This window comes from Paenibacillus mesophilus, assembly GCF_005938385.1.
GTDB lineage: Bacteria > Bacillota > Bacilli > Paenibacillales > NBRC-103111 > Paenibacillus_AB > Paenibacillus_AB mesophilus.
Map to the genome: position 1 here is coordinate 1 of NZ_VCRA01000034.1, position 57,671 is coordinate 57,671.

The 57,671-nt window shown below is 52.0% G+C and carries 34 protein-coding genes and 2 pseudogenes (1 of these 36 running past the window's edge); 26 read left to right on the plus strand and 10 right to left on the minus strand.

Translation table 11 applies throughout. The annotated features are described in order from the left end of the window. Positions 1 to 582 precede the first annotated feature (582 nt). Positions 583 to 771, minus strand: coding sequence for a hypothetical protein (locus FE783_RS32380; RefSeq protein ID WP_138883547.1), 189 nt, complete (start codon positions 769 to 771; stop codon positions 583 to 585). Positions 772 to 1,018: 247 nt separating this feature from the next. On the opposite strand from FE783_RS32380, the gene FE783_RS32385 reads away from it, so the two are divergent. Further along, a complete protein-coding gene (locus FE783_RS32385; protein WP_158302163.1) occupies positions 1,019 to 1,327 on the plus strand; it encodes a VanZ family protein in 309 nt (102 codons plus the stop codon). 496 nt (positions 1,328 to 1,823) lie between these two features. Next, entirely contained in the window at positions 1,824 to 2,747 is a 924-nt protein-coding gene (locus tag FE783_RS32390; RefSeq protein WP_138883549.1) for an aminoglycoside phosphotransferase family protein, read from the plus strand. Positions 2,748 to 2,839: 92 nt separating this feature from the next. Here the strand turns inward: FE783_RS32390 and FE783_RS32395 are convergent, their stop codons facing one another. Both FE783_RS32395 and FE783_RS32400 read right to left on the minus strand, forming a co-directional pair. Beyond that, positions 2,840 to 3,316: a GyrI-like domain-containing protein gene (locus tag FE783_RS32395; RefSeq protein WP_138883550.1), complete on the minus strand. Its 477-nt coding sequence runs from the start codon at positions 3,314 to 3,316 to the stop codon at positions 2,840 to 2,842. A 117-nt stretch (positions 3,317 to 3,433) separates the two neighbouring features. Then, the gene (locus FE783_RS32400) at positions 3,434 to 3,913 is read right to left on the minus strand and encodes a hypothetical protein (RefSeq protein ID WP_138883551.1); all 480 of its coding nucleotides are present in this window, start codon (positions 3,911 to 3,913) and stop codon (positions 3,434 to 3,436) included. A 164-nt stretch (positions 3,914 to 4,077) separates the two neighbouring features. Here FE783_RS32400 and FE783_RS32405 point away from each other — a divergent pair, with 164 nt between their 5' ends. Continuing rightward, positions 4,078 to 5,028: a helix-turn-helix transcriptional regulator gene (locus tag FE783_RS32405; protein ID WP_238403339.1), complete on the plus strand. Its 951-nt coding sequence runs from the start codon at positions 4,078 to 4,080 to the stop codon at positions 5,026 to 5,028. Between the two features lie 735 nt (positions 5,029 to 5,763). Here FE783_RS32405 and FE783_RS39055 read toward each other — a convergent pair. Next, the gene (locus tag FE783_RS39055; RefSeq protein WP_420799790.1) at positions 5,764 to 6,000 is read right to left on the minus strand and encodes a YiaA/YiaB family inner membrane protein; all 237 of its coding nucleotides are present in this window, start codon (positions 5,998 to 6,000) and stop codon (positions 5,764 to 5,766) included. Positions 6,001 to 6,057: 57 nt separating this feature from the next. Beyond that, positions 6,058 to 6,240: pseudogene (locus FE783_RS39060) on the minus strand (YiaA/YiaB family inner membrane protein); the annotation flags it as partial. 529 nt (positions 6,241 to 6,769) lie between these two features. Here FE783_RS39060 and FE783_RS32415 point away from each other — a divergent pair. The 7 genes from FE783_RS32415 (at position 6,770) to FE783_RS32445 (ending at position 16,406) form a co-directional block, all read left to right on the plus strand. Further along, positions 6,770 to 8,950 carry a helix-turn-helix domain-containing protein gene (locus FE783_RS32415; protein WP_158302164.1) on the plus strand — a complete coding sequence of 727 codons (2,181 nt, stop codon included), beginning with the start codon at positions 6,770 to 6,772 and terminating at the stop codon, positions 8,948 to 8,950. A 191-nt stretch (positions 8,951 to 9,141) separates the two neighbouring features. Beyond that, positions 9,142 to 10,782, plus strand: a complete 1,641-nt coding sequence (locus FE783_RS32420) for a DUF3502 domain-containing protein (protein WP_138883554.1) — start codon at positions 9,142 to 9,144, stop codon at positions 10,780 to 10,782. A 94-nt stretch (positions 10,783 to 10,876) separates the two neighbouring features. Beyond that, positions 10,877 to 11,836, plus strand: a complete 960-nt coding sequence (locus FE783_RS32425) for an ABC transporter permease (RefSeq protein WP_138883555.1) — start codon at positions 10,877 to 10,879, stop codon at positions 11,834 to 11,836. A gap of 10 nt (positions 11,837 to 11,846) precedes the next feature. After that, positions 11,847 to 12,719, plus strand: a complete 873-nt coding sequence (locus tag FE783_RS32430) for a carbohydrate ABC transporter permease (protein WP_138883556.1) — start codon at positions 11,847 to 11,849, stop codon at positions 12,717 to 12,719. A 455-nt stretch (positions 12,720 to 13,174) separates the two neighbouring features. Next, complete coding sequence (locus FE783_RS32435; RefSeq protein WP_158302165.1) at positions 13,175 to 14,632, plus strand: heparinase II/III domain-containing protein; 1,458 nt, start codon at positions 13,175 to 13,177, stop codon at positions 14,630 to 14,632. Between the two features lie 80 nt (positions 14,633 to 14,712). After that, positions 14,713 to 16,182, plus strand: a complete 1,470-nt coding sequence (locus tag FE783_RS32440) for a hypothetical protein (protein WP_138883558.1) — start codon at positions 14,713 to 14,715, stop codon at positions 16,180 to 16,182. Positions 16,183 to 16,286: 104 nt separating this feature from the next. Further along, positions 16,287 to 16,406 carry an exo-alpha-sialidase gene (locus FE783_RS32445; protein ID WP_202916301.1) on the plus strand — a complete coding sequence of 40 codons (120 nt, stop codon included), beginning with the start codon at positions 16,287 to 16,289 and terminating at the stop codon, positions 16,404 to 16,406. 41 nt (positions 16,407 to 16,447) lie between these two features. Here FE783_RS32445 and FE783_RS32450 read toward each other — a convergent pair whose 3' ends face one another. Continuing rightward, a complete protein-coding gene (locus FE783_RS32450) occupies positions 16,448 to 17,335 on the minus strand; it encodes an AraC family transcriptional regulator (protein WP_138883560.1) in 888 nt (295 codons plus the stop codon). A 213-nt stretch (positions 17,336 to 17,548) separates the two neighbouring features. On the opposite strand from FE783_RS32450, the gene FE783_RS32455 reads away from it, so the two are divergent. Both FE783_RS32455 and FE783_RS32460 read left to right on the plus strand, forming a co-directional pair. Then, positions 17,549 to 18,802, plus strand: coding sequence for an alpha-L-fucosidase (locus tag FE783_RS32455; RefSeq protein WP_138883561.1), 1,254 nt, complete (start codon positions 17,549 to 17,551; stop codon positions 18,800 to 18,802). A gap of 3 nt (positions 18,803 to 18,805) precedes the next feature. Beyond that, positions 18,806 to 19,175, plus strand: a pseudogene (locus FE783_RS32460) (RtcB family protein); the annotation flags it as partial. 29 nt (positions 19,176 to 19,204) lie between these two features. Here FE783_RS32460 and FE783_RS32465 read toward each other — a convergent pair. After that, positions 19,205 to 19,687 carry a hypothetical protein gene (locus tag FE783_RS32465; RefSeq protein ID WP_138883562.1) on the minus strand — a complete coding sequence of 161 codons (483 nt, stop codon included), beginning with the start codon at positions 19,685 to 19,687 and terminating at the stop codon, positions 19,205 to 19,207. 516 nt (positions 19,688 to 20,203) lie between these two features. Here FE783_RS32465 and FE783_RS32470 point away from each other — a divergent pair. Together FE783_RS32470 and FE783_RS32475 are read left to right on the plus strand one after the other, a co-directional pair. Continuing rightward, the gene (locus FE783_RS32470) at positions 20,204 to 20,878 is read left to right on the plus strand and encodes a response regulator transcription factor (RefSeq protein ID WP_138883563.1); all 675 of its coding nucleotides are present in this window, start codon (positions 20,204 to 20,206) and stop codon (positions 20,876 to 20,878) included. After that, a complete protein-coding gene (locus tag FE783_RS32475; RefSeq protein ID WP_138883564.1) occupies positions 20,871 to 22,247 on the plus strand; it encodes a sensor histidine kinase in 1,377 nt (458 codons plus the stop codon). The genes FE783_RS32470 and FE783_RS32475 overlap by 8 nt, the downstream gene beginning before the upstream one ends. Positions 22,248 to 22,453: 206 nt before the next feature. On the opposite strand, the gene FE783_RS32480 is transcribed toward FE783_RS32475, so the two are convergent. After that, entirely contained in the window at positions 22,454 to 23,278 is an 825-nt protein-coding gene (locus FE783_RS32480; protein ID WP_158302166.1) for a helix-turn-helix domain-containing protein, read from the minus strand. Between the two features lie 345 nt (positions 23,279 to 23,623). Here FE783_RS32480 and FE783_RS32485 point away from each other — a divergent pair, with 345 nt between their 5' ends. The 6 genes from FE783_RS32485 (at position 23,624) to FE783_RS32510 (ending at position 32,536) form a co-directional block, all read left to right on the plus strand. Further along, complete coding sequence (locus tag FE783_RS32485; protein WP_158302167.1) at positions 23,624 to 25,555, plus strand: glycosyl hydrolase family 28-related protein; 1,932 nt, start codon at positions 23,624 to 23,626, stop codon at positions 25,553 to 25,555. 40 nt (positions 25,556 to 25,595) lie between these two features. Then, the gene (locus FE783_RS32490; protein ID WP_138883567.1) at positions 25,596 to 26,432 is read left to right on the plus strand and encodes a sugar phosphate isomerase/epimerase family protein; all 837 of its coding nucleotides are present in this window, start codon (positions 25,596 to 25,598) and stop codon (positions 26,430 to 26,432) included. 416 nt (positions 26,433 to 26,848) lie between these two features. Next, positions 26,849 to 29,308 carry an extracellular solute-binding protein gene (locus FE783_RS32495; protein WP_138883568.1) on the plus strand — a complete coding sequence of 820 codons (2,460 nt, stop codon included), beginning with the start codon at positions 26,849 to 26,851 and terminating at the stop codon, positions 29,306 to 29,308. Positions 29,309 to 29,351: 43 nt separating this feature from the next. Continuing rightward, complete coding sequence (locus FE783_RS32500; RefSeq protein WP_138883569.1) at positions 29,352 to 30,689, plus strand: ABC transporter substrate-binding protein; 1,338 nt, start codon at positions 29,352 to 29,354, stop codon at positions 30,687 to 30,689. Between the two features lie 218 nt (positions 30,690 to 30,907). Next, entirely contained in the window at positions 30,908 to 31,711 is an 804-nt protein-coding gene (locus FE783_RS32505) for a nucleotidyltransferase domain-containing protein (protein WP_138883587.1), read from the plus strand. A 207-nt stretch (positions 31,712 to 31,918) separates the two neighbouring features. Continuing rightward, on the plus strand, positions 31,919 to 32,536 hold the full coding sequence (locus FE783_RS32510; RefSeq protein ID WP_138883570.1) for a uridine kinase family protein: 618 nt from the start codon (positions 31,919 to 31,921) through the stop codon (positions 32,534 to 32,536). 128 nt (positions 32,537 to 32,664) lie between these two features. Here the strand turns inward: FE783_RS32510 and FE783_RS32515 are convergent, their stop codons facing one another. Further along, positions 32,665 to 33,981, minus strand: a complete 1,317-nt coding sequence (locus FE783_RS32515; protein WP_138883571.1) for an ABC transporter substrate-binding protein — start codon at positions 33,979 to 33,981, stop codon at positions 32,665 to 32,667. Between the two features lie 144 nt (positions 33,982 to 34,125). After that, positions 34,126 to 35,763, minus strand: a complete 1,638-nt coding sequence (locus FE783_RS32520) for a right-handed parallel beta-helix repeat-containing protein (protein ID WP_138883572.1) — start codon at positions 35,761 to 35,763, stop codon at positions 34,126 to 34,128. A 202-nt stretch (positions 35,764 to 35,965) separates the two neighbouring features. Between FE783_RS32520 and FE783_RS32525 the strand changes: the two genes are divergently transcribed. The 6 genes from FE783_RS32525 to FE783_RS32550 all read left to right on the plus strand — a co-directional run. Further along, entirely contained in the window at positions 35,966 to 38,884 is a 2,919-nt protein-coding gene (locus FE783_RS32525; protein WP_138883573.1) for a TIM-barrel domain-containing protein, read from the plus strand. A 183-nt stretch (positions 38,885 to 39,067) separates the two neighbouring features. Then, complete coding sequence (locus tag FE783_RS32530; RefSeq protein WP_238403340.1) at positions 39,068 to 40,015, plus strand: Gfo/Idh/MocA family protein; 948 nt, start codon at positions 39,068 to 39,070, stop codon at positions 40,013 to 40,015. Then, complete coding sequence (locus tag FE783_RS32535) at positions 40,012 to 41,097, plus strand: Gfo/Idh/MocA family protein (protein ID WP_138883574.1); 1,086 nt, start codon at positions 40,012 to 40,014, stop codon at positions 41,095 to 41,097. Before FE783_RS32530 ends, FE783_RS32535 begins: the two co-directional genes overlap by 4 nt. Positions 41,098 to 41,676: 579 nt before the next feature. Then, positions 41,677 to 49,341, plus strand: coding sequence for a SpvB/TcaC N-terminal domain-containing protein (locus FE783_RS32540; protein ID WP_158302168.1), 7,665 nt, complete (start codon positions 41,677 to 41,679; stop codon positions 49,339 to 49,341). 57 nt (positions 49,342 to 49,398) lie between these two features. After that, on the plus strand, positions 49,399 to 56,742 hold the full coding sequence (locus FE783_RS32545) for a neuraminidase-like domain-containing protein (protein ID WP_138883576.1): 7,344 nt from the start codon (positions 49,399 to 49,401) through the stop codon (positions 56,740 to 56,742). Between the two features lie 24 nt (positions 56,743 to 56,766). After that, positions 56,767 to 57,671: the start of a Tc toxin subunit A-related protein gene (locus FE783_RS32550; RefSeq protein ID WP_138883577.1), read on the plus strand. The gene runs 2,338 nt beyond the window's last position; only the first 905 of its 3,243 coding nucleotides appear in the window; the start codon lies at positions 56,767 to 56,769; its stop codon lies beyond the right edge, outside the window.

Sequence of the window (57,671 nt, forward strand, 5' to 3'; positions counted from 1 at the left end):
CCCCTTCTGTACAATTTTGTTCCTGTGAGGCTGTGTCTATTAAAACTCCCCCTCAACGAAATCGTAAGAAAACAAGAGGAAATTGGAGATATGCATTTATTCATAGAGGGAGGATAGTTCGAATCAATGTTGACTTTGCCCTTGGGGCAATCCATTAATATAAATAGGGAAGGGGAGGGTTAAGTGCTAACTATAGGTCAAATGGCAGGCATATTTAACGCGATTTGAACGATTACTTTTATGAGAACGGATCAGTGTATTTGATCGGACATGATAAGAGGGACAGTACCCTTCACATTTATGATATATATACCGGAAGGATGGTGCTACCCACTTGGCGGATGTTATCGCCTTGTCCGTGTGCATGAAGGCGAGGTTTGGCTGGCTTCGATACTATGATCATACCTCCGCCACTCCAGATAAAGCGACCGGAATTAGTTGAAGCCTAACCAATGTAACAAACATCAAAGGGATTGCAATATGAACCAACTACGAGGCTGCGCCGGCAGCCTCGTTGCATTAATGGGAGCATGCTTTTCAGGGATGGACATATGTTCTTGTGTTTTTTTGTCCTACGCTCATCTATACACCTTTTTCCTGATCCTTTATCAAATCGTCTTGATCACTACCCCAGATATAATCAATCCCAGACAAATTCATAGCTTCGGCACTTTCTGTTTCAGCATTTTCATAGAACCCATTTTGATAATCAGCAGTGAAATCGGCTTCAGCATTTTCGTTAGTTGCTGTACGGTTATCTTTTTCGGCCATAAGAATCCTCCTTTCTTTATAGGACAATTTTTCGAAACATCAGCAGAAAATGGAGGGATACAAACGATAGTATTCCAAGGGAAGTAAATCCTATCCAAAGGCTTTTTGTGGCTAACATTTACCAGCTTTGCCGTGGGCGTTTTACAAATGGTTTGTTTGGCTGGAAGGCATCGTGTAATTTCTAAGTAGCATGATTTTTATTCTTTTCAAGACTTACGGTGATGGCATTACTGGGGTTTTTCTGCAGTTGGGTGCGGTCTTCAGGAATAATAATGTAGAAACTTTGGCCAATATTCTGATTTTTATTCCTATTGGTTGGATGTTTTATCTACAGTTGCGAAGTTTATGGTGGACAATGTTTGCGGGATTGGCTTTAGTCCTGCTGATTGAGCTTAGTCAATATGTTTTTCGTCTAGGTATCACGGATGTTGTGGATGTGATGACCAATATGACGGGAATTTTGGTAGGTTTTCTGATCTTTGCTCTACTCCGAATCTTTGGTGCCAAACATTATGACAGATGGATTTATTGGGCTTTTAGATTTGATCATCGATGAGAGGAACTTATTGTAGTAATTAAGCTCTACAGACGAATATTAGCAAGCTTTGTTGCGATACCTACATTGACTACTTTCCTTAAACATATTATCATGATAACAAATAGTGAATGGTGGTATACATGCAGTGATGATGATGATGACTGTGTTCTTGACAGAGGTAAAAGGTTAATTCACTTAACTAAAAACGTACGAGCGTGATTAAAGCACTCTACTATTACTAGTAGGGATTGATTTGCTTTGTAGACGTTTGTGCATACCTCACTTGAACACCATTATCATCACTGCTTCGTAAAGAATGTGCGAAACAAAGTTGTATATTTTGTTTCAGCATTCCTACGTTCAAAATGCCGTGGGTGAACAATGTTCATCCGCGGCTTTTCTATGTCCACTACCTATTTTATTTGATCAAAAAATGTATTAAGTAAGGTACTACTCGAAGCAAGATTTAGGAACTACTGGACCGAGAATAACTTAATGAACGGGGGATGGAACAATGACTGCCTATGAGAAACCGAGCTTGGCGATTCGCGAAATTGAGGAAGTGTTGCGGGATCATTTTGGACCCGGTGTGGCTGAAATTAATCCGCTGGCTGGTGGCAACTTGAGTAGCGTGTTTTCCTTCGTCCACGAAGGTAAAGGTTATTGTGTGAAATTCAGCGATCTAGCCGGCGCATACGAGACGGAACGCTATGTCTCTGACTTGTTGGCGGGCCAAGGAATCCCTTTTCCGAAATGTTTGGCGCTAAGGAAAACCGGCCGATTGGCTTACGTGATCATGGAGCGGATGGCCGGGCGCAATCTAAGCGATTGCACGGAAGAGGAACAAATCCATCAATTGCCGGAGCTTATCGGCATCTTGACGAGTCTGGCTGATGTGGAAGTCAGATCAACATTTGGGTACGGATGGATCAGGCCGGACGGTAACGGAACCTACGAATCCTGGAAGGATTTTGTCGTTGCATTCATTTCGGAAGATCAGACGGGGACGTTCTGGGAGAACTGGCATGACCTCTATCGCACGTCTTGCCTAGAGAGAGACGTATTCGAAGAAATCTATAACCGGTTGATGTCCTACGTACCGTATAACGAATCGTACAGAGGCTTTATCCACGGTGATTTTCACCAGTGGAATATTTTATCGGACGGCAAGCGGATTACCGGCATCATTGACGGCAATTGCATGTACGGAGATTGCCTCGTGGACCTTGTCATTCTCGATCGACATATGCCGAGGAGCGGCGTCATTCAGAAGTATCAAGACAATCTAGCGAAAGCCGGCAAAGTGATTCCGAATTTCAAGGAGCGGTTACTCGGCGCCTATTATTTCAAGGGACTCGATGGACTTCGATTCTACGCGAAAATGGGATGGAGAGACGCCTATCAAGGTACGCGACAATTTCTTTTGAACCTGACTTAAGGGACAGGGAACGATAACCGAATGGATGGAGGTCTAAGGTTTCAACCATTTGATAAAATAAAAAAATCCTGTTTTCACAGGATTTTTTTATTTTATTTTTTAACCACAGGCACCCAAAATTCGCCGTAGAAAGTGCCGTCGCCGTTATCCTTGCGATAAGTCGCATTTGGACCGCCGATGTAAGCATAGTCAGTGATTTTGGCCAAGACTTCGCCAAAAGCACGGTAAGTCAGCTGATCAAACAATGTTTCTTTGTCGCCATATCCTGCGACCACGATGTACTCGCTCTCTGGAAACTCGATGATGCGCGTTGCGTCAGACACTGATTTGCCAGCTTCTACCGCGAAATAATTCCACGGTTTGCCTTGATAAACCTCGTTGACTGACCATTCGCGATCGTCTTTTGCGGCGTGTTTGAGCTTATCAAAACGCCCGTCAGCCTTGAGTCCGCCCCAAAATTCGGCTTTTTCCTTTTGCAAAGCTTGCATGTCTTGGAAATTCGAATGAATTGAAAAACCATAGGCGGTCAATGTGAATGATTTTTTGTGTTCAATTGTGTAATCTGCCATGGCGAGTGCTCCTTTTATCCAGGTTTAACTTTCAGAGAGGTCAGGCTCCGCTACCTAATTTCCAATGATACCCAAATCGATTAAACAAGAAGCCTTCTTTGCTACCAAAAGCTTGCATTAGCCTTCGACAATTTTAACACGAAGCCACATTTCGCCGTAGAATTCACCGTTTTCTGCTGCTTTGACGAATGTTGAGTTACCGGGACCAACGTATTTGTAGTCTGTAATTTCTTGCAGCATGCCGCCGAAAACTTTGCCTGTGATTTCGTCAGCAAGGCGGTCTTTGTCAGCGCCTGTGCCAGGCACGACGAGGTAGTCGCCGGCGAGGAAATCGAGGACGACCGCGCCTTCCACGTCGAACTCACCCATTACGCCGAAGCCGCGCCAAGCCTTGCCGTTGACGACGTAGTTGATTTGATATTCTTGCCCGTCAGCGAGCGCGAGAAGTTCAGCAAGCTTGCCGTTTTCAGTGATTTCAGCTTTTTTCGCTGCAGTTTTTGCCGCATTACCTGCCCAGTCGTTGTAGTCTTCAAGTAAAACACCGAAAGCAGTCATTTTGTAGTTTTCTGAAATTGTTTTGATTGAGTAGTTAGACATTTTGTTCTCTCCTCGTGAATTTATTTTTTACAAGATTGATTCTATTTGCCGAATGTATCAAAAAATGATACTCTTTATTGCCCTTGTGGGTCGGGTCGTGCTCTCTGACATTTTCTTTTTGCTACATTATTGATACAATAAAAAACATGAGGAAAACAGAACGAGTGAACCTGATCATGCGCTATATCAATAACCGCGCGCATTTTACGATTGCCGAGATTCAGCGGGAGTTCAAGATTTCCCGCGCGACGGCGATCCGCGACATTAACGAGATTCAGGCGATGGGATTTCCGCTGACGACCGAGCTTGGGCGCGGTGGCGGCTACTATGTCCTGCAAAACCAGTATCTGCCCGCCGTCCGCTTCACGCCAGAAGAGCTGAAGGCGATTTTTATCAGCTTTATCGCCTCGAAAAATTCGCAGCTGCCTTATCTGCAAAATCGCCGATCAATCACTGAAAAACTCATCGGCATCGCGTCGCAAACCCAGCAAGACGAGCTGATCGAGCTGAATAATATCTTGCTTTTTGAAAATACAAATCCTGCCAATCCGAATCTTTTGGAGCTCGATGACGCGGCGCCGGCGGGGCTGAACCAGCTGATTTCGCTTGCTGTGCGGGATAAGCACTTGCGCTTGACTTATGAGCTGAGTCCGGGCTGGCCGCAGTTGATGGACGTTTTTTTGCTGCATATTTTTAACTCGAACGCACAGTGGCTGGTCGAGGTTTATGATTTTGATACGGATGAGTTTCGTTATTTGCCTGTTGAGATGCTGCGGGATTCGGCAATTTCTGAACAGGAGATGAAGTGGTCTGAGCAAGAGATTTTAAGCAAAAAACGGCTTGGTGCACGTGAGTCCAATCTTGTTGTGAAGCTTGATACGACTGGGATTCAGCGCTTTAAGCGTATGCACCCGCCGGGGATTATTTTGTCCTTCACTGGGATGTTTCAGTCGAGCGGGGTTTTCAATGTTCAGTTGGATGTGACCGATGTTGAGGCTCTGGCGTATTATGCGGATTGGCTTTTGTTTTTGGGGAAAGGGGTCGAGTTTGAACGGATTCCTGCTGAGCTGCGCGTGATTTTGGAAGAGCGTTTAGGGGTACCGCCAACATTTTAACGAAAAAATACGCTATGTCAATAACCGGCTCATATCAAGAAATTGATGTGCTCCCGAAGTGTTTCGCTTGAAAGGTAATCCAGAATGAAGATCGTTTTTTCGATAATGCAGAAACCGTCCCTTCTCGGATGGAGTGGGACAACCGGAGAATATCATCGCTATTACATTCGCCCAGTCGATATTACGTTCTAAACTAATTATTGCTTGAAGATGATTTATTCAAGTACGCCTTTTCATGCTTTGCTGACTTTAGACTGAAAGTCGGAGTGGAGGCACTTTCGATGTGGATCCAGAGGGCCAGCCGGTAAAAATATACCGTTGGGAGGACGTACCTGAAGGTTTGATGAGCAAAACAGGAGGGAACTGCCAATCGGTTTGCTCCAACCAATCGAAAGACGTTTCAAAGTGGAAGAGGTTAGTTATCCACCTTGAATCTTTGCCGAGCACGTACTTACGCTGCTGGCTTAGGATGAGAATGGAAACGGTCCTTATCAGCAAACCAAGCGGGCAATCGGGTGGTAGAGCCGGTTTCTCGCTTGTTTTTTTTAGTCTCATTATTACGTAGTGGGGGCAAAATACTTGTTTCCACCCACGGGTATTTGAAAAAAGTCCAGCCTTCACAGGATGGACTTCGCACATTTAAAAAAGTATTGAAGATCCAGTGGTTATCCGTTCATGGATAACCACATTTTGATTTAACGAAAAGCAATGATCTTGGATATGTCCTGTCCGTTTTTACCCCTGAATATCCCGTCTGGCATCTTGCTCGGCAAGAATCTCGTTGTCTTCCGCATTATCCCTCGTCACTTTCTGAACGCCAATGGCGCTATATGATATCAACAGAATAACAGCTATGTAATACCCCTTTACATTTAATTCAAATGGAGCGTTATAAAGGCCAATAAAAAACATCACATACCCAATAATTAAACCCGCTAATGCCATGCTTGTGAAAGCTCCTGTATTCCTCATTCGGTGTTTCGGGTTTTCCAAGCGAAGTTCTTTGTCTTCCGTATTGTCGCGAACGACCTTCTGTACTACGATACAGGAAATCGTTATTAACACCATGCAAAGCAGATAATACCCTTTGACGTTCAATTCCCAATCGGCGTTGTACACTCCCAGACAGAACAGAAAGAGTCCTGCACCCAATGCAAAATACGATGCGGCCGTGAAAGCAGCCGTGTTCCGTTTGCGATATCTCTGATTCATCTGACGCTCCCTCTCCCAGTTTAGTGGCGCTATATTCTTCTCTACTATACAGTGGAATATCAATAAAATGCTACCCTACATTAGGGTTTTTGGGAAAAACTTTCAGGCAACGAGCCGCTGGCGATTCGTCGCGGCTTCGGCGCAATGGGGCCCCTGCAACACCTCCCCGAATCTGCTGCTTGATGTCCTCAGCACAAACTAATGAAATACGGATGGTATTCCGCGTTGTGCTTGGACGATTCGGAATACGCCCCTCATTTTATTACGTCCACTTAAAGAACAGAAGGTTGAATGATCGATGTCTTCCCGCTAATTTAAAGAATGAAAAAACGTCCATTCATACAAAGTAAGGGCTTACTCCCGCGCCGCTAATCCATTACAATGACCTAGAAACCGTTTTTGCTGATTAGGGGGAATGAGTATGAAGGCGCTTTTCCGAGTGAAATCGATCAAGAGGAAAATGTTTGTATCGTATATGATTGTCCTCATCATTCCATTTCTTAGTATTGGTATGTTAGGGTATTGGTGGATGGTAAAGATTGTAAAAGAACAAACCGAGACGATGTATCACGAAAAGCTCGATCAGGCGCGGAGCATAGTAGACAAACGGTTTTTGGATATGGATCAGCTGGCGCAAACGCTTGTAAGTACCCGTTGGGTGCAAAAAATCGGAAATATGTACGGCCCCACGATTCAATCGAACAGGCTGGAGCCTTCGGAAATCGGTGGATATGCGGACGAAATCCGTAATTATGAATCGTTGAACGGGTTTATCGACCGGATTGCGATCATCTTGAATACGAAGCAATTGGTGCTGACCAATAATGGTTTGGACGATTATGCATGGTTCTTCGAGAAAAACTATAAGCTTGAAGACATGGAAGTGGACGACTGGCTCCCATATATCGATACGTTCAATCATGGCAGTGTGCTGAACCCCGGGCAGGTGCGTACCTACAATAGCTACAAACGTGCGATGACCTACGTCAAGACGTTGCCTCTAATCGATCAAACCCCTACCGCTACGCTCCTTCTGTCGATTGAGGAAAAGTCCATTCAGGAGTTGCTGCACACGGGGGCATATGACCGCACCCACTCGCTGTACATCCTCGATGCGAACAATGATCTGGTAACAGGGGTAAACATTGACGAGCACATTCGACCGATGCTGAACGATTTACCGGATACGGGAGCGCGTACAACGCGCGTCGTCAATAATAGCAATGGAGATAAATATTTTACCTTCCTCACCAAATCCGAAGTAAACGGCTGGAAGTATATCGCAGTAATCCCCACAAGTATGGTTCTGAGCAAGGTGCAAGTAATCAAATACGCTGTGTTCATCCTGCTTGCGGTTTCGGTCGTGATCGGAATCCTTTCCTCCTACGGCTTTGCCGTGCGCAATTATCGTCCGCTCAAAGAGCTGCTTAGCAAACTGAGCAGCGGAATGGCTGCGAAGCACAATCTGTACAGCGGCATCAACGAATACAATTATCTTGAATCGGCGTTCGACACGATTATTTCCAGCAACCACGAGTTGGAGCGGAAAGTACAGGTTTATTTGCCCATGGCAATGCACTCGTTCTTCCTGAAGCTCCTGTATAACCTGCATGCTCACGCTGAAATCAGCTATGCGCGGCAAATGGTCGGCATTGGCACAACGAACGATGCCTGGAGAGTTGCCCTCCTATACTTTGAAAGCAATAACGACGAAAGTATCTCGATTGGTCAGAAGGTGTCCAAATGGACCTTGGAAGGAAATTGGCCGCTGTATCTTGTTGAAATTGAGGGCAACCGGTTGGCGCTCATCCTCAATACCGGGGATCGGATCAAAGCGGAGGAAGCAATCGGTCAAGTGAAGCAATCGCTGCTGAAAGCTTTTGGCGATCATCATAGTTACGTAGGTGTCGGCGGCCCTTGCACGGAACTGGGAGAAATCAGCAACTCGCACAAGGAAGCAGTTATGGCGCTGAACTATGCATTCGTCCGGGACAGCTCCTCGGACGTTATGGTATTCTTTGCGGATATCGAGACAGACACCAGCTTCCGCTACTACTTCCCGACGGATAAAGAAGAAGAGCTTGTCAGCAAGATGAGACTAGGCGAGTTCGAACAGGTGGAGACGGTGCTTAGCAAGCTGATCGAAAGAAACGTTGGCAACGGCAATTATCATTTCATGACGTTGCAATGTTTCTTTCATAATCTGCTGTCCACTGCACTTAAAGCGCTTTCCGAAACGGATCTCAGCATCTCCAATGTGATCAACGAGCGTGAGTTTATGCGGTTAAATACAATCAGTAGCATAAAAGAATACGTTTATAACGTATTCGCGCGCGTATGCGCGGAGATGGCACGCAAAAGAGAAGCGGCCGGTTCGAAAGTCAAGAACGAAATTTGGAGCTATATCGACGATAATTGCTACGACGGCAACATCTCCCTTGAAGCGGTAGCCGATCGGTTCGGTTGGTCCGTACCTTATATGAGCAAGTTCATCAAGGAGCAGACCGGTTATAATTTCGTCGAATACGTCGCTCGCAAAAGAGTGGCGATGGCGAAGCAATTGCTGGCCACTCCAGCGATTACCGTCGAAGAGATTGGTTTGAAGATCGGCTATGCGAACGTGCTGACATTTCGCAGGGCGTTCAAGAAATATTCGGGCGTTACCCCGGGCGAATACAGGACCATGAAGCTGCAGACGAAGCCGCAGTAAGAAGAAACGATTCCTCAGTTGAAATAACGTTCCCCTCCCCGGACGAGCGCAGCAACCGCCAAATATGAAATGACGAACTACCGAAAAATATTGATCGTTGTGCTTTTCCCCATGTCGCTTCATAATTCGGAATTGAATTGCTGCAGCGTTCACAATGGACTTCGAAAAGACAAAAAGGGAGGAACGTATCTATGTTAAAAAAAGCAGCCGCATTATTGTTACCGCTTTCACTGACGATCGCGGTCGTGCTTAACGGGTGCTCGAACGACAATGCGGGCAATACGCAGAACAGTGGTACGCCGGCTACTGCCGCATCGGGCGAATCTGATGGGAAATCATCCGGTTCCAAGCTTTCCACTACCGGGGAAACCCTATCATTCGCCGTCATCGATATCGGCGCCGATGGTCCCAGCTACAACGACGACAATATTCCCATTATTAAGGAACTGGAAAAGCAGACCGGCGTAAAAATCAAATTTCAGGCCGTTTATACGGATTACAGCACGATCATGCGGACACGAATTGCAGCCGCTTCCAACCTGACAGATATTATGCAGTTGCCGCAAGGAGACGATCCGGTCAAGATCGCCAAGGGCGGCGTCATTATTCGGTTAAATGAACTTATCGACAAGTATGCGCCGAATACCAAAAAATTCCTCGACGCCAATCCGGAAGTCAAGAAAACATTGACTGCTCCGGACGGCTCGATCTACGCCTTCCCCGGCGTGGTGTCGCTAGCGGCGAAGGATTTCAATGTGAATGGGCTCGGCTATCGACTGGATTGGGCGGAGAAGCTGAATCTGAAAGCGCCTGAAACGATTGAAGACTGGTATAAGATGTTGCTCGCATTCCGCGACGGCGATCCGAATGGCAACGGCAAGGCTGACGAAATTCCATTTGCCGCTTCCGGACTCGGCGCACTCGATAAGTTCGCCCAAGCTTATGGCATGACGCCCATGAGTTCTTGGTTTGCCGTCGATAAACAAGGCAAGGTCGAGTTCACGTGGACCAATCCAAAAGCCAAAGACTTCTTGACCGAGATGAATAAGTGGTGGAAAGAAAAGCTGATCGACCAAAGCTTGCTCACCCCTCATCTGGATAAAGTGACGGCTTATGTCGTTGGGGATTTGACCGGCGGCTATGCGATCTGGGCCGGGCGTTTCGACCAGTATACGAAGGAAATGCAGAAAAACTTCCCGAATGCACAATGGGTTGTTCCGGCTCCGCCTCAAGGCCCGCATGGAGACAAGTTTTACGAGGTGAATCCGGCTACGGACGGCAATCGCTATGCCGTCTCCAAAAGCGCCAAAAATCCGGAGCTTGCGGTCAAATGGCTCGATTATGTGTTCGCCAGCGAACCCGGTCAGCTCCTGTTTAATTACGGTATCGAAGGGGTCACCTATACGATGGTGAACGGAAAGCCCCAATATACGGCGGAAGTGACGAATAACCCGAAATATCCGAACCCCGGCTCGGTACTGGCCAACTATGGAGCCGCAGGCCGTTTTCCGCAAATTGTTCCGCCTGACGCGCTTAATCAACAAGGCAAAATACTGATGCCGGAAGCATCGATAAAAAGACTGCTAGACATGAAGCCGTATTTACGTCCGACATTCCCGAATGCGATGAGCACATCGGAAGAATCGTCCGCTTTTTCCCAGAAGATGGCGGATATCAACACGTATCGGCAAGAGATGGTCGCCAAGTTTATTACCGGAGCAGAACCGCTGTCGAACTTCGACAAGTTCGTGCAAACATTGAAATCGATGGGCATCGATGATGTCGTCAAGATCAAGCAAACCCAATATGACCGATGGAATAGCATCAAATAAACGAAATAATCGTTTTCGGGCCGGATCAACGTTGCGTGCGAGATCTAACCTTGTATCCGGCCTGATGATGACCCGAAATATAAGGAGTGCCGCCATGAAACACGAGATCAGTACGGCCGTCTTGCATCGGCCTGCGGGTACGAGCAAATGGACGAATTTTCGCAAAAATGTGATCAAGAGCAAGTACTTGCTGCTACTCTTGCTGCCGGGGACTGCTTATCTCATCATCTTCCAATACATCCCCATGTACGGCGTCATTATCGCCTTCAAAGATTTCTCGCCGGGACTCGGCATTTGGGGAAGCGAATGGGTTGGTTTTCGTTGGTTCACTGAGTTTTTTCAATCGGTTTATGCATTCCGGCTGTTGCGCAATACGGTACTGATCAGTTTGTATTCATTAATCTGGGGATTTCCGATCCCGGTCATATTTGCGCTTCTGCTCAACGAGCTCAGGAACGGTTTTTTTAAGCGGGCCGTGCAAACGGTTAGTTATTTTCCCCATTTCATCTCATCGGTCATTATCGCGGGGCTGATCGTCAATTTTCTGTCGCCGACCGATGGCTTGTTCGGCCAGCTGTTCAAATGGATCACAGGGGAGCCGACGAGTCTGTTGACCGATCCTGCATGGTTTCGAACGATCTATATCGGTTCGGGGATATGGCAGGGGTTCGGCTGGAGTTCGATTATATATTTGGCCGCGTTATCCGCCATCGATCCGCAACTGTACGATGCAGCCAAAATCGATGGGGCGGGGCGCTGGAAGCAGATGATGCACATTACGTTGCCTGGCATTATGCCCACAATCGTCATCTTGCTCATTCTGAATATGGGTAGCTTGCTTAGCGTAGGTGCGGAGAAAATCATCCTGCTCTATTCGCCGGCCATATACGAAACATCCGATGTGATCTCTACCTATGCGTATCGAAGAGGACTGCTGGGAGCGGATTACAGCTTCGGGGCTGCGGTGGGCTTGTTCAATTCTATTGCCAATTTCCTGCTGCTCATTATCGTCAATTCAATCAGCAAAAAAGTCAATCAAACGTCTTTGTGGTAGGGAGCAGCCAATGAAAACGAAAACTGACCGTATCATCGAAGGCGTTATTGCCTTCATCCTGTTCGTGATCGGGCTAACCACGATCTATCCGTTTATTTACGTATTCAGCATGTCGATAAGCGCGCCCGAGGAAGTAATCGCCATGCGGGTATGGCTCTGGCCGCGGGGCTTTTCTCTGGAAAGCTATGGCTTGCTCTTCGAGAATTCCAATTTATGGAGAGGCTATTACAATACGATTTGGTACACGGTGGTCGGTACGGTAATCAACATTTTCGTTACCGTTACATTTGCATATCCGCTGTCGCGCCGCGATTTTTTCGCCCGCGGATTCTTTATGGTGCTGCTTGCGGTGACGATGTTCTTCAGCGGGGGGCTGATACCGGATTTCCTGCTTATTCAGAAGCTCGGGCTATATGACACTCGTTGGGCGATTGTTCTGCCGGCCGCTATGAGCGCTTGGACTGCCATTATGACTCGCGTCTACTTTCAGACTTCGATTCCGGATGGCTTAACAGAAGCGGCGAAGATCGATGGCTGCTCTGACATTGGTATTCTGTACCGCGTGGTCTTGCCGATTTCGCTGCCAATTATAAGCGTCATCGCGCTCTATTCGGCAGTCGGGTTCTGGAATAGCTATTTCGCCGCTCTCATTTATTTGCCGGATGCCAAGCTTCAGCCATTACAAGTGTATTTGATGAAGGTTCTGATCCAAAATTCGCCGGATATGAACGCACAATTCGAAGACGCCATGACGCGCGATATGTTTGCGACACAGTTGAAGTACTCCATTATTATGGTATCGATCATTCCGATTATTTGTACGTATCCATTGCTGCAGAAATATTTCGTAAAAGGCGCAGTCGTTGGAGCGATCAAAGAGTAAGGGGAAATGTCCCTATCTGGAGGTGCGAAATGCTAGTTGAACGCTTTGCGGCTTCAAGCTTTTCGGGAAAACTGATACCATCAGGCCGATTCACTCCTTTTCCCAAGATCGAAAACCGTTCGGAATGGGTTTCCATTCCGGAGCGGGAGCAGTCCTATTGGCTGGCAGAGGGCGAAAAACACCTCAGCTTTGAATGGCCGGTCTTGCCGGCTGTCCGTTATATGGATTTCATTACAAACGGAAATCGGTCCCGCTATGAGCACATATATTTTGAACGCAGACGAGCCTTGGCTTCTCTTGTCCTGGCGGAATGCATACAAGACTCAGGGCGCTTTCTCGACCTCATTATTAACGGAATCTGGGCCATATGCGAAGAATCGAGTTGGGTCTTCCCGGCCCACTTGCATATTTCCTCGAAGAGTCGCGGGGATAGTCTGCCCGATGTAACCGATCCGGTGATCGATTTATTCGCGGCCGAGACGGCCGGACTGCTCTCCTGGACCTGCTATTTGCTGAAGACAAGGATTGATGCCGTCAGCCCGATGGTTTGCAAGCGTATCCGGTTTGAAGTCAAACGGCGTATTTTGGATCCGTATTTGTCCCGCAGCGATTTTCGGTGGATGGGCCTCGTTGCGGATAGTCGCGTAAATAATTGGAATCCTTGGTGCAATTCGAATTGTTTGTCGGCTCTGTTGCTTCTTGAAGAGGATGTAGACGTACGAACCGAAGGCGTAAGAAAAGCCATGCGAAGCTTGGACCGCTTTCTGTCCGTTTATCACGAAGACGGAGGCTGCGATGAAGGCCCCAGCTACTGGAATGTAGCCGGCGGCTCGCTGTTCGACTGCCTCGAATTACTGTTTTTGGCTTCGGACGGAGCGATCACCCTGTATGAGGAGCCGATTATCGGAGAGATTGGTCGGTACATTTATCGGGCTCATATCGGCGGGAGTTATTTTGTGAATTTCGGCGATGGCGACGCACTGCTGACTCCGTCTTCCGACCTGATCTACCGATACGGTAAACGAATCCGGGACCCGAAGATGATCGCGATGGGAGCAGGCACATACAAGGGGCCTTCCGATTCTAGCTCATGGATCGCCATGTTTCGTACGTTGTCAGCCATATTTAATGCGGCAACCATAGGAGCCGAGCATCAAGCACCGCCTTTGGTCAAAGAAGTTTGGCTACCGCAAACCGAATTTATGGCTGCCCGCGTGCAGGAGGGGTCCGAACAAGGTTTGTTCCTTGCCGCTAAAGGAGGGCATAACGGAGAAAGCCACAACCACAACGATGTCGGGCACTTCATGGTTTATGCCAACGGACATCCGGTGCTTGTAGATGTGGGAGTCGAGCAGTATACGGCCAAAACTTTCAGCCCGCAGCGCTACGACATATGGACGATGCATTCGGGAACACACCACCTTCCGGAAATCGATGGCATCCGACAGGAAGCCGGCAGCCGGTTCAAAGCCACAGAGGTCCAATTCCGGTCCGATGACTGTACAACGCAGCTGACGTTAAACATAGCCGATACTTACCCCCAATCCGCAAGCATCCGCCATTGGTATCGGGAATTTATTCTTAACCGTAATGCTGGAGCCAGTATAACAATTACGGACCAATTCGACTTGACTAAAGCTGCCGACACGATCGTCATGAATCTCATGACTCCTTGCCGGCCTGAATTTCCGGAAAGTGGAGCTATCCTGTTTCCGGTCGGCGACGGCACGCATGTCCGCATGAGCTACCCGTCAGAAATATTGGGGGCAACTTTTGCGAAGGTGGATATAACCGATTCAAGACTGCGGAAAAGCTGGGGACAATCGCTCTACAAAATCACTTTGTCCTCCAAAGGGCCGTTATCTGAAGGAAAATGGACGCTTGCATTTGAACAAAGCCCTGTATTGACCTAACTAAGGAGATGGCAGCGGGGTATCGACAGATTCGAAAGAGGATGCAGTTGGAGCGATCAAAGAGTAAGCGGGGGGATTGCATGAAGGACATATTGAACACCGCCTGCACGGCGATTGATCGGTTGATACAAAGCGCAAATCCGTACAACGGATTGTTTCCATCCCTATTGGATTGCCGCACGGGCGATATGTTGAATGAGATGCCCGCACCGATCCCTGGGCAGCGCAATGCGGACAGAGCTCCGAATGGCAGCAATTTGATGCATGATATCCCCTTGCTCGGTACGATGTACGCACTTGCCAGGTGCGAGGGAAAACCAGATTATGCGGATGCGGCCGATCGCTATTTGCGATATTTTGCCACACACTGTACGAATACGGCAACAGGGTTATTCCCCTGGGGGGAGCATGCCTATTGGCATTTAGCCGAGCAGCGAGTGGGGAGCAGCATTATTACGTATGAGCCGGAAAGGCGGGCGATTCACGACCATTTGCACCATGCGCCGCTCTGGTTATGGGAGAAACTGCATGAATTTAACGCACCGTGTGTGCAGCGTTTCGCTGACGGTCTGGAATATCACTGGAAGCAGAGTTCGCCTCGCGAATATTACCGCCATGCGGAAATCAACAGCAGACAATATGCGCCTGCAGATGTTCGTTCCTGCGATTTTCCGCGGCATTCCGGCTTCTATATATTCGATTTGGCGTTCGCCTATAACCAAAGCCGCCGTCCGGAGTTGTTGCAACAGTTGGAGCAGTTTTTGGACTATTGGTGGGACAAACGCGATGAGCGCGGACTGCTGCTTGTCGAAAGCCGCTCGCCGCAAGAAGCGGTGCGTTTCCAGAATATTAATTCGCCGACCCAGACGCTCTCCCTGGCAACCAGCTTGCTCGAAACGGCTGATCAGTTGGATCGTACAGCACCTTCACAGGCGGCAGCTTTGCGACAGCGCGCTGACGTCTATATCAGCGGATTTATCGCAGCGCCGCATGATCCGGAGCAAGGCGTATTCGCCAATCTATGCACGCGCGACAACCAACTGACGGAACCGATGTCCGTATGGGGCAGCGTGTACGGCGTAGCCAACGCCTCAGGGGCAGCGTTGATGTGCCTATGCGCTTGGCGGCTGTGCCGTCGTCCGGAACTGCTGAAATGGGCCCTAGCAGTCGGAGCATGCTATCTGGATCAACCGTTCCCCGTCACAAGCGACATTGCGATCGATGCACAAGGCATCCGGCCGCATGAGAACATAAATTTGATCGGTCATCATTACGTGCCGGCCGGCGACGCAGGTCTGGCTCTGGAATTAATGGCCGATCTATATGCCATTACCGGCGAGCGGAAATGGCTCGACGGAGGCTTACAACTGGCCGCGCAATTTGCGTCCATTTATTTTGACCATGAGATTCCGAGAGGAGCGGCGAAGGGAATCGAACACTATGAATCGCAGCTCGGCCCCGGTTACCTGATCCACGGCATGGCGCATATTGCGCTGCGCGCGCGCGATGGCCGAGATTGTCAAGTGCCCACCGAGTATACATGCAGATAATTACCTAGTTTGGTATTGCTAACCGTTTTAACTGGAAAAGCTCATAATCCGGACTCAAGACGCAGTCTTTTCGAATCGATACTACACAAATACATGACGGAGACGTGCTTGCCGCCTGGTTCGGCGGTACGGCTGAAGGCGCCCTGGACGTCGGCATTTGGGCTTCGCTGCGCAGCAGCGGCGAAGGCGGCGGCTGGGGCGAGCCTCAGTTTTTTGGTCAATGATCAAAAAGCGGCGATCTTTTCGTTTCCGCTCGATTAGAAATTCAACTTTTTGTATCCGGCCATAAGTTTCTGCGGCAGGAAGCACGGTATTGGTTCGGTGTCATTCCCGTGTTTTGCCGGAATATCCGATTCAAGTAGCCATGGCTGTTCAGTCCAATCCGTTCGCCGATTTCCGAAATCGTCAATTCCGTATGTTCCAGCAGCGATTTGGCCTGTTTGATCTGAATGCCGCGCATATATTGAAGCGGGGTCATCCCGGTATGCTTTTTGAGGCAGCGCGACAAATAATCGAAATGATAATGAAGCGACTCCTCCAGATGCTGGTAGTGTAAAGGAACGTTCGCATGGAGCTGTAAATATTCGATGATCCGCTCGGATAAATAAGACGACCTGGAGCGGCCGCGAACCTGCGCTACGGATTGGATTTTAACTAGAAATTCAGATAGCAGAGCGTGCAGCGGCAGCGCATTCGAGACGGAGAACGAATGAAACATCAGATACATACGTTCCAAGAGCGGCACGATCGATGATGGATCGACGCAGGTCATTTTCGGCAAATACATATACTGGTCGGACGGTTGTTCGTCGTTGTCTTCGTTTCTTAGGAGTGGATAAGACCAAGGGATTTGATCGCTGTCGAGCGACCGAATCGCTCGCGAGTGGGACAAATGTACCCAATACAGCTCCGTCTGCTCAGGACAAGGCTGGTGTCCCCAATGGGTTTTGCCCGGTTCCAGCACGAGGATGTCGCCTTCCTTCATGTTGTAAGCGATATCATCTTCCGTGATATAAAGAGAGCCCGATTTGACGAATACGATATTATATACTTCAAAGCATCTTCTGAAATGCTGATAATCCTTGCCGGTGACCGATCTTTCGACCGTAATGGCTTGCGGGAGCGGCGGGATTTTCAACTCCAGGCATAACACCGGTCACATCCTCCTTCCGTCGCTTGCTTCGGCTGCACGCCGAATATGTCTCTTATCTTATCACATCAAAGGTACGAAATTATCCGGAATGAAAAAGTCGGGATCGTCCAATTATTGTTCGAAATCTAACCTACACAAATCTGATCGAATTCTTTACAGTAGAAGAGAAAATACCTCCTTGCCAATCCAACGATCAGGAAGGAATGAGAAACTATGGCACCCGAAATCCTACCTAAACCAGAACCAAGAATCGAACGTTTTGAACAGCTCGGCTTCGGCATGTTTATTCATTGGGGTCTTTATTCTCAGTTAGGGAAGGGGGAATGGATTCAGCAGATCGGCAAAATTCCTCCGAACGACTATATGCAGCTGATGAACACGTTCTCGACGGAAGAGTTTGATGCTGAGGAGATTGTCCGCATAGCCGCAAAGGCCGGAATGAAGTATATCACCATCACGACTCGTCACCATGACGGCTTCTCTCTCTATGACACTCGGGGGTTGAATCGTTATGATGCCCCGCACAGCTTGGCTAAGCGGGATCTCGTCGCCGAATTCGTCGAAGCTTGCAGGGAGGGTGGTCTGCTGCCTGTGCTGTACCATACGACGCTGGATTGGTACGAGCCCACCTTCCGGACCGATTTTGACGCCTATCTGGATTACTTGTACCGGTCCGTAGAAATATTGTGCACGCAATACGGACAGATCGGCGGGATCTGGTTCGACGGGAATTGGAGCAAGGCGGATGCGGACTGGAAGCTGGATGAGCTGTATGGGATGATTCGCAGAAATCAGCCGGAAGCGCTAATTATCAACAATACGGGACTAGGGAAAAGGGGTGAACTCGGGCATCCAGAAATCGACAGCGTCACGTACGAGCAAGGCCGTCCGAAGCCTATGGACCGAAGGGGAATGAGCAAGTATGTGGCGGCTGAAATGTGCGAGACGATGAACGACCACTGGGGGATCGGGAAAGCGGATTTCATGTACAAATCTGTCCCTCATTTTATAGAAAGCCTGTGTGCTTGCAGGAAGGTTGGAGCCAACTATTTATTGAATGTCGGTCCGACCGCCAGCGGCAAAATCGTTCCGGTCCAGCAATCGATGCTGGAGGTGATCGGACAATGGCTTCAGGTCAACGGCAAACCGATCTACGAAGGAAAACCGGTCGAGGTGGAGGGGGAAGGAAGCAACTTTGCGCTTGAGACGCCGGACGGAAACTTGTATCTGTTTATTCACCATCTCAAGATCAGCGGACATGCCGATGTTACCGTGGAAGGCGGCGGTCCGGGCGAGAAGAAATTTATGGGCATCAGTCGGAAGGTTGAATCCGTGCGCTGGCTGGACAACGGGGAGAAGCTGGAGTTCTCGCAGAATACGGCTGCCGGGACATTCAGCTTCGTAGCGACGAGCTATTCGTACGGAGTGAACTACGTTGTCCGGGTAGCGGAGGTAACTTTCGTTTAAGTGATCTCGGTCATTGTGAGTGGAAAGGACACGGACGAGAACCGGGATTTCTTCTACAGCACGGTGCACGGAGCCGGGCGCGTCATGAGCCGTACGCAAGCTGCGGGAAAAATGAACTGGAAGACCCGGACCCGTTCCGGCAGCCAGATCTCCGCAGAGCAAATGAAGCAAGCGGTTCGCGAATTCGGGGTGGAGCTCCGCGGCGCGGGTACCAACGAAAGCCAGTTCGTCTATCGCCGGCTGCAAGAGGTGCTGGACGCGCATGCGAACGATCGAGGTGCTGCACGTGCTGAAGCCGATTGGCTTATGCATGGCAGAGGCCGATGAATTCGATCCCTATAGGACTAAACGTCAAGGAGCCCAGCCCGACTAACCGTCGGGAGAGCTCCTTGCTTTATGCCGTTACGGCTGAAGCGTAATCGAGGTAAGGCTGCCGTTGGTGCGGAAGTCGTTCGTATACGCCACTGTAGCGACCGCGTTCACGATCGTGCCGTCCGGGGCTTTGACCTTGATCGTCGGAGCCGACGTGTAGCCGGAGCCGGGATTCGTGATCGCAACGCCGGTCAGGACGCCGTCGGTGACGATGGCCTCGGCGGTCGCCGGCTGGTGCTGCCAGAGCTGGCCCTTGCTGCCGTTGTAGCGGTAGTAATTGGACACTTCGTCCAACTGCTCATTGGTGATGCCGTAGGGAGCGAGGACGCTCATCAAAGCGGCCTTGTTTTTCTGGGCCTCCTCGGCCGTGGGGCCGCGGTCCAGCCCGGCTGGCTTCACACCGCTGAACGCTTCGCGGAACACCTCGGTCGGCACGCCGAGCGCGGCCGCGATCAGCACGACCGGCCGGCCGTGATCGACAGGATCGGTCTCGTATCCGCCGGAGACGGCCACCGTTTGATCGCCTTGGGGCTCGGCAGCAGGAGCCTGAGGCCCTCGAGGTCCGCCCGAGCCGCCCGGGGCGGGTGCGGGCCGTCCGCCGCGGCCCTCGGCGCCTGGAGCCGGAGCCGCGCCCGGAGCGGATGAGTCAGGGCAAGGGCGGTCGTCCTTCCGCTCGTCCTTCTTCGGTTTCCCTTGGCCCGGGGGCTTCCGCTGACCATCCTCGCGGGGCGGCTTCGGTGCCGTTTGATCCGAAGCGGCGTCAGGGTTGGGGGTGGAGGTGGCAACGGGATCCGCCGCCCACGCATGATTCCAACCGATCGCGCTGCCTCCGCTTACAATCAACAGGGCTGCTACCGTTCCAACCATCAAAACTTGCATCTTCTTTTTCATCCTTTTCGTTCCTTTCAGAGTGGGATTGTTCTTCCTTGACCTCTATGTTACTTGGACTTGGTGAAAATATGGTGAAAGCCGAGAGTCGTTCCGGTATACTTTTGGCTAGAATCCTATTCTTGGAAAAGGGGCGGCGGCATGAAGCTCTTGTTGGCGGAGGATGACCTGCGGTTGGGCGAGCTCACCGTACATTTGTTGAAGAGGAAAACCGGCTGCGCCATCGACTGGGTGACGACCGGCAACGAGGCGTTCGACTACGCGAAAGCCTCCAGCTACGACGTGGTCGTACTCGATTGGATGATGCCGGAAGGGGACGGCCGCGAGACGTGCGCCCGGCTGCGCAAGTCCGGGTACGGCGGGGCGATCCTCATGCTCACGGCTCGGGATGCGCTGCAGGATCGGGTAGAGGGGCTGGATGCAGGCGCGGACGATTACTTGGTCAAGCCGTTCGAGCTGGACGAGCTGCTGGCGCGATTGCGGGCGCTGATGCGGCGTACCTTTGTGCCTTTGCAGGAGGAGGTCGTCCAGGTGCAGGATCTCGAGCTGAGGCGGACGAGTCAGACCGTCGCCTGGGGGGAGCAAACGATCCAATTGTCTCCGCGCGAATATCAGATTCTGGACCTGCTGCTGCAGAACCGGGGCCGCACCTTGACCCGCGGTGTGATCCTGGACAAGGTCTGGGGACTGGATGCGGACGTGAACCTGAAGACGATCGACGCCACGGTGAAATTGATTCGCAAGAAGCTGGAACCGACGGAATCCCGCGACCTGATCCAGAGCGTGAGAGGCGTGGGGTACAAAATCGATGCTTAACTGGCGCGCGATCCGAAAACGGCAGTTGGAAGCCGATCTATTCGACCGGACCCGCCGCAAGCTGACTTGGCAGTACAGCGGGGTTCTCGTGATGTTCCTCAGCCTATTCGTCCTCATCGTCTACACCCTGCTGTACTTGTTCATCTGGAACGATCAATATCACCGCCTGAATACGCTCGCGAACAGCGAGATCGAAACGCTGCAGCGCTGGGCCGACCGGGATGGCGATCCCAACCGACGGCCTCCGCGCGAGATCGAGGACGCGTTCTCGATCAGCTCCGACCAGTCGTTCTATTACTTGATCGCCGAGAATCGGAATCTCCAACTGGGGAACGAGATTCAGCCAGCGCTTCGTCCTCAGGTGATGGCGTACATCGACCAAGGGCGATTTTTGGGGAAAGGGGTCGTGAAGGTCGCGCTGCACACGGTAGTGAAGCCTTCGGCCGGCGAGGGGGTACCGGGCGAGCAGGGCCGCTTCATCGTCACCGCTCGGGAACTGACCAAGAAAGGGGACCGGGTCGGCACGTTGTATATAGGGAAGGAAGTTACGTTCCAGCACGAACTGTTCCGCTGGCTCCTGCTGCTCCTGCTCGCGCTGGCGCTGCTGTTCTTCCTGCTCGCACTCTGGCTCAGCCACCGGATGGCCCGGCGGGCGATCGTACCCATCGCGCAGGCGTACGAGAGGCAGCGCGAATTCGTCGCCGACGCTTCCCACGAGCTGCGAACGCCTCTCAGCGTCCTGCTCTCCTCCATCGAGGCGCTTCAGCTGGAGGAGGCGCTGGAGCGCGAGCCCTTCGCCCGCCAAATGCTTAACGGGATGAAGGAGGAGGTCCACTCGATCACCAAGCTGGCGGCGGGGCTGCTGCAGCTGGCCCGATCCGACTCCGGGGAGATCGTGCTGAACCGCTCGCGGTTCCAACTGAACGAAGCCGCCGCCGCGGTGATTCGGAAGCTCCAGCCGCTGGCGCAGGCCAAGGACATCGCCGTACGCCTCCAGGCCGACGAGGCCATAGAGGTAGAGTGGGATGCGGAGAAAATGAATCAATTGTTCGTGCTGTTAATCGATAATGCCATTAAATATACGCCGAAGCATGGTCGGGTGGACGTGAGGCTAGCGGAGCGCGGGGAAAAAGGGGGACGCCTGCTGATCCTGGAGGTGCAGGACAACGGGATCGGCATCGATCCGGAGGCGCTGCCTCGCATTTTCGACCGATTCTACAGGCAGGACAAGACCAGGACGCGCCAGATCGGCGGCCACGGGCTCGGCCTCGCCATCGCCAAGAGTATCGTCGAGGCGGGCCGGGGGACGATTCATGTGGAAAGCGAAGTGGGCGCGGGGACTACGTTTAGGGTGAAATTGCCTCTGTAGCGCGGATTTCACCGGCGGGTCCGAAGTCCTGGGTGCGACCGCGATGGCCGCACGTTGACTCGACGGGCGATCCCCGGGATTTGTGGTGCGCGCATTCAGTCGAGTTTAATGTTTGCAGGGAACGGGCGCCCGTTCCCTTTTTTTTGAAATAGGTCCTCCCTTGCCCTTCCTTACAGAATAGGGGGTTCGAGTAGGAAGGGAAGTAGCTAGACCCGATGCGCTTTTCTGAAGGCGGTCGGCGTGACTCCCATATGCTTCTTGAAGATGTAGCTTAAATAGTAGGCGTTCTGGTAACCAATGTATTCCGAGATTTGATCAAGTGTCATGGTTGTTTCCAGCAGCAGCTGTCTTGCTTTCTCCAGACGCAATTCGGTCAAAAACTGGATCGGGGTTTGTCCGAAGCTCGCTTTAAACTTCTGGCATAGCCGTGCTGGACTTAGTCGCAATTGTGCGGCAATCTCCTTCAGATCAACAGTCTCAAAGGCATGTTTGCGAATGAGGAAGGAGGCTTCGTTCATGATCGGCTCCGGTTGTTTGCCAGCTTGCCATTCTGCCGGCCAAGGCCATTTGCTGCACTCCTTCCCATATAACAACCAGATGTCCAGCATATAGTGACCGCACAGCCAAAGCTTCACTTCCTCGCTGAGTCCTTCGGATTGCTTCATCAAGGAATAATTGCCTGCCAACCGCTTCGTGTCGGCGATACTCGTTTTGCCGACAAATCGGGACGGTTCTGCCTGTCCCACCCTCACCAAGTCGTTGATCCGCCATCGAACCCGAATCGCAAAAAAAGTAAGCGGAGATATAACGACCCTGCGCAGAACAGTATTTGCCGGACAAATGATCAAATCGCCGAATGCGGCAATGCCTTTCTCCTCGTTAAATTCATACTGGAACGACCCGTCTATGACGGCGAAAATGGTCCACTCCTTGCAGGTATCCTCATAAAACAAAAATTTGTCTTTTCGCTCCCAATATCTACAGTATGTGAGCTGGGGGATCAGAACATTTCGACCCTCTTCGGTATGCAAGATCGGCTCCTCCGTTCTGCGAGAGTTGTCTGTTCGGAATGATCGTTCCAGTTTCATGGACTCACTAGCCTTAACAGGATCTGAGACTGATTGTATCATACGATCGATCATTAGGGCAGGATTTGGGAAGATCATTCAGGCGTTGCCCGGCCGACATTCATCCCTTTCCTGTTGAGGAAGGGGACTTCTCTCGGAATTCCGTTAAACTTTACATATGGTTTAGTTTAATTCTCTTTATTTTAAAAGCAATCGGGTTCAACTATGCTGGAAGCAGGATCGGCTTGCTCGTTTCGTGTAACCGCTTACCGATTCTTGAAACCCAAAACTACAGATGGGAGGTCTACTATGAATCACGAGAAAGAAATCGGCACCAAGCAAAAAGTTGACGTTTCGGGAACGGTCAGCGGCAGCAGAAGAAAGCTGCTCGCCTCGATCGGCTTGGCAGGCACGGCTTTGGTCGCGGGCAGTCTGTGGAGCGCAGCAAACGTTCAGGGGAAACGTGTGACGGAAGCGGTATATGGGGCGGAGAAGGAGGGATGTTGTTGGCCCAAGGTGACGATTGCCGAGCTGCGCTCCTTGTCTACGGCTCCTGCGGAATTTTATGAGGTTACAGATCCGGGCAAGGAGGGCGTCTTCCGTTTCGATCCGGCCGACGTGTCGAGCGCGGATGACACCGGTCTGGTAATCGTGTCGGCTACAGGAGCACGGTTCAAGCGCATTTTTCAAGGAGCGTTCAACGTAAAATGGTTTGGGGCGAAAGGCGACAACGCGTCTGACGATACACAGTCCATACAAGCGGCTGTGGATGCTGCTCAGAACCGGGGGGCGGTCGTCTACTTTCCGTCTTCCGATTTTTATTTGATCTCAAGCCCGATCCTGATTGATTCAAGTAAGCGAGGGATTCGGCTGATCGGGGACGACTACAACCGACGGGTCCATTCTTCCATCATTCGTCCGCATGCATCCGTCACGGTGTCGGCTCCGTTGGAAGCCATCTTCAAGTTTACGGATACCGAGGTGGGGAATCAATTCGAATTTTCGAATCTCGACATATCCGGGGACAACAAGACGAAATACGGGATTTATTCCAAAAAAATTGCGCATTCGCTGTTCCGCCGGATCTCCATCAAAGGAACGACTTTGGCCGCGCTTGCTATCGGCTATGGCTGGTGCAATGACGTCGAGACATGCGAAATATCTTACAACCGCGGTGATGGCATTCAATTTGTTGATGGTGAAGTGAACGTCTTCAATGTTGTGAATACGAAAATATTCACGAATGACGGCATCGGCATCTATTTGTCCAGGAAAGCGCTTGGCGTCCGGATAAACGGCTGCAATATCGAAGGAAACAAAGTATGCGGCGTTTTCGCCCGCAATTCGATCATGCCCTTCGATCTGTCTGACAACTATTTCGAAAATAATGGCTCGGTCGGCTATTCGTTTGTGAATCCGGAGCGGTTGGTGAAAGCGCAGATCATTATAAACGGCACGGTCGTAGCGGCCACGGTCGGCAACACGCAGCCGGTCAGTTCCATCCGGATCGTCAATAATTTCGCCAGTCTACGGGATGCCGACTGTTTGGTAGCTTGCTATTCCGCCAAGCTGGGGCTGGAGATCGGCAACAACAGCATCTCCCGCTCGAGCGCTCCTTTCAAAGCCTACACGCTGCTAAGAACAGGGACGAGCAGGACCGGAATGGGAGCATGGGTCAACAATCTGAAGATATACGGGAACGGCGTCGCTTACGACGAAACGTACGCTTCGCTGGCGAGTTTGCAAATCGAGGACTTGGCCGCAGCCAAGACACACTTCCATAAGGCCGAAATTCAAGGTGTCGCGAGAGTAAACTACTCACCTGGTCTGGGACAATTCGTTCCCGTCACGACGGGAAGCGGATCGTTTGCTTCGTCGAGCGCCACCTACCGCACCTACGAGGCGTTTGAACTGTCCGGGGCCGCCAATACGAGCGACTGGGGGTTCACGATCGATTTGGCGCAGTATCCGGAGTTAGAGAGCAAGTACGTTTATTTTGCTTTTTATGCGAGAGCTTCGGAGGCGTCAACGGGTGCTGCGGCCTATTCCAGTCAGTTGGGTCCGAACACGTCAGCCTATTTTGAGAATATGGATTGGCAGCTCGTCTCCTACGTAGACTTGTTGCCGTCCTCGGGAACGGTTTCCTTCGGTATACGGAAACTGTCTGTCCATGCAACCAGTCTCGTATATGTCGCCCATCCGGTATTGAGCGAGGTTGGGGTTCCGTACGAATGGTACTGAATGCGGGACTGCGGGAACTGAAATAGGAGGGACGCGGAATATGAAACTGGCCTGTATGACATTGCCTTATGCAACCTGTTCCATGGAAAGGGCTTTGGAAGGAATCTCGCGCGCGGGGTATCGATATATTGGCATAGGGAATCCTCACGGGGGGATTGAATTACCGGAAGCAGACGACAGCCGTGCAATAGGCCAATTGGACGGACTGTTTGCCATGTACAACTTGCAACCGTTGCAGCTCATGTCCAATGCTCATTTTAAAATCGATCAGCCGATCGAGCGGGCGAGGCAGCGCATGCAACTAGCGAAAGCGCTGGGAATCAAGGAAATACTTACAATCGGGACGCAAAGCTACCGCTCCTTTCCGTCGGCTCCTCTGACAGAGGAGGAAATGCAACCGATAAACCGGGCATACATCGAACGGTACAAACAAATTGCCGAGGAAGCGGCCGCACTGGACCTCATCATAACGATCAAACCCCATACCGGCAATACGGCAACCGCAGCGGATATGCTGGAGACTTTGCAGCAAATCGATTCCCCGCATATCCGGGGATGCTACGATCCCGGCAATGTGGAGTTTTACGAAGGAATTGTTGCCTCTGACGATTTTCCCCAGGTGGCGAAGCGCACGTATTCGCTTATCGCCAAAGATCACCGTGGGGAGCGGGGCGCACGCGATTTCCCGATACCCGGTACAGGAGATGTAGATTTCCCAGCTATTTTTACCGTTTTAAAGAGGGGCGGGTTCGAGGGCAATGTATTTTTGGAGCGAGTGGACGGACCGGCTGTACCCGAGCTGATCGATCAGCGAATCGCAGATGCTCGAATGCACCTGGTTCGCATGTTGAAGGAAGCGGGTTTTAAACCAGAATAAGAAATAAATAGAGAAAGTGTCGGGTGACAAGAACATTGTCCCATTAATTGCCGTGTAAATCGCGGCTTTTGCTTTTTATGGGATAAAGTTCTTGTCAATTCCCCGTGACAAGAACTTTATCCCATTCCCGACGGAAAGTGCTATAGCTTGGAAGAAATCGGTGATCCCCATTCCATACAAAGGGAAATCGTATTTGCTCACGAACTCCTTAATTTATTGAAAACATAAGCTTATATCATAAACTGGGGACGAATACCAACCAGACAGTAGTGAAGGGGATTACAACAGGAGCAGGCACCTCGGCGAGCTGCTCCTGTTCGTTACACCGTTTCGTCCGGGGCAGAAAAAATTTTAATGAAACTTGTGTCTTTTTCCCATCTTGAAGGGTCTAACATAACTGGGAGGTGCTCCGATCCGTGAATTGGCACGATAATGATCTGTTAATGGAGCATTATGATCGCATCAAGCGGTATATCGCCTACAAAGCCGGAATCGATCAGGCGGAGGATTTGACGCAACAGGTGTTTCTCAAGGCCAATCAGTCGCTGAACTCGTTTCAGAACAAATCGAGTTTGTACACTTGGCTGTATTCCATTGCCTCCAACACCATGATGAAAGAAGCAAGGAGGGCGTATCGCACCAAAGAGTTGCTGGTAGGTCAGGAGACTAACTTTTCGCGTTTTATAACGACCGACTTCACGAAAGAGGTGGATTTCAAAATTGATCTCGGTACTTCCCTCAATAAACTGGATCAGATCGACCAAGAAATTCTCACGTTGCGTTATATTGCCGACTACTCCTTCCGCGACATCGCCAAGCTGTTGAAATTGAATGAAAGCATGATCAAAAACAGGATGTACCGCTGCCTCGGAAAAATGAGAAATGACTTGGAAAACTGGCACATAGCAGCGCCCTTTAACCCCAAGCAGTACATTAACATGGTCAATATGCTGGAAACTGGGCAAAGCGGTCCGGAATTCCAGAAGGTGACCGACGACTTCATGTCCATTTTGCGCCAAAACTTCCGGCGCATTACGTCAGCTTTAAATTTCACCCCTCACACAAAAATAGCGTATGAGATTTATCCCGATCAAGAATCGATGTTCCCGGAAGCACATCCCTCTAAAAAATCCTTCATCGGAAGATTCGGTCAGTTGAACGTTGTGAAGATCGTTTCCCCTTTGAATCCGGGGCCGCACTATGATTATAACGCTATCGTCCTGCGCTCTTTGGCTCTGTATAGTAAAGTGCTAACCAAGCAATTGAACCCGCAAATACCGTTGTTTCTTCTACACGGGGTAGGAGAGTATCTCGGGCAAGAATGGTCCCGCGAGCAAGTACGAAGCCGGGTAGCTTCCAGGTACCGACAACGTGAACTGCCTTCGATTCAATACTTGCGGGTAGTGGACTCGCTTAAGTTTTTAACGATTGGAGGCCGAGAATTAGGCTATACCCTGATTGATTTTATCGTGATCCGATATAGTTGGGACGCCCTCCATCGCCTGCTTCGAGACCCGGGCAACCTCGAATCCATCTTTGGGTGCACACAGAGCCAGTTTGAGGCGGAGTGGAAGCAGTTCTTGATGGAACAGGTTATGGATGATGCGTGTGATTCGCCAGGAGCCGTAATATCCCCTGAACAGCCAAGTTCGAAAGAGCGGTCTTTGACGATTCTTATACCCGACCATGACGCCGGATCAACCAGGTACAGAATAGCCACGTTCATCGAAAATGCACAAGCTTTCAAATCCGCCAATCCCGGGACAGAGGTTACGATTGACACAATGCCTATACGCGATTTCCATGGGGCCAAATTTTTGGAACGAATAGGCGGCTCCAATGATGTAGACCTCGTCTTTTGGCCTTATGGTACCGCGTTCAGCAGACAGGGACTGTTTGTCGATCTGCTTCACTTTTATAAGGAAGATGGAATAACTCCCGATGACTTATACAAACCGCTAACCGAAATGATGACAGAGGACGGACAATTAACAGGGATCCCGATGTCTCCTCAACCGCTGGCCGTATTCTATAACAGAGATTGGTTCAACAGGGCAAATCTGCCCGAGCCGACGGAGGAGTGGACTTGGGAACAATTTTTCGCCTTGTCGGTCCATTTGAAAGAGGCCAACACCGTCCGGGGGAAGGAGATTTACGGCAGCGCAGTTCCGATCATCCCGGATTTATTAGAATCGCTTGCACAAAGCAACGGCGGCAGCATGCTGTCACCTGACAATAGCCGCTTTACCGGATATTTGGATAGCCGGCCTGTCACCGAAGCGTTCGCCTTGTTGCTGAAGGAGATCAACAACCAAGATGTCGTAAAAAAGCTGCCCAATGGGACAAATGCAATCCTAAGCGAAATTTCCTCCGGCAATGTGGGAATGTGCGTCGGGAGAATCGGGATGTATGCTTTCCTTACTCGTAATCCGAAGCTGAAAGAAAGGATCGGAGTTGCTCCGCTGCCCCGCCTGGCGAGCGGAGTTCGGGCCAATGCGGTATGGATCCAGGATGCTCTCTCCATCGCCACCGCTTCCAAGCAGCAACAACTGGCTTGGAAGTTCATCAAGGATATTGTTCTTAATCCGGAAAGCAAATTCCAAGTTGATTGGTCGAAACAGGAAACACTTGCCTCCCGGTCTTCCATACACAAGCTTAAGCTGAACGACGAGCCGGCATGGAAGGTATTTATTGACGAATTGAATCATGCTGTTAAACCGGTCATTTACCGCAACCCAAAAATCAAAATGATCGCTACGGCAGATAAATTGTTTCGTCTTGCTTCCCTCGGCTCGGAAGCGGAGGTGCAAATGGAACTTTCGCGATTAGCTTCCGTGATTGATGGATTGTTGGATGAGACCAAACCGATGCCGTAATTTCCCATTCTTTTGAAGTGAATAATTGGGGGGAGTGGAACGAATGAAGAAGGCGATTGCAATTTATGTGTTATGCGGTGCTCTTTTATCTGGCTGCTCAGGGGCCGACGAAAATAAGACGGACAACAATAAGATCGTGAAGGCAGACGAAACGAAGAACCGGGAGTTAGTGCTTTTGATGCCGGAAAATACAGCGGCATCCACAAAGTACCGAATTGATACAGTTCAAAAGTATTCAAAACAATTTGAAACGGCAAACCCAGGCGTTCACATCATCATTGAAAAGCTCCCCTCACAAAGCTACCAGAGAGATTTGAACGCGCGATTGAAGGAAGGGAAGAAGACGGATCTTATATTCGCCCCGTTTTATCCGCTCCTTGCTGAAGCAGGAATATATGCCGATCTACTCGCCTTTTTTAAAACGGATCGAATGGCAACCGATGACCTGTACGAATCTCTTACAAAAATGGTAACAACAACTAAAGGTAATCTTATTGGCATCCCAATGTCGCCGGCACCACTAGCCGTATATTATAACAAGGAATGGTTCGATAAAGCAGGAATCAGCTATCCTAGCGGTGATTGGACCTGGGAGCAGTACTTTGACCTGTCCATCAAGCTTAAATCTGCTAATGCTGTGGCTAATAAAGAGGTTTACGGAAGCACGATTCCGTTCGAGCTCACGTTTTTAGAGTCACTGGTGCAAAGCAGCGGCGGCAGTATATTATCACCGGACAACAGCAAGGTCAGCGGTTATTTGGACAGTCGTTTGATTTCGGATGCCTTTGCGCTGCTGGTTCATCATAAGAACACGAACAACGCGATTAAGATCGTGGAAAACATGGGTAATCCCACCTTATACGAAATGTGGGATGGCAATGTAGGTATGAGCATAGCGCCATACGGCATGTATTCTTTTTTAGAGCAAACAAACCGAGCAACAGTCGGAAAAACAGCAGTCGCTCCGCTGCCACGTCTGGAAAAAGGAAAAAAAGTAAACAGCGTGAACATTCAAACCTTGTCTATTGCAGCCATATCGAAACAACAGGAGTTGGCTTGGAAGTTTATAAAGGACGTTATTCTGAATGCGGACAGCGGGTTTCATAAGGATTGGTCACGTCAGGAATTGTTAACGTCTAAGTCTGCTGTTCAGAAGCTCGGTCAGGCTGCCGATCCTGTAATCAAGGTATTTCTCGAAGAGCTGAATTACGGGATTACGCCGTCTGCCTATCGAAATCCTTACCTGCCTGCGCTTATGACTAAGAGATACATCGGGAGCACGCTTGATGCTTCATCCAGCGAAGCTATACAAACATTACTGACAGAGGCTGCCCATACGATCGACCAGCAGTTGGCGCTTGCTGCACAACAACAGAAATAATGTATAGGTGCACGATTGCATCAACTGTCCAATAAAACAGAGACGATAGCTCAGGAAAAACATTTGAAGGCAGCCGGCTTCTTACGATCGGCTGCCTTTCTCAACTAACTTGCAGGATAGTGCAGTATTGGCTCACATACTATTTGACGTTACTTCTTGTAAATGTTATTTTTGTGTAATACCCATTTTATGGGTCACAATTTAAGGAGTGTATGGCATTGAAGTTACCTGTACACGAACGGTTCATTGAGCAGGCAAAAGAGTATGTAAGACAAGATCATCGACTTACAGGTCTCCTTGCAGGCGGTTCCATGATACACGGAGCAATGGATGAGTACAGTGATCTGGATTTAATAATCGTATACAATTGCGCTTTTCGAAATGAGATCATGGAACAACGACTCCGTATCGCAGAAGGGCTCGGTAACTTACTTTCGGCATTCACCGGCGAGCATGTCGGAGAACCCAGATTGCTTATTTGTTTATATGGCCCAGTACCTCTTCATGTCGATCTTAAGTTTGTTCAAGTGGAGGAGCTCAAGATACGAATCGAGAACCCGCTGATTCTTTGGGAGAGAGGTTCTGATATTACAACGATACTCAGCAAAGCAACCCCTACTTTCCCTTTCCTTGATCCTCAGTGGATTGAGGATCGTTTCTGGGTTTGGGTGCATTACGGTGCGACTAAATTAGGGAGGGGCGAGTTGTTCGAACTGATCGATCACCTAACATTTATTCGAAATGCTGTGTTAGGGCCGTTGGTTCTCATTCGCAACGGCCATTCACCGCGAGGGGTTCGAAAGCTCGAGAAATATGCTTCAAAAGAACTGGAAGAACTTAAAGGAACGATTCCTTTCCACAGCTTCGAAAGTTGCTACCACGCGCTAAAAAACACGATTAAGATGTACCAACGATTACGTACAGCTTCAGAGATTGTACCTAAAATGGAAGCTGAACGCGTCTCAATCGAGTTTCTTGAAAGTATATATTCAGACAATTCCAGTAGCAACTTGTTCAATTAACGGATACAATAGTTGAGGCAGCCGGCTTTTTACGATCGGTTGCCTTTTTCAATTAACGGGAGTTTAGTACCAATATGTGTTAAATGAAGCTGTCTAAAAGCATAAACTGCACAAGATTAAATTAACTAAAAAAGTTTTTACCGTTTTCTTGATATTCAAGATAAGGTAGGATTAATTAACATAGTTTTATATGGGGTGTGGTAAGACATGGAGAACAACCATCCATCACATAATTTACAACAAGTAATTCAGACTATTGTTTCTTCTATTAATCAGCGTCTGATTGGTCAAATTGGACCTTTGATCGTGTCACTGGATGGTGGAAGCGGGGCAGGAAAATCTACGTTGGCTGCTGAGGTGGCTTCACGGTTGGATGCTACAGTCATCCAGTGTGACGACTTTTTCGATGCAACTATTACTAACGAGGAATGGGATTCATTCACAGTGGAACAAAAGTGTCATCGTTGCATTGACTGGCAGCGTATGCGTAATGAAGCATTATTACCACTATTAGCAGGTAAGAAAGCTCAATATCGTCCTTTTTCTTTTTCATCAGGAAATGGTTTGGCATTGCACATGGTTACTTTACAGCCTTCAAAGATCATTATCCTCGATGAGATTTATAGCTCTCTCCCTGAGATGCTCGATGTTGTTCACCTTACGATTCTCGTAGATGTATTACCCGAACTTCGCCGCTATAGGCATAATAGTAGAGAGGGTACTGACGATGTTGATTGGCATAGTAGATGGGATGCCGTTGAGGATTATTATTTTTCAGTCCTACGACCGCCAACATCATATCATTTAATAGTGTTTAACACTTAGTACATATTGAGCTAAACGGAGACGAGAGCTGAATAAAGATACATGAAGGCAGCCATCCAGAACGATCGGCTGCCTGTAATGCTCCCCATTCCCTTCAGAGATTCCTTAGTTATGCCTGCATTCTGAAGTTATTTCATTTTTTCCGAATCGATTGCTTTCTGGCCAGCTTCACTGGCATCTCTAAGTGCTGTGTTGATATCTTTCATTCCCGCGAGATACTTATACATCTCATTGTAAAGCATTGGTTGAACAAGGCCGTCGTATTTCGTTTTGACGGGGGCCTGGGCCATCTTAGCGGGAAACCAAGCATTCATATTTTTTCCTGACAGCATCGGCACGTCTTGTCCGAATTGCTGGATAACCTCCTTTGTCATAACGACTGGCACAATCGTAGCTTTTCGGGCGAACTGCTTCTGCATATCCGAAGAAGTCAAAAAGGAAATGACTTGAAAAGCATCGTTCTTATTTTTACTTTGTTTCGTAACTAGTGCGTAGTTCGGATAAGATTGTGTAGCGACTCCTGGAGATGTTTTGAAAGTTGGTAGTTGCGCCGCATCCCAGTTCATGGTTTTCAATTCCTCTTCAAGATTAGACAATGTAATGTACATGGCTGAGACTTTATCTTGAAAAAAACTTCTTTTTTGCGATTCCAATTGTACGGTTTTATCGGTTACTTCGTTGCCCGGAATAGAATAAAATCTGTAGAAATTCTCAGCAATTTGTTTCCAATTGTTGGTGATGAGTGTCGTTTTTTCCGTCATGGGATCAACGAAGCCAGCCGAGAGTTGATTCAGCAGCATGATGTGACCGGTTGTCATGGAAAAACCACGATATTGGATACCACCTTCGGAGCGGGTTAATTTCTTGGCTATCTCGTATAGGTCGTCCCATGTTATGCCATCCTCGGGATAAGGCACTCCAAACTTGTCGAAAATGTCTTTATTGTATTTGATGAGCATAGTGGTCGTTCCGTAAGGAAGCCCATACATGCCTCCTCCAGCCAAATTCCGCATTTGCTCAATCGAGGTCGGTTCCAGTTTATCCATATTATAGTTATGCGTTTTGAGCAGATCGGATATGTCGTAGGCCAGATCGTACTTGACTGGAAAAGGTAAAATGGCGTTGACGGAACCCATCCAAATATCGATGGTTTGACCGGACGAAATGAGATCCTCCATCATCGTTCCTTTCCCGACGGGAATAAATTTTGGCATGATATGAGGAAAGGTCTGCTTGATTGCGTTTCCGTATTGCTCCATGAAAAGTTCTTCTGTCCAACCGCTGGCTTGGATGTAGAAAACCATCTCGATTGGCTCTTTTTTGTTTGTTGCTTCGCCGCTTGACTGGTCATCTACTGTCTGTTGGCTCTTACCGAATCCACAAGCTGACAACAGGACGCCGAATAGAGCAATTAGAGAGAATTTGAGTATTATTTTTGTGGTCATTTTGTGTAACCCCTTTCTATTTCTGATAGACACTTTCTCGGTACAACTAAAAAGTGTTCCTTGATTCGCCCCCCGCAAGTTCGCCGCAGGAAAGCCCACATCCGTTCCTGACAAACACTTCTCTGTTGCTGCAATAAAGCCAAGTTAACTGAGTTTCTTCCAGTCTGCCGGGGATGTAACGCCGACAGCCATATAAGACTCACCAGATACCAATGCTTGCTGCCCCACATAGAGCGGAGTGCTGGAAATGTTGTTGGTGAAGTTGACATCTCCCGGCTGGTTTGCAAACAGGAGATTGGAGTCTTTACTGATATTCATTGCGTTCCCACGGTTGCCGATGATTGTGTTGCTTGAACACCCGTCACTTGTCAAACAGCGTATTAATCCAGATAGCACTTGCTCCCGACCAATGTTGCCGTTAATCACACAGTCCGTGCAGTATCTCAAGTGCATACCGTATGATTCAATATCTTGCACATGATTTCCAATAACCGTACTGTGGGTTGCATATTGGAGGCGGATTCCTTCCTTCGTTAAAGCTACGGAATTATTAGTAATTTTTAAACCGCTTACGGGTGTCGACAGCGGACCTGTTATCAAAATGCCATACGAGCCCGAGCATTTGCTAAACGTATTTCCACTAACTTCAGTACCAGGTCCGGTGGTCATGCGAATGCCAGCATAACCGCCTCCCTCAATTGCACTATTCATTATCGTATTGTTCAATATTTTGAATTCGCGGGCATTGTAACCATCTTGAGTATTCATCAGTATGCCATCTCTAAGGCAGTTTTCAGCCACGCATCCTTCTAAAAGTGTGCCATGACCGTTGTAACCCAAGCTATCGGGGGTGGCGCCGTTTCCCGTCAAAGTATATCCAACCACGCAATCTTTAACGAGGCAGTGGCTGACAATATGTTTTTGTCCTCTGACTTTAATCCCTCCACCGGCCGTTTGAATGACCGTTACGTGGTCGATTAGAATACCTTTGCCTGACGAAACATATACACCATTGTCCCACATATTCTGGAAGAAACAGTCGGTTATATGATGGTCCGCTCCTTCCAGTCCAACCAGCACGCCCGATCCCATATCCTTGCCGCTCAATCCAATCACGCTATTCCTTGCGCCGCCGCTTATGTGGCAGCAGGAGCAAAAATTAGCGCCTGCTTTTCCGATGTTCAGAAATCCTTGTATAAAGCAGTCGGACACACGGCAATCTTGGCACGAAGAGAGAAGGAACGGGTAAGTCTTGTCGAGTACTTTGCATCCAGAAATAACGGCTTGGTTGCAACGGTCAAGTTGGATGAAGGCATTAAACAGATTACTTGCGCCGGCAAAACTGTTGTAGGTTTCGGCACCTTGGCAATTTAAGCCGGTAATTGTAGAGCCATGTGCTTGTGAGAGCTTTAGAATGGGAACGCCTAAAACTGAGGCTTCCTTGACAATCGCTGCTCCGGTTGCAAAAATGTGGATTTCTTTTCCGATAACTGTTAGCTGTGAGGAGATTAAATACGTTCCTTGAGGGAAATAGACGGTTCCTCCAGATGTTGTAGCGTTCAAAGCACTTTGGATCGCCACTGTGTCATCGGTTGAGCCGTCTCCCGTCGCTCCGAAATCGGTCACAACCTTCCACTCGAGTGGCAACGGCTTAGCGAAAGCAAGTTGGGTACCTGGTGAGAAGCGACCAACCAGCATGCCGGCTCCCGTCAAGCCCATGGAGGCAATCAGTGCACGGCGGCTCAGTTTGCTTGTACTTTGAGATTCCTTTGCATTTGTCATTGGGTTCACTCCGTTATAGTTTGCTATGTACAGTTTCAGTATAAGATTGCCTCTATAGAGAGGGTAGGGGACGGTTATGAGCATATCATATACTTACATGACATAATGTAAGCGTTTTATGTATTCTGATGACAGTCCTTTCAACTAATGCTATGATGCTGGTGTGAAAGTAAGCTTCAGATCGTGAAGGGGAAGGTTATAGATGGAGGAGACGAATGTGTGCATAGAGTTCGAATTAGAAACCGGGGGATGCCTACGGGTCGACGCCGTTGCTTCAGGCGTATTTCGGGTCCGGTTGGGTAAATCTGGAGTGTTTAAAGTATCGCCTTTAATCCGCTACGGTATTCTGAGTGACCGTTTAACAAAAAATGAGAGTAACGCAGTTGCAGTCGATAACACGAATATTGATTTATTGGAAAATGGAGTTGCAGTTTTGTCTGTTGATCAGCGGGATGGACGCCTGATATTGCGTGATGTCGATGGAAGGGAGCGGACGCGCAGTGACGCGCTGTCTCTCAACGAAAACACTGGTTTCGACATTCAATTTGCTCTGAAAGACGAGGAGTTTCTATACGGTTTGGGAGATGTTTCTCGTGAGAGGATGCAGCACCGTGGATATACGGCGCATATGCGGATCGCAAATCTTGTATCTTACGCCCCGATACCCTATGTGATGAGCACCGGAGGATGGGCTTTGTTAATGAATACAACCATTGAACATACATTCGATTTGGGATGTACGGTTCGTGATAGACTTCGTGTGACTGGGCCTGAACGGGAACTGGACTTCTATCTTTTTGTCGGAGACGGATTTGGCGACCTGCTTAACCGCTATACGGATATTGTCGGAAAGCCGGCGTTGCTGCCCATATGGGCGTATGGTCTAACCTTCATTGCCCAAGAAGGGCTCAGTGCTCGAGAAGTGGTCGATGATGCACTCCGGTTTCGGTCCGCCGGAATACCTTGTGATGTGATAGGTCTTGACGGAGGCTGGATGGAGCGAAGGTATGATCATAGCACACGAAAAACTTGGCATCCCGAACGGTTTTATATTCCAAAATCGTCGTCAAAAGGTCCGCACACGTTTATAGGGACTTTGAACAGCCACGGCTTCAAGCTCAGCTTTCTGTTGTACTGTGATTATGACCTTAGCGAATGGGAAGAATTCCGGATAAACGGCATTCCATACGAGCAAGAGCCTTCTGAGTCTTGGTACGAGCATTTGAAGCCATTTGTCGCTCAAGGTGTCTCCTCGATCAAGCTAATCCCGAGCAGGCAACTGCAGAAACATCCTGTTCGTAGTTGGGCAAACGGTATGACCGATGTGGAAATGCATAATTTGTATCCGGTTCTATATGCAAAGCAAATGTATGAAGGGTATTCGGAACAAACAGACATGCGTCCCATGCTGTATACGATAGCCGGCTATACGGGCATCCAGCAGTATGCGGGGACGTGGGCCGGATCTTCCCACAACGGTATAGAGGCGCTTGTGTCCATGTTGAATCACGGCATGAGTGGACACGCGAATACGACCAGCGACATGTACATTCATACGCTGGAGGGTATCCATTTCGGTTTTTTGCAGCCTTGGTCGCAAATTAACAGTTGGGCGTATTTCCGACATCCGGCTTTTCTGGAAGAAGAACTGCGAGAGTTGTTCAAAACGTACGCCCGTCTGCGTTACCGTCTCCTGCCTTATTTGTATACGGCAGCCCATGAGGCTTTTCAAACTGGTTTGCCGATCTTAAGGGCGATGCCGTTGCACTTCCCGCTCGATCCGGCGTGCCGCGACCTGCTTCATCAATATATGTTGGGACCGTCCTTGCTTGTCGCGGTCTACACCGAGCGCGTTTATTTACCGGAAGGGAGTTGGATCGATTATTGGACAGGGGAAGTGTACCAAGGTCCCCTGCAACTTGAGTATCGTCTACCGGAAGGAGCGGGCGGGCCGTTGTTTGTCCGCGCCGGAGCGATCATTCCCATGTGGCCCGATATGCAACATACCGGCGAGACGCCGGTAGAGCGCATCTGTCTTCACCTGTATCCGCACGGGGCAAGCTCGTTTGCGATGGCGGAGGATGATGGCGTCTCCTTCCGGTACAAGGAGGGGGAGGTCGCGGTCACCCGGTTTCATTGCGAGGTGGTCCAGGGGGGCGTGCAGGTGCGGATTGAGCCTCGTTTCGGTCGTTATGAGGGGATGCCCGCCCGCCGCGGCTACGAATTGGTCATGCACGGTCAAGCAAAGCCGGCAAAGTTGCTCTTGAACGGGCAACGCCTGCCGGAACTGAACAAGCGCGACAAAACAAATACGAGTGCGGGTAACGGATGGCACTTCGATCGATTAAACGCGACTGTACGTGTACGAATTGAGGTCGCAGAAGAATCGGAATTGTGCGTGGAAGCCGTGTTTCGTCTTGAGACACCAGAGTCCGAAACCGATATTGGCGTCGCGCCGTCAGGGGTTAGAAAAGGAAGAGGTAAGGCAGTCCCGGAAGCTGAAAAGCAACTGGAGATTGCACTACTAGCGGGGAGGCATGCGGAAGCATTATCGGCGTTGGGCCAATGGTGGTCCAACGGCATGAGATTGGCCCGAACGGATGACGAATGGCGTATGCGACTACTTGAAGGTTGCCTGTTGCTGACTCGCCATGCAACACAAAACGGTTGGCAGGCGGCGGAGGTGTTCGGGGATGATTATAGCGCAATGTTTCAACTGCAAGCGGTCGCTTCGAGGGAGCGGGGCCTTCGGTTGCTGGAGACGTTCGCTGGGCATTTGTTACGTTATGTGCATCGGAAATCCGACTCTGCAAGCCATCCTCTCGTTCAGGAGATGATGGGGATCGTGGACAGTGAGCTTGATCGACCACTCTCTCTGAACGATATTGCGTCGCGACTGCATGTTCATCCATCTCATCTGAGCCGTTTGTTCAAACGGGAAACCGGCCAGCCTTTTTCGGAATACGTATGGAAGCGCAAGATGGAGAGAGGCAAAGCGCTACTGGAAAGCGGGATGAAGGTGTATGAAGCCGCCGCGAAGACAGGTTTCAAGGACGTTAGTTACTTCTCCCGGGTGTTCCGCAAGTACTGGGGGGTTCCACCAGTGGAACTGCGCAGGTAACCTGTCATCAAAATCCAGATTATTGCGCATTAGAGCATGAAAGTCCAAAATATGATCATCGACGTCATCTGCACCTGCTTTTTTTTGTCTGCTATGCTGTTCATGGCTGGACATACGACGGTTAAAACGCTGCCTCCGTAGATCCTAGCCTCAAACGAATATTTTATGGCAGAGGTGAAAAGTGTGAAGGCTGAGCAGATTCGAAAGCCGTTGCGGATCGGCATCATTGGGCTCGATACGTCCCATGTTTTGGCGTTTATGAAGTTGCTTCATGATGAGAGTGACCCTTGGCATATTCCCGGCGGACGCGTAACCGTGGCGTATCCAGGAGGCTCGCCCGATATTTCTTCAAGCATATCTAAAATCCGGCCTTATACTGAACAGTTAAGTCGCGAATATGGAGTCCGGATCACGGAAGATATCGAAGAAGTGGCCGTGGAAAGCGACGCGGTGCTGCTGCATTCAGTTGACGGACGTGTTCATTTACCGCAATTTCAGCGCATCGCGCGTTTTGCCAAGCCTGTATTTATCGACAAGCCGTTTGCAGTCTGTTCGGATGATGCACGCGAAATCATCCGGCTGGCAGAAGTTCACCAGGTTCCGCTTATGAGCGCATCGTCGCTGCGCTACGCAAAAGCGCTCCGGGACGCAGTCGATCATTCGGACAAGAGTCCGGTTATTGGTGTGGACGCTTGCGGCCCCATGGCGCTGGAGCCGACGCAGCCGGGCTTGTTCTGGTACGGTATTCATGCTGTGGAGATGTTGTATGCTGTCATGGGTGAGGGCTGCATTCACGTGACTTCAGTCACCTCGGAGCATCACGATGTCGCCGTTGGATTATGGAAGGATGGTCGAATCGGTGTCGTACGAGGCAATCGCAAGGGCAACGGGACATTTGGTGTGACCCTTCATCGGGAAAAGGGGATTGAATGGATCTCTGCCCAGTCCGATCCTAAGCCGAAATATGCCAGTTTGCTGGAAGAAGTCCTGAATCTGTTTCGCACCGGAAAATCCCCCTTACCCGTTTCAGAGATGCTTGAAGTGATTTGCTTTATTGAAGCGGCCAACGAAAGTCGCAAGACTGGCCGAACCGTTTATGTGTCCCGGAATGAAGGAGGAGATACCCTATGAGCGCCTCTGTATTGAAAGTGGGCATTATTGGCCAGGGAAGAAGCGGTCGGAACATTCATGCCGAGACGCTGCGAAAGCTAACGGACCGATACGCGATCGTGGCTGTCTCCGATGAAGTCGAACAGCGGCGGCAGATGGCTGCAAGCGATTTCGGCTGTGCCGTCTACGCAGATTACCGCGAGATGATGAATCGGAACGACTTGGATTTGATCGTGAATGCGACTCCGAGCCATCTCCACGTTCCAGTCTCGCTCGAATTACTTGAAGCTGGTTTTAATGTTCTATGCGAGAAACCACTAGCCCGAAAGGCGGAGGCAGTGGACGCCCTAATAGCGGCCAGCCGCCGAACGGGGAAGTTGCTGACAGTGTTCCAGCAATGGCGATTCAATCCCATTTTTCTGGAAATCCGAAAATGTCTTGCCTCAGGAGTATTGGGACGTATTGTGCAGATAAGCCTGACTGTCAATCAATTTTCTCGCAGATGGGACTGGCAAACGCTAAAAACATATAACGGCGGCAATCTACTGAACACCGGCGCGCATTTCCTCGATCAGGCGCTGCAATTTGTCGATAGCGAGCCCTCCACTATTCTATGTCAGATGGATAACGCTAATAGTTTCGGTGACGCCGAGGATTATTGCAAAGTGATTTTGACAGGGGAAAATATGCCTCTTGTCGACCTTGAAATTTCCAACTGTTGTACTTATCCTCGCTCAGACAACTATTTGATTCAAGGAACAAATGGAAGCCTGAAGGCGTCTCTTAGTGAGGTAGAGTGGAGGTTTTTCAGACCAGAGGAAGCCCCTCAGCAAGTCGTACAACATGCGCCGATGAGCGACGCCGACGGTAAGCCGCTTTATTGCCGAGAAGAACTAAAATGGTATGAGGGAGCATGGAAACGAGGGGAAGGAATTTCTTATCCCGCTCCCCAGATCGCCTTCTACGAAGCGCTGTACGATACGATGACGAATGGCAAGCAACTTGCTGTTACGCCAGAAAGCGTGAGATTGCAGATCCGAATAATGGAAGAATGTTTTCGCCAAAATGCCAAGTTTACTTACGAGGTTCCCGGAATGGTTTGATATGTTTATCATCGTCCTCACATTCAAAAGCTGAATACGCTATGAGATAATCCTCCTCAGCAGCCAATCGAGGACGTTCAATCGAAGGTCTCGCCGCACTGGAGCAGGAAGGGCGTACACAGGAAGAAAAGGTCAGTTTGAAACTGAACCTTTTCTTCTTTTCAATTGACTTCTAACCGGTAGAGATCTCGCGAAATAAGATTCACATCTACAAGAAAGCGCTTACTCCAAATCGATCCGCTATATCATTATTAGCCTTGGCAATGCTGCTCGACACAATTGGAGAAGTACTATTTTTTGTAAATAGGTGAAAAAGCAGACTATGTCTGTAGTTGGATTAAGAACAATAGGGATCAGACTAATGGAGGAAGGAGATCGTTGAATTGAAGCAGCGAAACGATGACTGCAGTAAAGCTTAGTGAAAAAAGAATGTCGAAATATAGTTCGATATGAATTTGACGCATTTTTTTGTCGAAAGACCTTCCCGTCTGCGATGTCGATTAAGCGACTTTTGCCGCATTGTTGCGTGAAAACGATTCTGGTATTTTCCAGATATACGCAGCAGTTGGGAGGGATATGATGTTCGAACGTAATCAGTCCGACGGAAATGCCGCCGATCGGGGCCCAGGAATGGCCGCTCCGTCGATTTCGCTGCCGAAAGGCGGCGGAGCGATCCGAGGCATTGCCGAAAAGTTCGCCGCCACCCCCATTACCGGCACCGGCTCCATGTCCATCCCCCTCGCTCTCAGCCCCGGTCGTTCCGGCTTCGGTCCCACGCTATCGCTATCCTATAATTCCGGCAGCGGCAACGGGCCGTACGGCTTCGGATGGACGCTCTCGATTCCCGCCATTTCCCGCAAAACGGACAAAGGACTGCCCCTCTACGAAGATGCGGAAGAATCCGATTTATACGTGTTGTCCGGCGCCGAAGATTTGGTGCCCTGTTTGCTGCCCGACGGAAGCACGGACGAGGAAGCGACGGCGGACGGCTATATGATCCGCCGTTACCGGCCGCGCATCGAAGGGCTGTTCGCCCGCATCGAACGTCTGTTTCACAGGGCGACCGGTACTATCCATTGGCGCGTCGTCACCCGCGACAACGTTACGACGATTTATGGCGATACGAGCGATAGCCGGGTCGCCGATCCGAGCGAGCCGAGCCATATATTCAGTTGGCTCGCAACCGCAAGCTGGGATTCGTTCGGCAACGCCGTCGTATACGAATATGCAGCGGAGAACGGGGAAAACGTCGACATGCAGCAAGCAGCCGAGCACAACCGAGTACGCTCGGCCAATCGCTATTTGAAGCGGGTGAAATACGGCAATAAAGTGTCCCGACTCATCCAGCCGGATATGACACTGCACGAATGGATGTTCGAAGCGGTGTTCGATTATGACGAAGGCCATCTGATCGATATCGATACGGCGCCCGCTGTTGATCCGCCACCGGGAAAGCCGCGCGCGGTCACTGCATCCGTATCGCCTGTTCGGAGCTGGTCCGCGCGTCCGGACCCGTTTTCCTTTTACCGCGCCGGTTTTGAAGTGCGCACGCATCGCCGTTGCCGCCGCGTTCTCATGTTTCACCGCTTCGACGAACTGGGCCCCGAACCTTGTCTCGTCCGCTCCACCGAATTCGAATACGCCGACTTCGATTATGCAGCGCCATCCGCTGTCGAAGCGGAAATCGCTCATCCAGGCAGCACACGCACCGCTTCGTTCCTTTGCGCCGTTACCGAATCGGGATATATACGCGACGGTGCAGAGGATACGCAGTATATGAGGCATTCGCTGCCTCCGCTCTCGTTCCGGTACAGCAAGCCGACCTTTAACGCGGACATTCGCGAATTGAACACGGAAAGCGGCGGAAGAGGAAGCAGCGAAGCTTTTGAAGGCGGCGCTTCTCTATGGGTTGACCTGAACGGGGAAGGAATACCGGGACTGTTGACGGAGCAAGCAGGCGCATGGCTGTACGAGCCCAACCTGGGAGGAGGCCGGCTCGGTCCGAGGCAAACGGTCGCCGCCATGCCCAATCTCGCCTATTTGGCCGGCGGCCGGCAGCAGTTGGCCGACATAACCGGCGACGGGAAACTGGACTTGGTGCTGTTGGACGGTCCGCACGCAGGTTTTTTTGAACGTGCGGGGGACGATTCGTGGCACCGTTTTCAGCCGTTCCGCCAATTGCCCAACATACCTTGGGACGAACCGAATGTTACGTTTATCGATTTGGACGGCGACGGCCGAGCCGACGTGCTTTTTACCGAGCATGAGCTGTTCAGCTGGCATTCCATGCTAGCCGATGAAGGCTTCGGCCCGGCCCGGCAAGTCCAGCTGCCGTTCGACGAGGATCGCGGTCCGCGCCTTGTGCTGGCAGATGGCGTGCAGTCCATCTATTTGGCCGATATGTGCGGCGACGGTCTAAACGATTTTGTGCGGATTCGCAACGGCGAAGTTTGCTATTGGCCGAATTTGGGATACGGTCGGTTCGGAGCGAAAATCGTCATGGACAATGCTCCTTGGTTCGATTATCCCGACCAATTCAATCAAAAACGAATTCGGCTTGCCGATTTGGACGGCTCCGGCGTCACCGATATCGTGTACATCGGACGCGATGAGGTCAAGCTGTTTCTTAATCAATCGGGCAACCGTTGGAGCGGGCCTATCGGTTTAGGGCGTTTTCCTCTTCCGGACCGGCTGGATACGGTCGCGGCCGTCGATTTGCTCGGAAGCGGCACGTCTTGTCTCGTCTGGACGGCGTCCGTACCGGGAGAAGCGCGGCGTTCGATCCGCTACGTCGATTTGCTGGACGGGAAGAAGCCGCACCTGCTCGTCGGCATCGTAAACAATACCGGCGGGGAAACGGATATCGCGTACGCGTCGTCGACGAAATTTTACTTGGCGGACAAGCTGGACGGAAACGGTTGGAAGACGAAACTGCCGTTTCCCGTACACGTAATCGAGCGCGTCGAAACCCGCGACCGGATCGTCGGCAGCCGCTTCGTCACCCGATACGCTTACCATCACGGCTATTACGACGGGGAGGAAGGGGAATTTCGCGGCTTCGGAATGGTCGAGCAGTGGGACACCGAGTCGTTTGCGGATGGTACGGCCGCGGCAGAGAGCGGCAGCGGTGCAATGGAGCCGCCGCCTGAGCTGAACCAGCCACCGGTTATGACACGCACTTGGTTTCATACCGGCGCCTGTTTCGAACAAACCGGCGTCTTGCATCCGCTGCGCGATCAGTATTACTTGCAGAAGCCTCACACCGATGAACCCGTGATGCCGGAACATATGGACGTCACGGAATGGCGGGAATGCGTCCGGACGCTGAAGGGGCTTGCGCTGCGCCAGGAAGTTTACAGCTTTGACGGGTCCGCACAGGAGCGGCATCCGTATTCCGTCAGCGAAAACCGCTACGAAGTGAAGCGGCTGCAGCGGCGGGGGAAGCAAATGCGGCATAACCATGCCGTGTTCATGACGGTCTCGCTGGAAATAGTATCTCTTTATTATGAAAGGAACCCGCACGATCCGCGCATAACCCAAGTGCTGAACTTAAAAACCGACGAGCTCGGCCATTCGCTTCAGTCGTGTACGGTCGTGTACGGACGAAGCGCGAACGATCCGTCGCTGCCGGCAGAAGTGAGCGAGGCGCAAAGCCGGCTTTATATCACTTGCGCGGAGGCGGATTACACCGCCGATAGGATAAAGCCCGGTCCGCTTCCCGCTTACCGGCTGCGCACGCCTTATGAGACGAGGACATACGAAATAACCGGCGCGCCGCATAGAGCCGGGCTGTACCGAGCGGAGGACATGCAAAGCCTCATTAACGCGGCGTCGTCCATTCCGTACGAAGCGTTGGCCGACGGAACGACAGCGCAAAAACGGCTGCTGTCGCATAACCGGACGTTATTTTTGGACGACAGCCTCGCTCCGTTGCCGCTTGGCGAGTGGGACACGCTCGGGCTCGTGCATCAAACGTACCGGTTGGCGTTTACGCCAGGCGCGGTCGGACATTATGCCGGAAAAGTAACCGATGTGGACTTGGCTGCGGCCGGTTACGTTCATTTCCAAAACGACGACGGCTGGTGGGTCCGTTCCGGCACAGCGATTTACCCGGCCGATCCGGCGGCGCACTTTTACATCCCGGTCGGCGCGAAAGACCCGTTAGGAGTGGAAACGGTAGCCGACCTGGACCGCTACGACCTGCTCGTCGAGCGGGTGCGGGTCAAACAGGCGGATTGGAGCGTTCTATCGGCCGTCAACGACTACCGCACGCTCGGTCCGGTCATGACGACGGACCCGAACAAAAACCGGGCGGCTGTGCAAATCGACGCCCTCGGCATGGTCGTGAGAAGCGCGGTTATGGGCAAGGAAGGCTCGGATGACGGCGATACGCTGGCAGACCCGACGACGCGGCTCGAATACGAGTTGTTCAACTGGATGAACGAAGGCAAGCCGAACCGCATCCGGCTGTTCGCGCGAGAGCAGCACGGAGCCGCCAATACGGGCTGGAAGGAAAGCTGTCTGTATTGGAACGGCAGCGGCGGCGTGGCGATGGCGAAAACGCGGGCGGCTCCGGGTAAGGCGCTTCGCGCCAATCCCGACGGCACCCTCCGGGAGGTCGACGCCGATCCGCGCTGGGTCGGCAACGGACGTACGGTGCTGAACAATAAAGGCAACCCGGTCAAGCAGTACGAACCGTATTTCAGTACGACGCTCGAGTACGAGGATGAGAAGGCGCTGCGGGAAATCGGCGTTTCTCCGCGATTGTGGTACGATGCGCTCGGCCGAAACATCCGCACCGACTACCCGAACGGCACGTTCGGCAAAGTCGAATTCGACCCGTGGAAGCAGCGCATATTCGATGCCAACGATACGGTGAAAGAAAGCCGCTGGTATGCCGAACGGGGGAGCCCGGACCCCGCCGTCGAGCCGGAGCCGCTTGCCGACCCGGAGCGAAGGTCGGCTTGGCTGGCGGCCAAGCATGCCGGTACTCCGAGCGAAGCCCATCTCGACAGTTTGGGCCGGCCGGTATACGCCATATCCGATTATGGAGCGGGCAAAAAGGCGACTGTCCGATCGGAAAGCGATTTGACGGGGCGATTCACGGCCGTATTCGATCAGGAAAAGCGTCAAGTATCTACCCAATTTACCGGTATGGCCGGTACGCCGATTTATTGCGAAAGCGCGGAGAAAGGCCGTCGCTGGATGTTTCCCGACGCTGTCGGGGCGATCGTAAAAACGTGGGACGAGCACGGCCGGGAATTCCGCACCGGCTACGACGATTTGCACCGTCCGGTCAGCATGTACGTGCGGGAGCCGGGACAAAACGAAACGCTGTTCAACTACGTTGTCTACGGCGACCGGCATCCCGAGGGAGAAAGGCTCAATTTGCTCGGCGCGGCCCATCAGCTGTTCGATACGGCCGGGATGGTGCGCGTTGCGGAAACGGATTTCAAAGGCAATCCGCTGCGGATCGAGCGCGTATTGGCGAAAGCGTACAAAAACGATCCGGATTGGCAGCCGCTTGCTGCACAGCCGGGATATGACGATATTCAGACAGCGGCCGCTCCTCTGCTAGCGGAAACGGAAGTTTTCACCGCATCTTCGATGTACGACGCGCGGAATCGCCCGACTCAAGTGACACTGCCGGACGGGACGGTTATGTCGCCGACCTATAACGAAGCGGACGTGCTTTCTTCGCTTCAGGCGCAAATACGCGGCCAAGGGGCGCTTCGCTCCTTTTTGCTCGAGCAGGATTACGACGCCAAAGGCCAACGCCAGTTCGCGCACTATGGCAACGGAGTCGTTACCCGCTACCGCTACGAACGAACGACAAACCGGCTGGCCAGTCTGCAATCATACAAGCAGGGCGGCGAACAGCCCGATGCGGCGGCGATGCAGCTTTTACGGTATACGTATGACCCGGTCGGCAATATCGTTCACATTCGCGACGAAGCGCAGCAGACGCACTTTTTCAACAATGCGGTCGTTAAGCCGGAACAACTGTACGAGTACGATGCGGTTTATCAGCTGATCCGCGCGACCGGCAGAGAGCAGGCCGGGCTGGCCGGTGGAACGATGCCGGGCTTTGGCGATCTCGACTTTGCGCCGAATTTGCCGCATGCCAACGATACGGACGCGGTACGTACCTATACCGAACATTACGAGTACGACCTGCTGGGCAATTTGACGGCGATGCGGCACCGTTTTAAAAGCGAGACGGGGGCCGGCAGCGGCTGGACGCGCCGCTATCGGTACAGCTACGAGGACGATCCGGCCGACCGTACGAATCGGCTGCTTGCGACAAGCGCATCCGGAGACCCGGATAACGGGCCTTACAGCGAAGCATATCGATACGATCAATACGGCAATATGATCGCTATGCCGCATCTGCCGACGCTCGATTGGAACTATATGGACCAGCTGCGTCAGGTCGACCTGGGAGGCGGCGGAACGGCGTACTACGTAAACGGCGCGGGCGGCCAGCGGGTCCGCAAAGTGATTGAACGGCCCGGAGGGTTCGTCGAAGAGCGCATTTATTTGGGAAACGTGGAAATATACCGGGAACGACAAAATGGCAGCTCCGCCCCTTCCTTGGAGCGGCAGACGCTGCATATTTCCGACAATGCCGGACGAATCGCCCAAGTGGATACGAAAACAAAGGACGAGAGTGACTCTGATCCCGCCAATCCGCTCAATGTGCCGCTTATTCGGTATACATACGGCAACCATCTCGGATCGGCCGTGCTGGAGACGGATGCCGACGGAACCGTCATATCGTACGAAGAATATCATCCGTTCGGTACTACAGCTTACCGTTCGGCAAAATCCGGCGTCGATCGAAGCTTGAAAAGATACCGGTTCAGCGGCAAGGAACGGGATGCAGAGACCGGGCTGTACTATTTCGGAGCCCGTTATTACGCGCCATGGCTCGGCAGGTGGACGAGCAGCGATCCGGCGGGGTTCGTCAACGGTCCGAATCTGTTCCAATATTGCCGCAACAACCCGGTTATGCTCGGCGACCGCGACGGCAAACAAGCGAGCCCGGCAGGCCGGGTAAGCTGGGAAATTCCGTCATGGGTATACCAGGCGGCCGACGGGAGCAGGTTGTCCGACGCGGATGCTACGGCCAACTTCGAGCGTTGGATGGGGCAGTCTCATCCGGATAGACGGTTTACCCCGGGATCGGTAACGATCGACTGGTCAACGATGCGGGGAAGGCGGGGGCCGACCTTCAACGCGGACTGGCTGAGGGGCGACGGCTCGCGGCTGCTGCCCGATCCCGGTCAGGTCGGCAGCGTAGCGCAGCATGACCAGCATCCGCCCGCCTTACGAGCGGTGCCGGGGGATACGAGCTCGGCACGGCTGTCGGAAGACGAGCATATGATGCCGAAAGCGCAGCTGCAAGATATGACGACCGATCCCGATACGGGCACGCCCGGCTATACCGATCGAAGATATAGCAGGGACTCGACGATGCGGGCCGATCGCACCGACGCGCTAACGAAAACGCACGGCAACCGGGGCGGACCGACGGCCGACAACCCGACGACGAGAAGCTTGCGGGGCCGCGTAGCGGCGGGCGGGACGGTCGATTACCGCGAAGATATATTCGAGCGGAGCAGGCGGCAGGCGATCGCTTCGGGGATGCCGGAGGAAGCGGTCAACCGGGCGATTCTTGAGCAGGAAGGCAACTTGTTCTCGATCAACCCGACGACATTAAGCGACGAAGACGGACCCTCGCCGCATCCGTCATCGCCCCCGCCAAGCTCAAGCACCCCGGGAGGGTCATCCGGCGGCGGCTCCGGCGCAAGACCGCCCAGCCCTATAGGCAGCTATGCCAGAGCGGGCGGAGCGGAGCTCGCCAGAAGCTTCATCCCGGGCTTCGTCGAAGCAGAAATCGCCGGTATATTTGCCCATTCTTTTGTAGTAGGTACGTTGGGCATTACAAGCGGTCCGCTCCCGGTCGTGGCGGAAGCGATATCCGCAGCGCCAACCTCGTTTGCCGCGTCGGTCACATTGCCGGCATTCGGAGGCGCGGTAGTCGGAAATATCGTCGAATCCGCCGTATTGGAAAACGGAGGCAGCAGGGAGCTTAGCATCGGCGCGGCCGTTTTGACCGCGGGGGGAACCGGGGCGGTTATCGGCACGTTCATTCCGATTCCGGGCGTCGGCACGGCGGCAGGAGCGTTAATCGGAGCGGGAATCGGCATTATCGGGTACGGGATAAGCAAGCTGTTCTAGGAGTCTGTCCGTTGAAAGAAAAGCGTAATCTAGCAGCAACTTCCGAGGAGGTTAGCGATGAAAAGAATCTTATTTCCGCTCAAACCGAATATGACAGGCGCTGAAGTCGCCGCTTTGCACGAATGTTTGCAGTTTTTGCTGGACAAGGGCGTCTACCCGTTTAGCGAAGACGAGAAGCGCGAATACGCGGAGTTGATCAGCGTGGAAGCAAGAAAAAACGTATACGCCGACGTAACGCAAAAGCTGGTCGCGATTTTTCAGGAGCTGAACCAAATATCTTCAACCGGAGACGTCGACGAACAAACGGCGAACGCGCTGAACGCCATTCTCGAAAAGCTCGGAGCGTTTGAGCAAACGGAGCAGCCGGATTGCGAACGGAACCGGCTCGTAGGCGGACGAGTCGTAAGCATGGAAGGCAAGCCGTTTGTCGGCGGCCTCATCCGGGCGTATCATGCCGACGCGCGGGGGAATTTGCGAATCGGCGAAGATACGAGCGATATAGAAGGCCAATACACGATTCGATATGAGCCGCTGCCTGACAACGGTGCGATTGTTCTATTTGTTGCAGCGTATGATGCGTCCGGCAAGCTGCTGGGCCAGTCCGAAGTATTAGAGGGCGCGGGCAATCTGGAAATCGTCGACTTGGTCGTGTCGATCGCCGAACCCGAGCCGGAAGTGGCGATGTATCGGGTGGAGGGTAAGGCGTCGAGCCGGATAAGCGCCGGGGTAAGCGGATTAAGAGTGCGCATCGTAGACAAGGCGGTTGGCGCAGATGTGCTGCTCGTCGAAACGGTTACGGGCGAAGGCGGCTCTTACCGGGCTTCGTTTTCCGAGTACGCCTTCCGCCAGCGCGGCAAGCAGCGTCCCGATTTGCAAGCGATCGTATACGCGGCCGCCGACAATACGGTTCTCGGATCATCCGATGTGCGCTATAATGCGGCCGCCTATGAGAGGATCGATGTGCGCCTCGATGCGTCGGGTTCGGCCGCGAGCGCTTTGCAGGCGGAGCACGATACGTTGACCGGTACGATTTCCCGACACTACCGGGGCAAATTGGGCGAGCTGAAAGAAACGGACGACCGGCAAGATATTACGTACTTGGCCAATAAAACCGGATGGGACGCGAGGGCGGTCGCTTTGGCCGCTCTGGCCGACCAATTTTCGGCGGGAACGGCAATCGACGGAGGGAGTGCCAAAATCGAGCCTGCTTTTTTCTATGCGCTGTTCCGCACCGGACTGCCGGCAAACGAAACGGCGATTTACGAGCTTGACGGCGGGGCCGTCGAATCGATCTGGAAGCAGGCGATAACGCAGGGCATTATCCCGACTGCATTGGCAAGCCGTATTCCGGCGGCGGTGGAGCAATTCCGGGAGACGGCAGGTCGGCGGATGCTCGCAAGCGACGCTTTGGTCGGCGCTTCCGCGCTGAAAGAGATCGTCGACGTTTCATTCGGCGACGAACCCGAACGCAGGAGCAAATTTGCCGAACTGTATGCCCGTTATCGGGACGATACGTCCAAGCTGTGGTCTTCCGTTCGGGATACGCTTGGGGAATCGACGGAGCAGCGATTGAAGCTGGACGGGCAGCTCGCCTATTTGACGCTCAACAACGCGCCGTTAATGCGCAAGCTTCACGCCGCCGGCGGTTCGCAGGGATTGACCGATACGCTGAATTTGGTTAGCGGCGGATTTTATAAAGCGGATCGGTGGAAGCAGGCGATCGGAAGCGATCCGATTCCGCCGGAAATAACCGGAGACAACGAGGCGGCAAGAGCGAACCGCTATGCCGAGCTGCTGGCGGCCAAAGTGCGGCTCAGCTTTCCGACGGCTGTCGTATCCCGAATGGTTCTATCGGGTGAAACGAAGGTGGCCGATGAACGATTGCGCACCCGGATTCATACAGTGCTGAACGAGCATCAAGGCAAGTTTGAGATCGGCGGGATTCCGGTCGAGCAATACGCGAAGCTGAATCAGGCGCAAATCGAGCCAGAAGTGATGAACGAAATTACGCGAATTCAGCGGGTTTATCAAATAACGCCGAGCGATGAAGCGATGAATGCGCTGCTTCTCAAGGGGATCGACTCGGCCTATGCGGTTACCCGATACGACCGGGACGACTTCATTCGCGCCGTTCGCGACGAGGTAGGCGGGGAGGAGCACGCCCGACTTATCTATGCGAAGTCGCAGCAGGTTCACAACGCCGTGCTGAACATCGCCATGTCCTATATGACGGCGAGCAACGCGCCCGGAGTCGGCGTTCACAGCCCGGCGCAAATTATCGACCCGGCGCCTACGGGGCCTAATCCGCATTCGTCCGATGTCATCGCCTATTCGACGTTGGAAAGCTTGTTTAACAGCTTGGATTACTGCACGTGCAGCCATTGCCGTTCCATACTTAGTCCGGCCGCTTATTTGGTCGACCTGCTCCTGTTCATCGACCGTCCGACCGTTCCGACCGGATTTGTCAATCCGCAAACGATACTGCTCGAGCGCCGGCCGGACATCGCGCATCTTCCGCTGACATGCGAAAATACGAACACGCCGCTGCCTTATATCGATTTGGTCAACGAGACGCTGGAATATTATATCGCGAACAAGCTGACTTTGTCCGGCTACACCGGTCACAATACGGACGGCTCGGCGGCGACGGAGCAGTTGCTCGCAAACCCGCAGTACGTTAGCGACAAAGCGTATGAGACGATTGCCGGCAAAACGGCCGTGCCGGGTGACCCGGCGCCGCTATTGCCGCCGGCCTCCACGCTTCCGTTTCACCGACCGCTCGAATTGATGCGCCGTCTGTTCGCCAAATTCGAAGCCCCGATCGCAACGGTGATGGAATCGCTGCGCCAGGACGACCGGCTGGAACGGGCGAACGCCGGCGACTACGGCTGGCGCGATATATGGATGGAGGAACTTCGCCTCTCGCGCGCCGAATATGCGCTTTTGACGGATCGGACGATTCCGCTGAAAAAGCTGTACGGGTTTGCCGAAACGACGGCGGACACCGACGTGATGTCCCGTCTTGAAAATGTGAAGTCGTTTACACGACGCGTCGAAATCTCTTACGAAGACATATTCGAATTGCTCAAAACGCGTACGATCAATCCGTACTCGACGCTCATTCCGAAGCTGGAACGGCTCGGCGTGCCGATCGCCGCGCTGAAGGCGTTGAAAGACGGCGCGATTACGGATGCCGAGTTCGACGCGGCGCTCGCACCGCATCTTGACCAGTCCCAGTACGGCGGGAATGTAAAGGAATGGGTTAAAAATCCGAGCAATTACGCGAATATAATGGGGCTGTTGACGATATCGGACCCGAACGGAATCGTCGATGCAAGCAACTTCGATAAGCTCGTCTTCCGTTATGCCAATCCCGATCCGGCTGCCGGGCGGGTGCGTTCGTTTGAATTTGTCCGTTTGCTGCGCTTCATCCGGCTGCAAAAAAAGCTGGGCTGGTCGATCGAGCAAACCGATAAGGCGATTACGGCGCTGTATCCGGCGGAGCACATGCCGAACGATACCGACGACGCCGTCAATTTGCAAAAGCTTGACGCCGGATATGCCGTATTGCTGCCGAGGCTTGGCGTACTGAGCAAAGTGATGGACGAGCTGAAGCTTGTGCCGAGCAAAGATTTGCTGCCGCTGCTCGCTTGCTTTGCCCCGATCGACACGCACGGCTACAGTTCGCTGTACCGGCAGCTATTTCTCTCTCCGGCGATGCTGAAGCAGGATTCGGCTTTCTCCGACGACGGCTACGGTCGATATCTCGACGGCACGGAGAAGCTGATCGCTCATTCGGGGCTGCTGCGCGCAGCGTTCCGGTTAACCGACGAAGAGTTCGGCCAGCTCGCCGAATCGCTTTCGATTCATGCCGGGACGCCGCTTACCGTGGACAACATATCGGCCATATACCGCCGCAGTTGGCTGGCCCGCAAGCTGAAGCTCGGCGTCAAGCCGTTTATGCTGCTGTGCCGTTATACCGGATTTGACCCGTTCGTCGCGATCGATCCGGTCCATCCGCAGCTGCTGCGTTTTATTGCCTTCGTCAATCGGCTCAAAGCCAGCTCGATAAAGCCGGAGGAAGCTCTTTATTGGATTTGGAACGTAGACGCGAGCGGCAGAACGGCTCCGTCAGACGGTGATGTCACGGAGTTTGCCCGCATGCTGCGCGCCGAATTCGCCGCCGCCGATGCCGAGTTTGCCTTGTCGGCCGACCCGGACGGACAGTCGGCTAAGGCGAAGCTTGCTTTACTGTACGGCAACGAAGCGGCCGAATCGTTTATCGGTTTATTGAACCGCAGCGTAACGTCGGATGTCGCTTATTCGCACGATCAGCCTGCTCTGCAGACGGATATCGCGACCGCCGCTGCGGGCCAGCTCGCTTACGACAGCTTGCGGAAACGGCTCATTTACCGTGCGGGCGCGATGCCCGATGCGGTTCGTACGGCGCTGCACGGCGCGGCCTCTGCAACCGATGCGTTCAAGGAAGCTGTCGACCGGTTATATAGGCAAAGCCGGACGTTTTTTGAGCGGTATCCGGAGCTGCTCCCTCATTACGATGCTTACGTGAGATCCGCTTCGCCGGATGAGGAGAAGCGCTCGCAGCTGCTCGCCGGCCTGCTGCCTGAGCTGAAGCAGCGCCGCAAACGCCAACGCTCCTTCGCCGCCATCGGCGCGGCGGTCAAAGCGGAAGACAGATTTGCCCAAACGGTTCTCGATGACGCAAACGTGCTGCACGCCGCAGCCGATCAGAGCCGTCCCGCGCTCGACGATTTGACGGCGATCGAACAAAACGGCTTGACGGCCCGCTTCTATTACGGCGCAACGGCGGAAGGAGCCGTCGGGTTGGAAATGGCCGCCGAAGCCGACTTGTCCTATTCGATTTCCGGCGGGCATCCGCTGCCTGCAAATCCGACGGCGGGAAGCGCCGTCTCCGGTACTTGGAGCGGATACGCGGAAGCGGCGGAAACCGGCGCCTGCAATTTTCATATCGAAGCCGACCCCGAAGCCGTCGTTACACTCGTTCTAGACGGCGCACCGGTGCCGCTTACACGTACAGGCGCGATATGGAGCAACAGCGCGCCGATCAAGCTGCGTGCGGGGACGCTGTACGCGATCGCTATTCGAGCGGACAATGTGAAACAAACGCTTCATTTCCGCTGGGAGACGAGCGGTCGCGGTAGAGAGACGATTCCGGCGCGGTATCTATACTCCGAAGCGCTGGTCGGCCATTTGCGGCAAACGTATATCCGTTACGCCAAGACTGCGGTGCTATCCGAATCGCTGCAGTTGACTACGGCCGACGTCGCCTTCCACGCCGGGCGCGCGGAATACCGGATCGGTGGAGAAAGCTGGCTGAACGGATTGCCGACATCAGTCGTCCCTGATCCCGCTTTGTCGGCAGCGCTGTACAAGTCGTTTCGGGGGCTGCTCGAGGTTGCCCGCCTTAAAGCGGAGCTCGCTCCGAAAGACGAACGGCTGCTGGCCGTGCTCCGCGACCCGGCGGCGGCAGCGCTCGATGCCGACGGCCCGCTCTATATATTGACCCGCTGGGAGGAAGCTTCCCTGCAGACACTGCTCACGCGCTTCGGCGTGACAATCGCCGATCTGGCCTCCCCAGAAACGTTCGGCCGCGTATTCGATGCGTACGGATGGGTGAATAAGCTAGGCGTATCGGCCTCCGCTATGCTTCGGGCTGCCTTTAATGAGCCGGACGCGGCTGCTGAGCGAGAGCTGCAGTCAGCGCTTCGCGCCCGCTTCGCCGAGGAAGACTGGCTGATCGCGCTAAAGCCGATCAACGACGAAATGCGCCGTCTGCAGCGGGACGCTCTGGTCGCTTATATTATTCATCAAATGAAGGAATCGCCGGCTTCGGCCCATATCGATACGCCGGACAAGCTGTTCGAATATTTTTTGATGGATGTGCAGATGGAGCCTTGCATGCAAACGTCGCGCATTCGGCATGCGCTGTCGTCGATCCAGCTGTTTATCGAGCGGTGCTTGATGAACCTCGAGCCGCGGGCCGCCCCTTCCACGATCAATGCGAAGCAGTGGCAGTGGATGAGCCGTTACCGGATATGGGAAGCGAACCGCAAAGTATTTCTGTACCCGGAAAACTGGCTGGAGCCGGAGCTGCGCGACGATCAGTCGCCGTTTTTCAAGGAAGCGATGAGCGAGCTGCTGCAAAATGATATTACCGACGACCGCGCGGCAACAGCGCTGCTTCACTATTTGTCCAAGCTGGAGGAGGTCGCCAAGCTGGAGCCGTGCGGCATCCATTACGCGGAAAACGATTCGCAAAAAGCCGAGGACGACATCGCCCATGTCGTTGCCCGTACAGCCGGGGCGAACCGCAAATATTTTTACCGGCGGCGCGAATACGGCTATTGGACGGCTTGGGAGCAAATTAAGCTGGATATCGAGGACGATCCGGTCATACCGGTCGTTTGGAAAAACCGGCTGCTGCTGTTTTGGCTCAAAATCGTGAAAGACTCGCCGATGGAAAAGCCGGATTTGCCGGATGGCGATATGGCCGGCACGAAAGCCGACGATATCGTCTCGGCGACAACAGCGGCGTATACCGTGAAAGCGATATTGTGCTGGAGCGAGTACTATAACGGCAAATGGCAGCCGGTCAAAACGTCCGACGTCAACAGGCCGACCGAGCTGGGGCAGTTTAAGATGTTTGGCAGCTCCGTCTTCAACCGCTCGGAGCTTCGTTTATCCGTATCCGCTTCCGGAACCGGAGGCGCGCTGACAATAAGCATATCCGGCCAAGGCCAGTCGTCGTTCAGGATGTACAATACGCACAGTTTGCCGGTCAGGGGGGAAGATATTCCTTTTGAGGAGTTCGACCTCAAGGATATATTCGAGCAGTCGAAGAAGCCGTCGCGCAAGCTGGATCCATCCGGATCGATATTTACGATTACGTATCGCCACAGCGGTTTGTACCATCTCGATATAAAGAAAGACAGCTCCTTGACGCGTGCCGTCGTAAAAAACGGCATCGGCGATCGTGTGATCGAACCGCTCCATCCTTTGCAAAATCCGTGGGATGCGCCGTTCTTTTACGAGGATAGCCGTCATCTGTTTTATGTCAAAACGGCGGAACGAATCGTTCGAATTCCCGAATGGAACGAATACGTCCCTATTCCTAAGCCTAACAAGGACTGGATCATTCCGAATTTGGTCATGCCTGAGTTTAAAATTCCGAAGCTGCCCCGGGAAGTTTTCGATATGGTCGGCAATCCGGGCATCAAAACGGTCAGGCCCGAGCAAATAAACCGTTTCGTCACCGAGGACGCCTATATTAAGCAAGGAATCGGCACGCTCGGAACGGTGCTTTACGGGGATAAAGAGATCGGACTTACAGGCCGCGTATCCGGCTCTGTACGCTATTGACGCGAAAAGGGAGGAGAACCGAATATGCCTGTGGCGAAGCCGGAATTGCTGGGATTCCATGCGAAGAAAGATATGCAAGTTAAACTATGGGGAATGTATACATTCAAGGAAGATACGGAATTCACGTATACGTTCGAAAACTTTTTCCACCCGTTTGTCGGCGAATTGATCGAAAAGCTGAATAAAGAATCGCTGACCGGGATGCTGGACCCGAATTTTCACCAAAGCTTGACCCGTTCGTTTTTCGATTCGTTTTATACGTCGCAGACGAGCGATGTCGTGAAGGTCGAGCATTTCGCCAAACAGATCGACGTTAGCGAGGGCGGCCCTTATGCGAATTACAACTGGGAGCTGCTGTTCCATATCCCGCTTGCCATCGCGGTCCATCTAAGCAAAAATCAACGGTTCGCCGAAGCGCAGCGGTGGTTCCACTATATATTCGATCCGACATGCAACGATACGTCGATTCCGACGCCGCAGCGGTATTGGAAGTTTATCGCCTTCCGCAAAGGGGGCAGTCCGACGCGAATCGACGAGCTGCTGGCGCTGCTCAGCAAACCCGACGCCAGCCCGGAGGAGGAAGCGCTGCGGGAATCGATATTGAGCGGCTATGAAGCGATCCGCAACAAGCCGTTTCAGCCTTACGCCGTTGCGCGGACTCGGCATCTTGCGTTCCAATACAACGTTGTGATGAAATATTTGGACAATTTGATCGCATGGGGCGATTCGCTTTTCCGCCAAGATACGGTAGAATCGCTGAACGAAGCGACACAGCGCTACGTTCTCGCCGCCAACCTGCTGGGCGCCCGCCCGCAGCGCATTCCCCAGCTAGGCACGACGCGACCGCGAACGTTCGCCGAGCTGAAGGTGGCTGGTCTTGACGCTATGGGCAACGCACTAGTCGAGCTGGAGGGAAAGTTCCCGCTCAA

What these genes read in the sequence shown, in the direction of transcription:
- FE783_RS32455 (WP_138883561.1), top strand. Translation starts at nt 17,549, where the DNA reads ATGGCACCCGAAATCCTACCTAAACCAGAACCAAGAATCGAACGTTTT.
- FE783_RS32440 (WP_138883558.1), top strand. Translation starts at nt 14,713, where the DNA reads ATGAAGGACATATTGAACACCGCCTGCACGGCGATTGATCGGTTGATA.
- FE783_RS32380 (WP_138883547.1), bottom strand. Translation starts at nt 771, where the DNA reads ATGGCCGAAAAAGATAACCGTACAGCAACTAACGAAAATGCTGAAGCC.
- FE783_RS32540 (WP_158302168.1), top strand. Translation starts at nt 41,677, where the DNA reads ATGTTCGAACGTAATCAGTCCGACGGAAATGCCGCCGATCGGGGCCCA.
- FE783_RS32415 (WP_158302164.1), top strand. Translation starts at nt 6,770, where the DNA reads ATGGTAAAGATTGTAAAAGAACAAACCGAGACGATGTATCACGAAAAG.
- FE783_RS32425 (WP_138883555.1), top strand. Translation starts at nt 10,877, where the DNA reads ATGAAACACGAGATCAGTACGGCCGTCTTGCATCGGCCTGCGGGTACG.
- FE783_RS32490 (WP_138883567.1), top strand. Translation starts at nt 25,596, where the DNA reads ATGAAACTGGCCTGTATGACATTGCCTTATGCAACCTGTTCCATGGAA.
- FE783_RS32545 (WP_138883576.1), top strand. Translation starts at nt 49,399, where the DNA reads ATGAAAAGAATCTTATTTCCGCTCAAACCGAATATGACAGGCGCTGAA.
- FE783_RS32420 (WP_138883554.1), top strand. Translation starts at nt 9,142, where the DNA reads ATGTTAAAAAAAGCAGCCGCATTATTGTTACCGCTTTCACTGACGATC.
- FE783_RS32515 (WP_138883571.1), bottom strand. Translation starts at nt 33,981, where the DNA reads ATGACCACAAAAATAATACTCAAATTCTCTCTAATTGCTCTATTCGGC.
- FE783_RS32485 (WP_158302167.1), top strand. Translation starts at nt 23,624, where the DNA reads ATGAATCACGAGAAAGAAATCGGCACCAAGCAAAAAGTTGACGTTTCG.
- FE783_RS32475 (WP_138883564.1), top strand. Translation starts at nt 20,871, where the DNA reads ATGCTTAACTGGCGCGCGATCCGAAAACGGCAGTTGGAAGCCGATCTA.
- FE783_RS32430 (WP_138883556.1), top strand. Translation starts at nt 11,847, where the DNA reads ATGAAAACGAAAACTGACCGTATCATCGAAGGCGTTATTGCCTTCATC.
- FE783_RS32470 (WP_138883563.1), top strand. Translation starts at nt 20,204, where the DNA reads ATGAAGCTCTTGTTGGCGGAGGATGACCTGCGGTTGGGCGAGCTCACC.
- FE783_RS32395 (WP_138883550.1), bottom strand. Translation starts at nt 3,316, where the DNA reads ATGGCAGATTACACAATTGAACACAAAAAATCATTCACATTGACCGCC.
- FE783_RS32535 (WP_138883574.1), top strand. Translation starts at nt 40,012, where the DNA reads ATGAGCGCCTCTGTATTGAAAGTGGGCATTATTGGCCAGGGAAGAAGC.
- FE783_RS32520 (WP_138883572.1), bottom strand. Translation starts at nt 35,763, where the DNA reads ATGACAAATGCAAAGGAATCTCAAAGTACAAGCAAACTGAGCCGCCGT.
- FE783_RS32500 (WP_138883569.1), top strand. Translation starts at nt 29,352, where the DNA reads ATGAAGAAGGCGATTGCAATTTATGTGTTATGCGGTGCTCTTTTATCT.
- FE783_RS32510 (WP_138883570.1), top strand. Translation starts at nt 31,919, where the DNA reads ATGGAGAACAACCATCCATCACATAATTTACAACAAGTAATTCAGACT.
- FE783_RS32525 (WP_138883573.1), top strand. Translation starts at nt 35,966, where the DNA reads ATGGAGGAGACGAATGTGTGCATAGAGTTCGAATTAGAAACCGGGGGA.
- FE783_RS32400 (WP_138883551.1), bottom strand. Translation starts at nt 3,913, where the DNA reads ATGTCTAACTACTCAATCAAAACAATTTCAGAAAACTACAAAATGACT.
- FE783_RS39055 (WP_420799790.1), bottom strand. Translation starts at nt 6,000, where the DNA reads ATGAGGAATACAGGAGCTTTCACAAGCATGGCATTAGCGGGTTTAATT.
- FE783_RS32390 (WP_138883549.1), top strand. Translation starts at nt 1,824, where the DNA reads ATGACTGCCTATGAGAAACCGAGCTTGGCGATTCGCGAAATTGAGGAA.